This is a genomic window from Delftia acidovorans NBRC 14950 (assembly GCF_001598795.1).
In the GTDB taxonomy this organism is placed as follows: domain Bacteria; phylum Pseudomonadota; class Gammaproteobacteria; order Burkholderiales; family Burkholderiaceae_C; genus Comamonas; species Comamonas acidovorans.
Genome location: NZ_BCZP01000003.1, coordinates 1 through 55,761, shown reverse-complemented (window position 1 = coordinate 55,761; position 55,761 = coordinate 1). Strand labels below are relative to the sequence as shown.

The following is a 55,761-nucleotide window of genomic DNA, read 5'->3' as shown; positions in this document are numbered from 1 at the left end:
TCGTCGGCCGTGAACTGGGGCAGGATGTCGGGCGCCAGCAGGGCGGCCAGGTCGGCGCCCTGGGCCTGCATGATCACAGGGTAGTGGGTGGGCATGCCGCTTTTCCAGCCATGCGCGACAAAGTAGTTGGCCACCGAGCCGATGGCGTCGGCCGCGCTGCCGAACAGGTCGATGCGGTCGTCGCCGTCGAAGTCCACCGCCCACTTCACCCAGCTGCTGGGCATGAACTGGCCCATGCCCATGGCACCCGCGTAGCTGCCGCGCAGCGAGAACGGGTCCGTGCCCGCACGGTACGTGAAGCGCAGGAACTGCTCCAGCTCGCCGCGGAAATACTCGGTGCGTGCCTGCGCGCGGGGGTGGGCTGCGGGGAAGTCGAAGCTCAGCGTGGCCAGGGCGTCGATCACGCGGAAGTTGCCCATCTGCTGGCCGTAGATGGTCTCCACGCCGATGATGCCGACGATGATTTCGGCCGGCACACCATACTGCTTTTCGGCACGCGCCAGCGCGGCGGCATTGGCCTGCCAGAAGCGGGTTCCGGCGCGTATGCGCACGGGCTCGACAAAGCGGCTGCGGTAGACGCCCCAGTTCTTGGCCGTGCCCTGGGCAGCCGGCGTCATCAGGCGGGGAACCTGGGGCAGAAAGCGCGCCTGGGCGATGGTGTCGCGCACCCAGTCCACCGGCAGGTCGTGGCGCATCGCAATGTCGGCGGCCATTTGCATGGCATCAGGCCGTTCTCCGTAGGGCGTGCTGCCCTGCACGGTCCTGGCCACGGCGGCGCCGCCAGCGGCCGTGGCGGCGGCAGCAGCGGCCGTGCGCTTTTTCGTGGAAGGTTTGGCCGTGGACTTGGCGGCAGTCTTGGCTGCGCCGGTCTGGGCGGGCGCCGGCTTGCTGGCCAGCGCGCCGCAGGGCAGGGCGGCGGCCGCAAGCAGCAGCAGGGCGGAGGGGATCAGTCGTTGCTTGGTCATGGTGTGCTTGTCGTGGGGCCGGCAGCGGCGGCTTGTGGCCGTGGCTGCGGAGTGCGTGGCCAGTCCAGCGCCCGCCATTGGCGTCGCAGGGCGGGCAGGCCGGGGGTGTCGGGTGCGGATTTGGGTGCGGACTGGGGTGCGTATAGGGGGACGGATTGGGGGGCGCGTGCGTAGCGCTGGCGCTCCATGTCCAAAAGCCAGTCGTGCAGGGCCTTGGCGGCCGTGGCGTCGTCCTGGCCCCAGCGGTCCATGACCTGGGCTGCCAGCGCGCGCGGGGGCAGGCTGGCATCGGCATCCAGGCCGATGCGCCGCAGCCGGGCGCGGGTCCTGTCCATCAGGCGCAGCCATTCATCGCGGCTGTTGCGCTGGGCGCGTGCCATCCAGGCCAGCCAGGCCAGTGCGGCCACGCCGGCCAGCGCGCCCAGCAGGCGCAGCATGTCCACCCACGATGGCGACTGCACGCCCAGGTTCTTGAGCAGGTCCAGCTGGCGGCTTTGCGTGTAGTTCAGCACCCACTGGTTCCAGCCGTTGTTGACGGCCTCCCACACGGCGCGCATCTGCTGCAGCATGCCCACGCCCACGAAGTTGCCCACGGCGCCCGCAATGGCACCCTGGGGCGCGCGCAGGCGCTGGAACTCGCCCACGCGCGACGGAGCCACGGCGCCGGTGGGGTCGATGCGCACCCAGCCCTCGTCCTCCAGCCAGACCTCGGTCCAGGCGTGGGCGTCGGCGTTGCGCACGGTCCAGTAGCCATCGACAGGGTTGCGCTCGCCGCCCTGGTAGCCGGTGACGATGCGGGCAGGCACGCCCATGCCGCGCATCAGCACGGCGAAGGCCGAGGCGATGTGCTCGCAGAATCCCTCTTTGCTGTCGAACCAGAAGTCATCGGCCGTGTGCACGCTGTCCACCACGCCGGGCTCCAGCGTGTAGGTGTAGCCTCCCGTGCGCAGGCGCGCCAGCGCGGCCTGTACCCAGGCGCGGGGCGGGGCGTCGGCCAGTTGCGGGTCGGCGCGCATCTGCCGGGCCAGCGCCAGCGTGCGCGGGTTGCTGCCTTCGGGCAGCTGGGTGTAGCGGCGCAGGGCGCGCGTGGGCTGCAGCGGCCCGTAGCTGAACTGCACATGGCTTTGGGCGCTGATGCGCACCACGTCGGTGATGGGGCGCCAGGCCAGCCATTGCAGCTGGGGCGTCATGCGGGCGCTGCCCATGCCCTGGGGCAGTTCGGGGGGCTGGGGCGTGGCGTCGAGCATGGTCAGCCAGGGGCGGCGGCTGGGCTCTATGGTCATCTGGTAGCGCACGCCTTCGCCCGATACGCGCAACTGGGCGCTGTCCAGCCCAGCCTCTGTGTCCATCTGCCATTCCTGTCCGTCAAAGCGCGACAGAACGGGTCCCCGGAAATACAGGGTGTTGGCCGGCGGAGGAGCACCATCGGGCGTATCGAAGCGCAGGCGCAGGGCCACGTTCTCGTCCAGCACCAGCGAGGCCATGGAGCCCACGCGCATGTTTTCCGACAGGCCGCTGCGGCCGGCCAGGTCGTTGCTAGGCACACCCCACAGCGGCGCCATGCGCGGGAAGAACAGGAACAGCGCCACCATCACCGGCGTACCCCACAGCGCCAGCAGGGCTGCCGTGCGCAGCGCCTGCGTCAGCGGCGGGCGGCCGGCGGTCATGTGGGCATTGACCAGGGCCGTGAGCAGGCCCAGCAGGCCCAGCACCATGGCCAGGGCCAGCAGCAGGGATTGCGAGTAGAAGAAGTTGGCCAGCAGCGCGAAGAAGCCCAGGAAGAACACCACCATGGCATCGCGCCGGGCGCGCAGCTCCAGCGTCTTGAGCGCCAGCAGCAGCACGATCAGGGTCACGCCCGCATCGCGCCCGATAAAGGTGCCGTGCGAGACCCAGGTGGCGCCCACGGCCAGCAGCAGCAATCCACCCAGCACCCAGCGGCCGGGCAGGGGCTGGCCGCGCCAGGCCAGCAGGCCGCGCCACAGCAGCAGGCCGGCCACGAAGACCATGGTCCACCAGGGCGTGTGGGCGGCCTGGGGCATCAGCACCCAGGCGACCACGGCCAGCAGGAACAGGGTGTCGCGCGCATCGCGCGGCAGGGCGGCCAGGCGCTGGCGCCAGGTGGCCGCGGGCTGCGCAATGGCTTGGAAGGAGGAGGGCATGGACGTGCGATTCATGGGCAGGCCGCCAGGGCTTCCAGGCAGAGCGTGGCGTGGGCCGCGCCCTGGTCGGGGGCGATCTCGCGGCCGTCGGGCAGGCGCAGGCCCCAGGTCAGGTCCTGCTGGCGTGCGACCAGCACCCAGGCGGTCAGGCGGCTGAGGCGGGCCTCGGGGTCGGCCAGGCCGGTGGCCTTGGCGTCCAGCCACAGGCGGTGCTGCTGGGACAGCGGGCGGTCGCGGCTCACCAGCTGGTCACTGCCCGTGGCAAAGGCCTGGGCGGCCTTTTTCCAGACCACCAGCTTGAGCGCATCACCGCGCCGGTAGGCACGCACGCCATCGAACTCGTCGCCGTGGCGCGTGGAGGCCGCGCTGCGGCCGCCGGCATCGGCACTGGCCGCAGGCAGGGGCGGGGGATTGTGTTCGGGCGCCGGGTAGATCCAGGCCTGGGTCTGCGCGCGCCACAGCGCCCAGACGCGGAAGGTGCCCAGCGGGTAGCGTGTGGCCGCCGTGATCGTGGGCAGCGATTGCAGGCCCCGGCGCAGTGGCGTGAAAGCCAGTTGCGCCGTGGTGCTGCCCTGTGCCGGGACATCGATCCAGGTCCAGTCGGTGGCCGCCGTATCGGCTTGCACGGCAAGGCCTATGCCCCAACGCGTGCTGCGGCGCGTGTTGTGCAGCACCACGTCGAAGCGGCAGGGCTGGCCGGCAAAGCTGCCGGCCGGCGGCAGCAGATGCAGCGCCAAGCCGCGCAGATTGCCGTGGCCGACCACCATGCCCGCTGCCGCGCTGCCGGCCAGCAGGAACGTCAGCAGATAGCCCAGGTTGAGCTGGTAGTTGATGGCGGCCACCAGCAGCACGCACAGCGTCAGCGCCAGGGCCCAGCCTGCACGCGACGGCATGATGTAGACATTGCGCTGGGTCAGCTTCAGGCTGTCCGTGCGGGGCAGGCGGGCATGCCACCACTGGCGCACGCGCCGCGCGGGAGACCAGCGCTGGCGCAGCGATGCCCCCGGCTGGGGGGCGCCGGGCGAAGACGCGGGGGCGGCCGGCATCAGCGCAGCGCCACGGCGTCCAGCATGGCGCGCACCTGCTCCACGGCGCCCCGGCCGGAGGAGCCTATGGGCACCAGGCGGTGGGCCGCCGTCTGCGGCAGGATGGCCTGCACATCGTCGGGCGCCACATAGTCGCGCCCTTCCATCAGGGCCACGGCCCGGGCCGCGCGCAGCAGCGCAATGCCCGCGCGAGGCGACAGGCCCTGCACGAACCACTGGCCCGAGCGCGTGGCTTCCAGCAAGTCCTGCACATAGTCGAGCAGGGCATCGCTGGCATGCACCTGGAGCACGGCTGCCTGCAGGTCCTGCAGCTCCTGCGTGGTCAGCAGCGGTGCCAGCGCATCGGCCTGGGCGCGCCGGCCATTGCCGGACAGCAGGGATCGCTCGGCCGCGCGGTCGGGATAGCCCAGGCTGATGCGCATCAGGAAGCGGTCCAGCTGGCTTTCGGGCAGCGGGAAGGTGCCCAGCTGTTCCTGCGGGTTCTGGGTGGCGATCACGAAGAAGGGCTCGGGCAGGCGGTGCGTGCGGCCCTCGGCCGAGACCTGTCGCTCCTCCATGGCTTCGAGCAGGGCGCTCTGCGTCTTGGGGCTGGCGCGGTTGATCTCGTCGGCCAGCAGCACCTGGGCGAAAACGGGGCCCGGGTGGAAGACAAAGGTCTCGCTGGCGCGCTCATAGATGGACACGCCGGTGAGGTCGCTGGGCATGAGGTCGGCCGTGAACTGCACGCGCGAGAACTGCAGCCCGAAGCTGTGTGCCAGCGCATGCGCCAGCGTGGTCTTGCCCACGCCGGGAACGTCTTCCAGCAGCAGGTGTCCCCCGGCCAGCAGGCAGGCCACACTGTCGCGGACCTGAGCCGGTTTCCCTACAACCACCGTGTTAAGCTGATCCAGAAGCGCCTTGATCTTGTGTGTTGCTTGCATGGCGCGACGTTATCCTAAAAAAAACATCGCGGAGACATCACTGTGGGCAAGACGGGTTATTTCACCCATAGGGAGTGCTGGCGGCATGAGATGGGGCCGGGGCACCCGGAATGCCCGGCCCGGCTCGACGCCATCGAGGACCGGCTGCTGGTGACCGGCGTGGCCGATGCGCTGGAGCGGCACGAGGCCCCCCAGGCCTCGCTGGCCGACATCGAACTGGCCCATGACCGCATGCATGTGGCCGCGCTGCAGGGCCTGACACAGCGCCTGGTTGAGGAGCAGCAGGCCGGCGGCCCCGAGTACTCCCAGATCGATACCGACACCTCCATCAACAGCCATACCTTCTCGGCCGCCCTGCATGCGGCCGGCGCCGCGCTGGCGGCCACCGATGCGGTGATGGCCGGCGAGCTGGAGAACGCCTTTTGCGCCGTGCGCCCGCCGGGCCACCATGCCACGCGCCACCAGGCCATGGGCTTTTGCTTCTTCAACAACGTGGCCGTGGGCGTGAAGTACGCGCTCAGCCGCCACCACCTCAAGCGCGTGGCCGTGATCGATTTCGACGTGCACCACGGCAACGGCACGGAGGACATCCTCTCCGGCGATGACCGCGTGCTCATGTGCGGCATCTTCCAGCACCCGTTCTATCCCTTCAGCGGCGACCAGCATCCGGCCGCCAACATGGTCAACGTGCCGGTGGCCGCCTATACCAAGGGCATGGACATCCGCGAAATCGTCGAGATGATGTGGATTCCGCGCCTGGAGGCCTTCAAGCCCGAGCTGATCTTCATCAGCGCCGGCTTCGACGCCCACCGCGAGGACGACATGGGCCAGCTGGGCATGACCGAGCAGGACTTCACCTGGATCACCTCGCGCATCAAGGACATCGCGCGGCGCTTTTCCAAGGGGCGTATCGTCTCCTGCCTGGAAGGCGGCTATGTGATGGGGCCGCTTGCGCGCAGCGTGGAAGCGCACGTGCGCGTGCTGGCCGACCTCTGAACCGGATCTGGAGCACCATGAACGCGAGCACCAATCCTTCTGAAGCCAGCCCCCTGCTCGACGTGCAGCGCGACGCGCGCGGCGTCGTGCGCCTCACGCTCAACGACCCGCAGCGCTTCAATGCCCTGGGCGAGCAGATGCTCACGCAGCTGCAGCAGGCCCTGGACGACGTGGCGCGCGACGAGTCCGTGCGCGTGGTCGTGCTGGCTGCGGCCGGCAAGGCTTTTTGCGCCGGACACAACCTCAAGGACATGGCGGCCCATCCGCAGCTGGACTACTACCAGAAGCTGTTCGCCCAGTGCAGCCGCATGATGCTGTCCATCCACCGGCTGCCCGTTCCCGTGATCGCGCGCGTGCACGGCATTGCCACGGCGGCAGGCTGCCAGCTCGTGGCCCAGTGCGATCTGGCCGTTGCTGCGCAGGCGGCACGCTTTGCCACCAGCGGCATCCACTATGGCCTGTTCTGCGCCACCCCCAGCGTGCCGCTGGTGCGCAACGTGCCGGCCAAGCAGGCCATGGAGATGCTGCTCACGGGCGACTTCATCGACGCGCAGCAGGCGCTGGAGCAGGGCCTGGTCAACCGCGTGGTGGCCGAGGAGGCGCTGGACGATGCCGTCGAGCACTTCGTGCAGTCCATCGTCAGCAAGCCCCGTGCGGCCGTGGCCATGGGCAAGGCCCTGGTCTACCGGCAGCGCGAGATGGGCATCGAGGCGGCCTACCAATTGGCCGGCCAGACCATGGCCGCCAACATGATGGATGCCGACGCCCAGGAGGGCGCCCAGGCCTTCGCCGCCAAGCGCGAACCGGCCTGGAAGACGGGCCGCTGACCGACCTGCATGTAGGTCCCGGTCCGGTCGGCCTGTCCTGGATCTGCGCGATGATGGCGGCCTGCGCCCTTGCGGCGGAACGGCCCTGACCCATGGACATCTTCGACAAGCTCATCAACGACTTCCAAAGCTCCAGCGCCTGGCTGGAGTTCTCCGTGCTCATCGCCTGCCTGCTGCTGGCCTACGGCGCCATGCGCGGCCTGCATGCGCGTTACGGCCATCTCAACGATGGGAAGCCCTCCGTATGGATAGGCCGCCATGCGCTCGATGGCGCCCTGTTCCCGCTGCTGGCGCTGGTGCTGGTCTTCACCAGCCAGGAGATCCTGGCGCGGTTTTCCACGGTGTTCTGGTTGCGCGTGGCCGTGTCGCTGCTGGTGTCCCTGTCGGTGATCCGCTTCGTGGCGCGGGTGCTCAGCCGGACCTTCCCCAATTCCACCGTGGTGCGCCTGATCGAGCGCATTTTTTCCTGGCTGGCCTGGGGCGCGGCCGTGCTGCACAGCATCGGCCTGCTGCCGCAGGTCATGGAGGAGCTGGAGGCCCTGCAGTTCAACATCGGCAAGACGCCGGTCAGCCTGCTCAACCTGATCGAGGGCACGCTGTCGGCGGGCCTGATGATGGTGGCCGTGCTGTGGGTGGCAACGCTGTTCGAGCAGAAGGTCATCAACCAGTGGGTCAGCGACCTGTCCATGCGCAAGGTGGCCATGAACATCACGCGCAGCGTGCTGATTCTGGTGGGGCTGCTGGTGTCGCTGTCCATGGTGGGCGTGGACCTGACGGCGCTGTCCGTCATGGGCGGCGCCATCGGCGTGGGCCTGGGTTTCGGCATGCAGAAGATCGCCTCCAACTACGTCAGCGGCTTTCTGGTGCTGATCGAGCGCGCGCTGCGCATCGGCGACAACGTGCGCGTGGATGGCTTCGAGGGCCGCATTACCGACATCCGCACGCGTTACACCATCATCCGCGCGCTCAACGGCCGCGAATCCATCGTGCCCAACGAGACGCTGATCACCCAGCGTGTGGAGAACCTCACCGGATTCGACGTCAAGTTCGGCCTGTCCACCAACATCGTCGTGGGCATGGACAGCGATGTGGAGCAGGTGCGCGGCATCCTGCTCGATGCCGCAGCCGCGCAGCCGCGCGTTCTCAAGACGCCCGCGCCTTCGGTGGCACTGGTCGACTTTGTCGAGCAGGGTCTGCAGTTCAGTCTCAGCTACTACATCAACGACCCGCAAAATGGTCAGGGCAATGTGCGCTCCGAGGTGAACCTCGCCGTGCTGCGCGGCCTGCGTGCGGCGGGCGTGAGCCTGCCAGTTCCCAAGCAGGTGGTACAGATCACCGAACGCGGGGGCGTGGTGGCTCAGGCAGCAGAGAAAAGCAGCTAGGATTATTCCTAGGTGCATACCCTGAGTTCAGGCTGTTCCCCCGCAGGAAATCTCAATGGTCGTGCTTAAAATGGCACGATCGTTCTTTTTTGTGAGCGCGCATGCGGCCCTCGGCCGTCAGGGAAACCTGCCGCAGCTGCTGCAGCGCCGCATACAATGATTTCGGTTTACGTAAACGTCAATCTATCAATCAATCAGGAGCCGCTGCAATGAAGGTTTTGGTCCCGGTCAAGCGCGTGGTGGACTACAACGTGAAGGTCCGCGTGAAGTCGGACGGCACGGGCGTGGACATCGCCAACGTCAAGATGAGCATGAACCCCTTTGACGAAATCGCCGTCGAAGAAGCCGTTCGCCTCAAGGAAAAGGGCGTGGCCACCGAAGTCATCGCCGTCTCCTGCGGCGTGGCCCAGTGCCAGGAAACCCTGCGCACGGCCATGGCCATCGGTGCCGACCGCGGCATCCTGGTGGAGACCACCGAGGAGCTGCAGCCCCTGGCCGTCGCCAAGCTGCTCAAGGCGCTGGTGGACAAGGAACAACCCGGCCTGATCATCCTGGGCAAGCAGGCCATCGACGACGACGCCAACCAGACCGGCCAGATGCTGGCGGCCCTGGCCGACCTGCCCCAGGCCACCTTCGCCTCCAAGGTCGAAGTCGCTGGCGACAAGGTCAACGTGACCCGTGAAGTGGACGGCGGCCTGGAAACCCTAGCCCTGAGCCTGCCGGCCGTCATCACCACCGACCTGCGCCTGAACGAGCCGCGCTACGTCACGCTGCCCAACATCATGAAGGCCAAGAAAAAGCAGCTGGACACCGTCAAGCCTGAAGAGCTGGGCGTCGATGTGGCCCCGCGCCTGAAGACGCTCAAGGTGGCCGAGCCCGCCAAGCGCGGTGCCGGTGTCAAGGTGCCGGACGTTGCCACGCTGGTGTCCAAGCTCAAGAACGAAGCCAAAGTGATCTAAGGAAGACAGCGACATGACATCCCTCGTTATTGCAGAACACGACAACGCTTCCATCAAGAGCGCCACGCTCAACACCGTCACTGCGGCCCTGGCCTGCGGCGGCGACGTGCATGTGCTGGTGGCGGGCGAGAATGCCAGCGCCGCTGCGCAGGCCGCGGCCCAGATCGCTGGCGTGTCCAAGGTCATCCACGCCGATGGCGCCAGCCTGAAGGACGGCCTGGCCGAGAACATCGCAGCGCAAGTGCTGGCAATTGCTTCGAACTACAGCCACATCCTGTTCCCTGCCACCGCCAGCGGCAAGAACGCTGCGCCGCGCGTGGCCGCCAAGCTGGACGTGGCCCAGATCAGCGACATCACCAAGGTGGACAGCGCCGACACCTTCGAGCGCCCCATCTACGCCGGCAACGCCATTGCCACGGTGCAAAGCAGCGACAAGATCAAGGTCATCACCGTGCGCGGCACGGGCTTTGACGCAGCGGCCACCACGGGCGGCAGCGCCCAGGTGGAGCAGCTGGCAGCCGCTGGCGACAACGGCAAGAGCAGCTTCGTGGGCCGCGAGGTCACCAAGAACGACCGCCCGGAACTGACGGCTGCCAAGATCATCGTCTCCGGCGGTCGCGCGCTGGGCAGCAGCGAGAAGTTCCAGGAAGTCATCACCCCCCTGGCCGACAAGCTGGGTGCCGCCATCGGCGCTTCGCGCGCTGCGGTGGATGCGGGCTATGCGCCCAACGACCTGCAGGTCGGCCAGACCGGCAAGATCGTGGCGCCGCAGCTGTACATCGCCCTGGGCATCTCGGGCGCCATCCAGCATTTGGCCGGCATGAAGGACTCCAAGGTGATCGTGGCGATCAACAAGGACCCCGAGGCACCGATCTTCTCGGTGGCCGACTACGGCCTGGAGGCCGACCTGTTCCAGGCCGTGCCGGAACTGGTGCAGGCGCTGTAAGCGGCTGAAGCTGAAAAATGAGGGGCATAGGCCCCTCTTTTTCCGTCATGGATTCCGGGATGGTCCGCTGGTCACGGCGCGCACCACCGACTACAACAACGGACTTGGCCGCCAGCCGGTGCTGGCGATGGCATGAACCGAGAGGGAGATTGAAATGAAGATGATGCGCTTGCGCCTGGCCCGCACGGCCGTGGCCTTTGTCTGTGGCGCCATGGCGCTGGCCGCCGAGGCCAATGCCTGGGTGGTGGGGCAGGTGGCACCCATGTCGGGAGCCGGTGCGACGCAGGGCCGTGCCTATGCCCAGGGCATGCGCCTGTACTTCGACCAGATCAACAAGGCCGGCGGCGTGCAGGGTCAGCCCGTGCAACTGGTCACCGTGGACGATGTGGGCCACCCCGAGGAAACCGTGGACAAGACCCGCAAGCTGCTGGACGAGTCCAAACCCGTGGTGCTGGCCGGCTACTTCGGCAACCGCAACATGGCGGCGCTGCTGGACAGCAAGCTGCTCGACCAGTCGCAGATCTCCCTCGTGGGCTACCAGAGCACGGACACGCGGGTGCTGAGCAATCCCCAGATCTTCAGCACGCGCGCCAACCTGCCCGAGGAAATGGCCAAGATCGCATCGCACCTGGCCACCGTGGGCATCACGCGCCTGGCCCTGCTGCATGACGAACGCCCGGATGCCAAGGCCGTGGCGGAACTCGTGGACAAGGCGATTGCGCCTTCCAAGGCCAAGCTGGTGGTCAGCGCCTCGCTGAGCACGGGCAAGGGTGCCATGGACAAGGCCGTGTCCCAGTTGCAAAAGGCCCAGCCTTCGGCGCAGGCCGTGATGGTGGTGGCCTCCAGCCCCGTGACCTCGGCCTTTGTCGAGGCGTACCGCATGGCGGGTGGCACGGCCCAGATCTACGCGACGTCCGAAGCCGATATCGAGCAACTGGCCAAGCGCCTGCCCGTGGAGTTCATGAGCGGCCTGTCCATTGCCCAGGTCGTGCCCAGTCCCTACAAGGTGACCATGCGCCTGAACAAGGAGTTCAGGGACGCGGCCACCGCCGCAGGCAAGTCGCTGACCGTGCCGGTCAGCTACGCCATGATGGAAGGCTATGTGAACGCCCGCGTCATCGTGGAGGCCATGCGCCGCACCCAGCCGCTGACGCGCGACAAGCTGGCCGCTTCGCTGCGCGGCCTGGACGCCTTCGATCTGGGCGGCTACTGGGTTACCTATCGTCCGGGCTCGCAGGCGGGCTCGAAATTCGTGGATTTGTCCATCGTCAACGCATCGGGCCGCGTCACGCAATAACGCAGCAATGCAGTAGTGCCGTGGCGGCGCGCCCGCTGTCCCAGGTCGCCGCGCGCTGCGCGCCGGCGGTCCAGGCTCTGTTCAGGAAGGTTCAACAATGACTTACTCGGCTCCCCTCAAAGACATGCTGTTCGCCATGGAGCATCTGGCGCAGATCGACCAGGTGGCGCAGTTGCCCGGTTTCGAGGAGGCTGGCCTGGAGACGGCCCAGGCCGTGCTGGAGGAATGCGCCAAGCTGTGCGAAGGCGTGGTGGCACCTCTGAACCTGCCGGGCGACGTGGCGCCTTCCAGCCTCAAGGACGGCGTGGTCACCACCACGGCGGGCTTCAAGCAGGCCTTTCGCCAGTACGCCGAAGGCGGCTGGCAGGGGCTGCAGCATCCGCAGGATTTTGGCGGCCAGGGCCTGCCCAAGACGATTGGCGCGGCCTGTGTGGAAATGCTCAACAGCGCCAACCTGAGCTTTGCTTTGTGCCCGCTGCTGACCGACGGCGCCATCGAGGCCCTGCTGACGGCGGGCAGCGATGAGCTCAAGGCCACCTATCTCGAGAAGCTGGTGACCGGCGAGTGGACCGGCACCATGAACCTGACCGAGCCCCAGGCCGGCTCCGACCTGGCCCTGGTGCGCACCAAGGCCGATCCGCAGCCCGACGGCAGCTACAAGGTCTTCGGCACAAAGATCTTCATCACCTATGGCGAGCACGACATGGCCGAGAACATCGTCCATCTGGTGCTGGCCCGCGTGGCCGGGGCGCCCGAGGGCGTCAAGGGCATCAGCCTGTTCGTGGTGCCCAAGTTCCTGGTCAACAAGGATGGCTCGCTGGGCGCGCGCAACGATGTGCACTGCGTGAGCATCGAGCACAAGATGGGGATCAAGGCCTCGCCCACGGCCGTGCTGCAGTACGGCGACAACGGCGGGGCCATCGGTTACCTGGTGGGCGAGGAGAACCGCGGCCTCGAATACATGTTCATCATGATGAACGCGGCCCGCTACGCCGTGGGCGTGCAGGGCATTGCCGTGGCCGAGCGCGCCTACCAGCACGCCGTGGCCTATGCCCGCGAGCGCGTGCAAAGCCGTCCCGTGGACGGCAGCGTCAAGGCCAGCGCCACCATCATCCACCACCCCGATGTGCGCCGCATGCTCATGACCATGCGTGCCTACACCGAGGGCTGCCGCGCCATGGCGGCCACGGCCGCCGCGGCCTACGACGCATCCCATCACCATGCCGACGCCCAGGTGCGCGAGGCCAATGCGGCCTTCTATGAATTCATGGTGCCCCTGGTCAAGGGCTACAGCACCGAGATGAGCCTGGAAGTCACCAGCCTGGGCGTGCAGGTGCACGGCGGCATGGGCTTCATCGAGGAGACGGGCGCCGCCCAGTACTACCGCGACGCCAAGATCCTGACCATCTACGAAGGCACGACCGCCATCCAGGCCAATGACCTGGTGGGCCGCAAGACGGCGCGCGATGGCGGCCAGACCGCGCTGGCCATTGCGGGCCAGATCGAGAAGACCGAGGCCGAACTGGCCGCCAGCGGCACGCCCGAGGCACTGGCCGTGGCCCGCCAGCTGGCCGCTGCGCGCCAGGCCTTCGTGGAGGCGGTGCACTTTGTCTCGGGCCAGGCCAAGGCCGAGCCCAATGCCGTGTACGCCGGCAGCGTTCCCTACCTGATGCTGGCGGGCAACCTCGTCGCAGGCTGGCAGATGGGCCGCGCCCTGCTGGTGGCCGAGCAACTGTTGCACAAGGGACAGGACGCGGCCTTCATGCGCGCGAAGATTGCGACGGCACGCTTTTATGCCGAGCACATCCTCGTCAAGGCGGCGGGCCTGCGCGATGCCATCGTGCACGGCGGCGACAGCGTGATGGCGCTGCCCATGGACGCCTTCTGACCCGGCGCTTGCGCACGGCACAACGCAGACAGAGACACCGAGAACCAACGGAGACAACGCATGTCCAAGCTTCCCCCGGCGCTGAAGAAACTGGCCCTGCCAGTGATCGGCTCGCCGCTGTTCATCATCAGCAACCCCAAGCTCGTGATCGCCCAGTGCCAGGCCGGCATCGTGGGTTCTATGCCCGCGCTCAACGCGCGCCCGGCCGAGCAGCTCGAAGACTGGCTGGCCGAGATCACCGAGACCCTGGCCGCCTGGGACAAGGCCCATCCGGACCGGCCCTCGGCGCCGTTCGCCATCAACCAGATCGTGCACAAGAGCAATGACCGGCTCGAGCACGACATGCAGATGTGCGCCAAGTACAAGGTGCCCATCGTCATCACCAGCCTGGGTGCGCGCGAGGACGTGAACCAGGCCGTGCACAGCTGGGGCGGCGTGGTGCTGCACGACATCATCAACAACAAGTTCGCGCACAAGGCCATCGAAAAGGGGGCCGACGGCCTGATCGCCGTGGCGGCGGGCGCGGGCGGCCATGCGGGCGTCAAGAGCCCGTTCGCGCTGATCCAGGAAATCCGCGAATGGTTCGACGGCCCCGTGGCGCTGTCGGGCTCCATCGCCTCGGGCGGTGCCATCCTCGCGGCCCAGGCCATGGGAGCGGACTTCGCCTATATCGGCTCGGCCTTCATTGCCACGCATGAGGCGCGTGCGCACGACGCCTACAAGCAGGCCATCGTGGACGGCACCTCCGACGACATCGTCTACAGCAACCTGTTCACGGGCGTGCACGGCAACTACCTGGCGCCGTCCATCCGTGCGGCAGGCCTGGACCCCGACAACCTGCCCGAGTCGGACCCCAGCAAGATGAACTTCGGCGGCGACGCCAAGAAGGCCTGGAAGGACATCTGGGGCTGCGGCCAGGGCATTGGCGCCATCCGCGAAGTCACGGGTGCGGGCGAGCTGGTGGAGCGTCTCAAGCGCGAATACAACCAGGCGCGCGACCGCCTGCTGTCCACCCCCTAAGGTCGGGGAGCCCAGGACGGGCTCTTCTCCTACCCTGCCAGACGGCGCCTTCGGGCGCCGTTTTCTTTGGGTATTACCCACGCTGTGCGGGTCCGGTTCTCGAAGTTGTTTGCGCAAAACCCCTTGCGCACGCTTGACTGCTTCACTCGGCTTCCCCCTACGAGCGACTTGCCTGGAGCAAGTTTGTTTAGAATTCTTTGCGTAATTTCAGTAAATACTGAAATTACAGAATAAATGAACAAACCTTGTACCCCGTCATTGCCTGAGTTCCACCAGCTGGCGCGTCGTCCGATGGCGGGTACGGGGCGCCTGGTGCTGGCCTCGCTGCTGTGGCTGCCGCAGGCGGCGCTGCTGGCGCTGGCCGCGCAGTCCATGGCCGATGGCGCAGGCAGGGAGCCGCTGTGGCCACTGTGGCAGCTTGCGGCCGGCGTGGCACTGCTGGGCGGGTTGCGCGCCTGGTGCGATGCCAGCGGCACGCGCCGCGCCAATCTGCAGGCGCGCAGCCTGGTGAGCGCGCTGCGAATGCAGGTGCTGCGCACGCTGGCGGGCACCTCGCCGCTGGACCGCCAGCGCGCGGCCTCGGGCCAGGCGGCCAGCGCCATGGCCGAGCAGGCCGAGGCCATCGTGCCCTGGCTGTCGCGCTACCAGACCGCCATGTGGCGCGTGCGCACCGTGCCGCTGGTGATTGCGCTGGCCGTGGCCAGCCAGAGCTGGGTGGTGGCGCTGATCCTGGTGGTGGCCGCACCGCTGATCCCGCTGTTCATGGCCATCGTCGGCTGGCGCGCCAAGGCGGCCAGCCAGGCGCAGATGGTGGAGCTGGGCGGCATGAACGCCTTCCTGCTCGACCGCCTGCGCGGCCTGTCCACCCTGCGCGCCCTGGGCGCGGTGGATGCCACGGCGCAGCGGCTGCGCGCCAATGCCGAATCCCTGCGCGAACGCAGCATGCGCGTGCTGCGCATCGCCTTTCTGTCCTCTGCGGTGCTGGAGCTGTTCTCGGCCCTGGGCGTGGCCATGGTGGCCGTCTACGTGGGCTTTCACCTGCTGGGCCATCTGCCCTTTGGCAGCTGGGGCCAGACACTGAGCCTGGGCCAGGCGCTGTTCGTGCTGCTGCTGGCGCCCAGCTTCTTCGATCCCCTGCGTGAGCTGTCTGCCGTCTGGCACGACCGTGCCAGCGGCGAGGCCGCCCTGCAGGCCCTGGGCGAGCTGGGCCGCGATGCGCAGCCGCTGCCCGGCGCACTGGCTGCGCCCGGCAGGGCGGCCGGCCAGGCCTGCGCCCTGCACCTGGAGCAGGTGCGGCCCCAGGCACCAGGCGGCGCGGTCACGCTGCCGGCGCTCACGGTGGACGTGCGGCCTGGCGAGCATGTGGCGCTGTGGAGCCCCAGCGGCAGCGGCAAGTCGCTGCTGCTGGCGCAGATTGCCGGCCTGCTGCCGGTGGCCGAGCCTGGGCGCATCCATATCGATGGCCAGCTGCTCGACGGTGAATCGGCCGGCCGGCTGCGCGCGCGCATGGCCTGGATGGGGCAGAGCCCGCATGTGTTCGCGGGCTCGGTGGCCGAAAACCTCCGGCTGGGCCGCCCGGGATTCACCTTCGGCGAACTGCGCCAGGCCCTGCGGCTGGCCGGGCTGGGCAAGCTGGCCGAGACCCGGGCCGGCGCCACGCTGGGCGAGGGCGGAGCCGGCCTGTCGGGCGGCGAAATCGTGCGCCTGGCACTGGCGCGCCTGGCCTTGTCGCGCGATGCAGGCCTGCTGCTGGTCGATGAACCCACGGCCCACCTGGACCCGGCCACGGCCGCCCAGGTCACCGATGCCCTGCTGCAGCTGGCACGCGGTCGCACGCTGATCGTCGCCACCCACGATGCCGAACTGGCCGCCGCCATGCACCGCGTGGTGGAGCTGGCGGGCCATGCCGCCCCACAGGAGCTGGCCGCATGAAGCCCCGCTCCACCCTCCGGCCCGTGCTGGCCGCCCTGGCGCGCATGGCGCCCCGGCGCCTGTGGCTGGGCGGCGCGCTGCTGGCCCTGCTCACGGTGCTCATGGGCATGGCGCTGCTGGGCCTGTCGGGCTGGTTCATCACGGCCACGGCGCTGGCCGGGCTGCTGCCGGCCACGGCCATCGTCTTCGATGTGTTCATGCCTTCGGCCGGCATCCGCCTGCTGGCCCTGGGCCGCACGGGCACGCGCTATGCCGAACGGCTGGTCACCCATGACGCCACCCTGGCCGTGCTGGCCGCCCTGCGCGAGCGGCTGCTGCGCAACTGGGCCACGCCCGCCGCCGCCCTGAGCCTGCGCCTGCGGCCCGTGCGCCTGCTGCAGCGGCTGACGGCCGACGTGGACGCGCTGGACAGCCTGTACCTGCGCCTGTTCGTGCCCTTGCTGGCCGCCACGGGTGCCACGCTGATGGCCGCCCTGGCGCTGGGCCTGATGCGCTGGTGGCTGGGCATGGCCTTGGTTGCGTGGCTGCTGGCCACGGGCCTGGGCAGCGCCCTGTGGCTGGCGCGCAGTGCGCGCCGGCCCGCCGTGCGCCGCGCGCTGGCGCTGGAGTCCCTGCGCGCCCGCACGGCCGACCTGGTAGCCGGGCAGGCGGAGCTGGCCATGGCCGGCACCCTGGCCGCGCATTGCGAACGCATTGCCGCCCTGGACGCCCGCGTGGCCGAGGCCGACGCCGAGCTCCACGGCCTGGAGGCCCGAACCTCCTTCGTGCAAGGCCTGTGCGGCGCCCTGGCCCTGGCCGGTGTGCTGCTGGGCGTGGGCTGGCTGGCCGAGGCCGGCCTGCTGGGTGCCCCCGTGGCCGCGCTGGCCCTGCTGCTGGCGCTGACGGCCATGGAGCCCTTTGCCGCATTGCGCCGTGGCGCGCTGGAGGCCGGCCGCAGCTGGCTGGCCGCGCGCCGGCTGGCGCCCGCCCTGCGCGATGGCGCTGCGCAAGGCGCCTGCGAACCGGCGGCGCCCAGGCAGGGCTTGGCGGTTGAGCTGGAGCAGGTCGTGGCACCCCGTGCCGCCGTGCTGGCCCAGGACATCCGTATCGCCGAAGGCGAACGTGTCGCCCTGCTGGGCGCCAGCGGCGCGGGCAAGACCACGCTGCTGTCCCTGATGGCCGGCGAGCTCCAGCCGTTGGCCGGCGCCGTGCGTGCCCGGCGCTGCACCTGGATGACGCAGCGCACCGAACTGTTCGAGGACAGCCTGCGCGACAACCTTTTGCTGGCCTGCCCCGAGGCCGCCGAGGACACGCTGTGGGCGGCGCTGGAAGTCGCCGGGCTGGCCGGCGATGTGCGGGCCATGGCGCAGGGCCTGGACACGCGGCTGGGCGAGGGCGGGCTGGGCCTGTCCGGCGGCCAGGCACGGCGCCTGGCGCTGGCGCGGCTGCTGCTGAGCCCCGCGCGCTGCTGGCTGCTGGACGAAGTGACCGAGGGCCTGGATGCACGCACGGCCGCCGACCTGCTGGTGCGGCTGGACAGTGCAGCCCGGGGCCGCACCCTGGTGCTGGCCACCCACAAGCAGCGGGAGGCGCAACTGGCCGACCGGCTGCTGTGGGTGGAGCAGGGCCGCGTGGTGTCCGAGGCGCTGCGCGGCACACCGCCGTTCGAGGCGGCCCTGGCGCGCCTGCGGCAGGACGGCTGATCAAGGATTTCACCAAGTACCCCCGAGAGAAAGGATCTCACCATGGACCTCGACATCGTCGATCTATCGCGGCTGCAGTTCGCGGTAACGGCGCTCTACCACTTCCTGTTCGTGCCGCTGACCATCGGCCTGGCCGTGATCATCGCCATCATGGAGACCGTCTACGTGATGACGGGCCGCACCATCTGGCGCGACATGACGAAGTTCTGGGGCACGTTGTTCGGCATCAACTTCGCCATGGGCGTGGCCACGGGCATCGTGATGGAGTTCCAGTTCGGCATGAACTGGAGCTACTACAGCCACTACGTGGGCGACATCTTCGGCGCGCCGCTGGCCATCGAGGGGCTGATGGCCTTCTTCCTCGAGGCCACCTTCGTGGGCCTGTTCTTCTTCGGCTGGGATCGCCTGAGCAAGGTCGGCCATCTGGTGACCACCTGGTGCGTGGCCCTGGGCTCGAACTTCTCGGCGCTGTGGATTCTGATCGCCAACGGCTGGATGCAAAACCCCGTGGGCGCGGCGTTCAACCCGCAGACCATGCGCATGGAGGTCACCGACTTCTTTGCCGTGCTCACCAACCCCGTGGCCCAGGCCAAGTTCGTGCACACGGTCTCGGCCGGCTACGTGACGGCGGCCATCTTCGTGCTGGGCGTCTCGGCCTGGTATCTGCTCAAGGGCCGGCACATCCAGCTGGCGCGCCGCTCCATGACGGTGGCCACCTCGTTCGGCCTGGCCGCCGCGCTGTCGGTGGTGGTGCTGGGCGATGAAAGCGGCTACCTGTCGTCGGAGCACCAGAAGATGAAGCTGGCCGCCATCGAGGCCATGTGGGACACCGAGCCCGCACCGGCCGCCTTCACCGCCTTCGGCTTCCCCGACAAGGCCGCACGCGAGACGCACTACGCCGTGCACATTCCCTGGGTCATGGGCCTGATCGGCACGCGCTCGCTGACCACCGAGATCCCCGGCATCAACGACCTGGTCCAGCGCACCGAGCAGTACATCCGCAACGGCATCGAGGCCTATGGCGCACTGGAGGCCATCCGCGCCGCCGGCCCCACGGGCCAGGTGCCGGCCGAGGCCAAGGCCGTCTTCGAGGACAAGGGCGGGCAACTGGGCTACGCGCTGCTGCTCAAGCGCTACGTGGACGACCCGCGCCAGGCCACGGACGCGCAGATCGCCCAGGCCGCCTGGGACACCGTGCCGGCCGTGGGGCCGCTGTTCTGGGCCTTCCGCATCATGGTGGGGTTGGGCATGTTCTTCATCGCGCTCACGGCCGCCTTCTTCTGGCTGTCGGTGCGGCGCAGGCTGGACGCCCATCCGTGGATGCTCAAGCTGGCCGTGATCGCCATTCCCCTGCCCTGGATCGCGGCCGAGTGCGGCTGGATCGTGGCCGAGGTGGGCCGCCAGCCCTGGATCATCGAAGGCGTGCTGCCCACGGCGCTGGCCGTGTCCAACCTGGGCGCGGGCACGCTGCTGCTGACGATTGCAGGCTTCATCGCCATCTACTCCGTGCTCTTCGTCATCGAGATGAAGCTCATGGTGAAGGCCATCCGCAAGGGACCGCAGGAGGAAAGCGCACCGCACCTGACCACCTACTTCCCTCTGATGCAAAAACTCGCCCGCGGGCAATGACCAAGGGAGATTGTCACCATGATTCTTCACGAACTGATCAGCTACGACATCCTGCGCCTGCTGTGGTGGGGCCTGCTGGGCGTGCTGCTCATCGCCTTTGCCGTCACCGATGGCTTTGACCTGGGCGCTGCCGCGCTGCTGCCGCTGGCGGCCAGGACCGATGTGGAGCGCCGCGTCGTCATCAACTCTCTGGGCCCGGTCTGGGAAGGCAACCAGGTCTGGCTCATCCTGGGCGGCGGCGCCATCTTTGCGGCCTGGCCGCAGCTGTATGCCGTGTCGTTCTCAGGCTTTTACCTGGCCATGTTCGCGGCCCTGGTGGCGCTGATCCTGCGGCCCGTGGCCTTCAAGTTCCGCAGCAAGCGCGAGGAGCCGGCCTGGCGCGCGCGCTGGGATGCCGTGCTGTGCATGGCCGGCGTGGTGCCCGCGCTGATCTTCGGCGTGGCACTGGGCAATGTGCTGCAGGGCGTGCCCTTCCGCCTGGCGCCCGACATGCGCATCTACTACGAGGGCACGTTCTTCGGCCTGCTCAACCCGTTTGCGCTGCTGGCCGGCCTGGTCTCGCTGTGCATGCTGCTCATGCATGGTGCGTCCTGGCTGGTGTTCAAGACCCAGGGCGATGTGGCCGCGCGCGCGCGCCGCTTTGGCATGGTGGCTGCCGTCGCCACCACGGTACTGTTCGCGGCGGCCGGCGTGTGGCTGGCCGCGCTCAATGGCTACCGCATCACCAGCGAGATCAACACCACCGGACCGTCCAATCCGCTGTTCAAGACGGCTGCGCTGCAGGCGGGCGCCTGGTTTGCCAACTACCAGGCCCGGCCCGTGCTCTGGGCCGTGCCGGCCATCGGCCTGCTGATGCCGCTGCTGGCGGCGTTGGGCCTGTGGCTGCGCCGCGAGTGGCTGGCCCTGCTGTCCAGCGGCCTGGGCATTGCCGGCATCATCGCCAGCGTGGGGGCGTCCATGTTCCCGTTCATCCTGCCCTCGTCGCTGAACCCGCAGCACAGCCTCACGGTCTGGGACTCTTCGTCCAGCCATGTGACGCTGTTCATCATGCTGGTGTGCGCGCTGATCTTCGTGCCCCTCATCGTGGCCTACACCAGCTGGGTCTACAGCGTGCTGCGCGGCAAGGTCGACCCGATGGCCATCATCGAGGGCCGCGGCCACTCGTACTGATCCACCGAATCAAGAAACGATAGTCAACGTCAAGAAAGGACACAACACCATGTGGTACTTCGCCTGGTTGCTAGGCCTGCCGCTGGCGGCCGCCTTCGCGGTGCTCAACGCGATGTGGTACGAACTGATGGACGACGAGGCCACGCGCCGCGAACTCCTGGCCCGGGAGAAATAAAGCTCCCCCTGAGGCGCTTCGCGCCTTCCCCCTCTCTCTTCGGGAGGGGGACGACACCCTCGCTGCGGGGGCGGCCCTTGCTCGGTGTCCCTCGCTTTGGGCTATGCCAGTTTTTGCACGCGCTTACCGCTAATGAAGCATTGCTGTAAACACAATGAGCTCCCTCGGGAGCTCATTTTTGTACGCAGGCTTGCCAGGTTCAATCGTCGGTGTCATCCGCCTTGGCGCGGCCCTTGCCGCCCGTGATGCGGTCCTTCAGATCCAGCAGCCGCGTCACGGCCGTGCCCATGCCCATGAGCTGCATGGCGGTCTCGGGCGACAGGCGCTGCACGTCGTCGAACCAGTTCATGAGCCGGTCGATCAGCTCGTACATATCGCGCATGCGCTGCTGGGCGTAGCGTTCCTCTTCGGTGGTGACTTCCTCCAGCATGGCGGCGCGCAGCATGGACTGGGTGGGCTCGATCTCGCGGCGGCGGCGTTCCTCGGCCAGGCGGCGGAAGATTTCCCAGACATCCTGCGGCGCCTCGAAATACTCGCGCCGGTCGCCGGGCTGGTGGCGCAGCTGCACCAGGCGCCAGGCCTGCAATTCCTTGAGCCCCATGCTCACGTTGGAGCGCGAGAACTCCAGCGTCTCGGCGATCTGGTCGGCATTGAGCGGCTCGGGCGAAAGAAACAGCAGAGCGTAGATCTGGCCTACCGTGCGGTTGATGCCCCAGCGGCTGCCCATCTCGCCGAAGTGCGAGACGAACTGCCGGTTCAACGCCGGAAGAGGTTTGGATTGCGTCATGGCATGCATTGTGCCTTCGCGTGCCGGCATGTCCTGGGCGGCTTGGAAAGCGGTGCGTCAGCTTTCTGCAAGACGCGGTCAAAAGGCGCACAATGGCGCCTTTGCGGGCTTGCGGCCAGGCGGCCCGGGCCCAGCGCCTCCCGCTTACCGACCCGTTCGCAGATTGCAGATTGCCCCATGTCCCACGCTAGCCGCAGTGCGCTGATCGACTGCACCAAGGGCCTGGCCTGTGCCGCCATCGTCTGGCACCACCTGGCCTTCTACGGCCCCATGTCCGATATCGCCCATCCGGCCGCGCCGGACCTCATCGACTGGCTCTATGAATATGCGCGCATGGCCGTGCAAATCTTCCTGGTGCTGGGCGGCTACCTGGCGGCAGCCAGCATGGCGCCGCAAGGCCACGGACAGCACAGCGATCCGTGGTCCCGCATCGGGCGCCGCTTCGTGCGCCTGGTCGTGCCCTATGCGGTGGCGCTGGTCGTGGCCGTCGTCGTCTCGGCGGTCGTGCGGCCCTGGTTCGACCATGCTTCTGTCTCAGGCGAGCCCGATCTCTGGCAGCTGGTGGCGCATGCCTTGCTGCTGCAGAACATCGTGGGCGAGGAGTCGCTGTCTGCCGGCGTCTGGTATGTGTCCATCGACTTCCAGCTGTTTGCGCTGACTGCGCTGCTGCTGGCCGGCACGCGCTGGAGTGGTGCCTTGCTGCGCCGCCGCTTTGGCGGCGACGCCCTGTCACGCTGCTGGCCCTGGGCGCTGAGCGTGGCGCAGGCGCTGGTGGTGATCGGCGTGGCGGCTTCGCTGCTGGGCTTCAATCTGGATGCGCAATGGGACGTATGGGCGCCGTACTTCTTTGGCGCCTACGGCCTGGGCATGCTGGCCTACTGGGCCGCGCATGCGGACAAGTCCTCGACGGCCTGGAGCTGGTCCCTGCTGATCGTGGCCCTGGTCGTGGCGGCATTGGCGCTGGAGTGGCGCGACCGCATCGCGCTGGCCGGTACCACGGCGCTGGCCCTGGTCGTGGCCATGCGCAGCCCCGCGTTTGCGCAGGCGCAAGGCTGGGCGCCGCTGCGTCGGCTGGGCAAGATTTCGTACTCGGTGTTTCTCGTGCACTTCTCGGTCTGCCTGCTGGTCAATGCCGTGGAAAGCCATTTCTGGCCACATTCCATTCCCGCCGCCCTGCTGGGCATGTGCACGGCTTTTGTGCTGTCGATTGCGGCCGGCCATCTGCTGTACGAGCGCGTGGAGCGCCACGTTCCCAGCTGGCACATGGCGCTGCGCTGGCAGGCGGGCCTGGTGGGCACCGGCCTGATCGCGGCGTTTCTGGCAGGCCTGCGCTGAGGCGCGGTGCATCAGTCCACAAACAAAAAAGGCAGCCGGTTGGCTGCCTTTTTCGCTTCACGCCGATCGGCTTTCAACGGTGCAGCTCGCCCGCGCTTTCCGGCTGGAACTCGATGGCATCCACGCGCACGGTGACTTGGCCCGAGGGGCCGGCCATGCGCGACTGGTCGCCCACGCTCAGGCCCAACAGGGCAATGCCCACGGGTGCGAAGACCGACACCTTGTCGGAGCTGCCGTCCATCTCCTTGGGATAGACCAGGGTCAGTGTATTGGACTTGCCCGACTCCAGCAGCGTGAAGCGCACGGTGGAGTTCATGGTCACCACGTTGGGCGGCATTTCCTTGGGCTCGAGCACGTCGGCGCGGTCCAGCTCGGCCTCCAGCGCCTCGCGGCCGGGGAAGGCGGGTTGCTTGTCCAGCAGGGCCTCGATGCGCTCCAGGTCCAGGGACGAAAGAATGATGTGGGGCTTGCGCTCCATGGTGTTGGCTCCCTTGTGTGCTTGCGCCGTGGCTGCAGTGAAGGGCAGCGGCGCCCAAACGGACAAAAGCCCGGGCAACGCGGTTGTCCGGGCCAAGGCATCTTCAGAAAAGAGAAAAGCACCAAGTTGGTGCGATAGGCCCATTGTGCAGGCCCGTGTGGGTTCTGCCAAGCGAACCCGCACGGTGCGGTGCGGATTGGCGTGGGGTTGACGCGGCCTGCTGCGAGCGCTACTGCGCGCGCGTGCTGCCCAGGGCCTTGAAAAAGATCAGCTCGGGGTCGCCGGGGTCCAGGTTGTCCACGCGCCCGCTGGGCACAAAGCCCGCCTGGGCGAACAGCGCCTGCGCGGCCAGGTTCGATGCATTGGTCGAGGTAAAGAGCTTGTCCGTGGTGCAGCGCTGCCGGGCCGCCGCCAGCAGTGCCAGCGCCACGCCGCTGCGCCGCGCTGCATCTGCCACGGCGATGAGGGAGATGAACCCATGGCCGAAGAATCCGGGCTCCAGCACGGCAAAACCCGACACGGAGCCATCCCACTCGGCCACCAATACCGCGCCAGCGGCCGTTTTCTCCCGCAGAAAGGCCTGGCGTTCAGCATGGCTGCGGGCATATGGATCGCAGGCCAGCAAGGACGGGAAGTCGCTGTCGATGGCAGGGCGGATGTGGTGCATGGGTCTGGATGGCATGGATCAGGGGCATTGTCATCGTTCTGGATAACGGGCTGCTGCGCAGCTATGATCTGTATGTTTGTACAGTATTCATCGTTGCGGGAGCGAACCCCATGCGCGCCAACCCAGACCTCTCTCCGGAGCCGGCCTTCATTCCCCTGCACGCCATCAAGGGCCGGGGCGCAGCCAGCCAGCTGGCCCACCGCTTCACCACCGACCCGCGCGAGGCGTTCGATGACGGCTGGGGCAGCCTTGAGGCGCCTGCCGAAGGCGAGGAAGCCGCGCCCCTGCGCACCGAACTGCGCTGGGAGCAGGCCCGCTCGGCGCTGAGCCGCCACCAGTCGCCCGACCTGCCGTTTCACATGGGGCTCAATCCCTACCGGGGGTGCGAGCACGGCTGCATCTATTGCTATGCCCGGCCCACGCACAGCTACCTGGGCTGGTCGCCAGGGCTGGACTTCGAGACCCGGCTCATCGCCAAGCAGAACCTGCCCGAGCTGCTGCGCGCCGAGCTGTCGCGCGCCAGCCATGTGGCCGCGCCCGTGATGCTGGGCTCGGTCACCGACTGCTACCAGCCCGTGGAGCGCGAGCTGGGGCTGACGCGCCGCCTGATCGAAGTGCTGGCCGAGGCGCGCCACCCGTTTTCCATCGTCACCAAGGGCAGCGGGGTGGAGCGTGACCTGGACCTGCTGGCCCCGCTGGCGCGCCAGGGCCTGGCCTCGGTGCACATCACGCTGACCACGCTGGACGCTGACCTGGCACGCCACCTGGAGCCGCGCGCCGCCGCGCCGCACCGCCGGCTGCGCAGCATCCGCGCGCTGACCGAGGCGGGCGTGCCCGTGGGCGTGAGCCTGGCACCGCAGATTCCCTTCATCAACGAAGACCTGGAGAAGGTGCTGGAGGCGGCCGCCGACGCAGGCGCGCGCCATGCCTTCTATGCCGTGCTGCGCCTGCCCTGGGAAGTGGCGCCGCTGTTCGAGCAATGGCTGCAGGTGCACTACCCCGACCGCGCCCGCCGCGTGATGGAGCGCGTGCGCGACCTGCACGGCATCCAGGGCGAGCAGCGCGAGGCCGGCCGCGTGTACAACGCCGAGTTCGGCCAGCGCATGAAGGGCACGGGCCACTGGGCCGAGCTGCTGCGCCAGCGCTTCGCGCTGGCCTGCCGTCGGTACGGGTTCAACCGCGAGCCGCTGCGGCTCGATTGCAGTCTCTACCACCCTTCGCTGCTGCTGGCGCAACGCAGCCTGTTCTGAGTCCCGGCGGCACAGGCCCCGGCCAGGGCCGGGTCAGCTAGTGGTGGTCGATCAGCTCGGACAAGGCGGCTGCCAGAGGGGAGCGCACCGAAGAGCGCAGCCACACCATGCCCACTTCGCGGGACGGGCTCGGAGGGGGCAGCGGCCATCGGCGCGTTCTGGCATCCGGCGGTCCCAGCACGGGCCAGTCCGGCAGGATGGAGACACCGAAGCCTTCCGCAACCAGCTGTGCGATCTGCTCGATGCCGTCCAGCTCGAAGCGGACCTTTGGCTTGATGCCGTGGCCCCGCAGGTATTCATCCGCCATTTTTCCTGCCACCACCTTGCGGTCGTACTGGATGAAGGGCTCGCGTGCGGCCGTGAGCAGCGGATCGCGCACCTTCATGTCCCGGGGCGCGAGAAGAATCAGCGCCTCGCTGCGCATCAGCCGCCATTCGCAGGTCTTGGGCATGGCGAAGGCCGGGTGCACAAGGATGGCCGCATCCAGATGGCCGGCCTGCACCTGGTCCAGCAGCAGTGAGGAGGTGCCGGGTTCGATGTAGACGCGCACGGCCGGATGGGCGCTCATCCACCGGCGCAGCAGCGGGGGCACCAGGCCCATCAGCGCCGTGGGCGTTGCCCCCAGCCTCAATGGGCCTGCGGGAAGCTCGGTGGCCGATGCGGCCGACCTCAGGTTCTCCACGGATTTGAGCACCTCCCGCGCATGCTCCACGATCCGGGCGCCAACGACGGTGAGCCGCACCGTCCGGCCCACCCGCGTGAGCAGTGCGCAGCCCACGTCGGCCTCCAGCGCACGCATCTGCTGGGCCACGGTGGTGGGCGGCAGGTCCAGCCTGCGCGCGGCGTCGGCCATCGAGCCGCAGTCCACGACGGCAATGAAGCTCTGGAGAAAGCGCGAATCCATGCGACGCATTTTGCGTCATCTGAACCATGGGACACCATCTTTGTTGCAGATCTCCTGAAGCGCAAAGTTCGCTCGTTCCCGCTTCCAAACCATGTCAGGAGAGCACATGCCCCTCATCGAATCCATTGAAGTCTGCGTTGCCCGCGTGCCGCTGGACAAGGTCACCTATCTGTCGAACCGCACCGTGGTCGACCGCCACTACGGACTGGTCAAGGTCCGCAGCAGCGACGGCGTCGAAGGCATCGGCTTTTGCTATGTGGGCAATGCGGCGGGCGAGCTGTTCCGCGTCGCGGTCGAGCAACTGCTCGGTCCTGTGCTGCTGGGCCGCGATTGCCTGGCCGTCGAAGGGCTGTGGAAGGAGATGTACCAGGAGGCGCTGCTGCAAGGCCGCATGGGCACCGTGATGCGCGCACTGAGCGCACTCGACATTGCGCTGTGGGATCTCAATGCCCGCACCGCCCAGATGCCGTTGCACAAGTACCTGGGCGCGGTGGAGCTGGACACGGTGCCGGCCTATGCCAGCGGCGGCTACTACGTGGACGGCAAGACCGCCGGCCATGTCGGCGAGGAGATGGCCGGCTATGTCGAGCTGGGCTTTCAGGCCGTGAAGATGAAGACCGGCCGCTGGTCGCCCCAGGGCGAGGAGTCGCGCGTGAAGGCGGCGCGCGAGGCCATCGGCCCGGACGTGGAGCTCATGCTGGACTGCAACAACGGCTGGGTGGACACCGTGCAGGCCATGCAGTACCTGCGCCGCATGGAGGCATACGACCCCTATTTCATCGAGGAGCCGTTCAGCCCCGACGATGTCGAAAGCCACGCCCGCCTGGCAAAGCTCACCCGCATTCCCGTGGCCACCGCGGAAATCGGCTATGGCCGCTGGTACCACAAGCATCTGCTCGACATGGGCGCCGCATCCATCCTGCAGACCGACGCCGCAGTCTGCGGGGGCATTACCGAGTGGAAGCGCATTGCCGCCATGGCCGCTGGCTATGGGCTGCAGATGTGTCCGCACTGGTTTCACGATGTGCACGCGCCGCTGGTGGCCGCGACCCCCAATGCGCGCTATGTCGAGTTCTTCTGGGATGACCAGGTGCTGAACTTCCGCCGCCTGCTGGACCGCCAGCTGGCGCAGGAAAAGGGCCGTGTCGTGCTGCACCAGACGCCGGGGCTCGGCTTCAATTTCGACGAGGCGCAGGTGTCCCGGTTCGGCCGCTGGACCTCGGTGGCGTAAGACCGCCGCCAGCCCATCATCCAAGGAGACAAGCCATGCAACGCAGACAGTTCCTGACCTCGGCCGCCGCAGCCACCGCCCTGCATGCCCATCCGGGCTTTGCACAGGCCAGGCCGCCGGCGGGCCCGGTCAAAATCCTCGTCGGCTTCTCGGCAGGCGGCGGCACGGACATCCTGGCGCGGATCATCGCCAACCGGCTCAACCAGCTGTGGGCCATTCCCGTCATCGTCGAGAACCGGCCAGGGGCGGCGGGGCTGATTGCCGCTGCCGAGGCCGCCAGGGCCGCGCCCGATGGGCAGACGCTCATGATGGGCCACATCAATGCCCTGGGCATTGCCCCTGCGCTCAACCCCAGGCTCGGCTTCTCGCCGGAGCGGGACTTCTCCGCCATCGCCCTGGTGGGCCAGACCCCGCAGGTCCTGGTTGCCAGCCCCAAGGCTTCCGCCACCATGCAGGGCCTGCTGGCCGCATTGAAGCAAAAGCCGGGGGAGGTCAGCTTCGGCTCCTCGGGCACGGGGTCGGCCCAGCACCTTGCGCTGGCGCTGTTCGAGCAGACTGCGGCGGTGTCCGCGCTCCATATCCCGTACAAGGGCGCGTCGAACGTGATGACGGATCTGCTGGGCGGCCAGATCGACTACGCGTTCGAGGGGATGACCACGGCGGCGCCCTTCATCAAGGGCGGAAAAGTCCATGCCGTGGCTCAGACGGGAATGAAGCGCGCCAAGGCCTTCGCGGAGATTCCCACCGTGGCGGAGCAGGGCTATTCCGGGTTCAACGCGAGCATCTGGTTCGGCCTGGTGGGCCCCGCAAGAATGCCCGCCGATCTGGTGGCCCGCATCAATGCGGACGTCAACCGCATCCTGGCCATGCCCGATGTGGTGGCCAAGCTCGAAGAGTTCGGCGCAGAGGATGGAGGGGGGACGCCGCAGCGCTTTGACGCCTTCATGCGCGATGAACGGGCGAAGTGGGCCCGGCTGATCCAGGCGCGCGGAATCAGGGTGGAGGGCTGAGGCGGGGGCCGAGGTGGCCCGGCGCGGCCCTCAAACCGCCTCCAGAAAAGACCTCACCAGCAGGCTGTCGCTGCGCTCGCGCATGCAATAGACATAGGTGGTGGTGCTGGCCGGGTCGCCCGCGATGCGCAGCGGGCGAAAGCGCGGGTCGGGGATGAATTCGGCTTCGGACACGGCGCCCAGTCCCAGGCCGCGCGCCACGGCTTCGCGTATGGCTTCGCGGCTGCCGATCTCCAGTTCGGTGCGCGGCTGCACGCCGGCGGCCTGCAGCACCGATTCCAGCGCGGTGCGCGTGGTCGAGCCGTGCTCGCGCAGCAGCAAAGGCTGGCCCTGCAGTTCGGACAGCGCGATTTCGCTGCGCCGCGCGAAGGGATGGGCCACATGGGCGAACAGCACGATGGCGTGGCGCGCGTACTCGCGTGCCAGCAGCTCCGGGCGGTCGTAGAGGCCGGCGAGCACGGCCACGTCGGTGTCGTAGCGTTCCAGGTCGGCCAGCACCTGCTGCGAGTTGCCCATGCGGATGGACAACTGCATGCCCGGATGCCGTGCGCGGTAGGCGGCCACCATTTCGATCACATGGAAGGGCCCCACGGCGCCGATCTTGAGCTCGCCCTGGTGCAGTTGCCCCGAGTCGCGCAGGAAGAATTCGGCCTCGGCCTCCAGCGCCATGATTTTCTGCGCCATGGGCAGCAGTCTGGCGCCTGCGCCCGTGAGCGTCATGCGGTAGCCGCGGCGGTGGAACAGCTCGATCTGGCTTTGGCGCTCCAGCGTGGCGATCTGGGTGGAGATGGTGGGCTGGCTCACGCCCAGTGCGCGGGCGGCGGCGCTGAGGCTGCCGTGGTGGGCGACGGCGATGAAGGCGCGGTAGCGGGCGTTGCTCACGAAAGTCGGTATCTCAAGGTTTTGTCTATGGATGCTGTCAAAACCGATTCTGAAACTTTCACATGGCAGAAATATGTCGCTCCTAGCATTCAGCCATCCCCACCCGCCTGGCGATTTGGCCGGCGATTCACGGATCCACCGATCTGCCGATGTGCCTGACCTGATGCAAAGGAACGCTCCCATGAAGATGAACCGCAAGACCTGGCTGCGCCATGCCGCAGCCGTGCTGGCCCTGGCCGCCACCGCCACCACCGCTACCACTGCCGCCTTTGCCCAGCCCGCCGAGCTGCGCGTGGGCCTGATCCCCTCGGAGGACGCGCAGGCCATGATCCGCGCCAGCCAGCAGGTCATGGACCAGCTGGCCACCCGCACCGGCATGAAGGTGCGGCCCTTCGTGGCCAATGACTACAACGGCGTGATCGAGGCGCTGCGCTCCAACAAGATCGACATCGCCTTCCTCGGCCCGTTCTCGTACGTGCTGGCCAGCCAGGTGGCGGGCGCCGAGGCCTTTGCGGTGGCCGTGACCAAGAAGACGGGCAAGAGCGCGTACCACAGCATGGTGATCTCCCGCAAGGACAAGGGTCCGGCCAGCGTGGCCGATCTCAAGGGCCGCAGCTTTGCCTTTGTGGACCCGACCTCGGCGTCGGGCCACCTGTTTCCCAAGGCCGGGTTGATGGCCGAGGGATTCGATGCGGACAAGGGCTTTTCGCGCGTGATCTTCTCGGGCTCGCACGACGCCAGCATCATGGCCGTGGCCAACGGCAAGGTGGATGCGGCGGCCGTGGCCGACCGCATCTTCGACTCGGCCGTGAGCAAGGGCCTGGTCAAGCGCGAGGACTTCCAGATCGTCTGGCGCTCCCAGCCCATCCCCGAGTCGCCCATGACCTGGCGCAAGAGCCTGGACGCCGGCACCAAGCAGAAGGTGGCTGCGGCCCTGGCCGAGGTCAAGGACTTGCCCTGGGGCGACCAGGGTGTGCTCGACGGCTTCGCGGCCACGGATGACAAGGCCTACGACGTGGTACGCCAGACGGCCAAGGCCCTGAAGCTCGACCTGGGGAGCATGAAATGATCCGCATTCGCCAATTGCGCAAGAGCTATGGCAGCAACCACGTGCTGCATGGCATCGACCTGGATGTGCAGCCCGGCGAGTTCGTCGTCATGCTGGGCCTGTCGGGGGCCGGCAAGTCCACGCTGCTGCGCTGCATGAACGGCCTGGCCCGCGCCGACAGCGGCACGCTGGAGGTGGGCGGCATGGACCTGATGCTGGGCGGCGGCAGGCACAGCCGGCGCGAGCTGGCTCGCCATGTGGCCATGGTCTTTCAGCACCACAACCTGGTGCCGCGCCTGTCGGTGCGCAAGAACGTGCTGACCGGGCGCCTGGGCCAGACCGGCACCCTGGCCTCGGTGCTGCAGCTGTTCCGCGAAAGCGATATCCGCCTGGCCGACCAGTGCCTGGAGCGCGTGGGCCTGGCCCACAAGGCGCTGGAACGCACCGAGGCGCTGTCGGGCGGGCAGATGCAGCGCGTGGGCATTGCCCGCGCGCTGGCCCAGCAGCCCCAGGTCATCCTGGCCGACGAGCCCGTGGCCAGCCTGGACCCCAAGACCGCGCGCAGCGTGCTGCAGTACCTGCGCGATGCCACGCGCGAGCTGGGCATTGCCGTGGTCTGCAACCTGCACCAGGTGGACTACGCGCGGGAGTTCGGCGACCGTGTGCTGGGCCTGGCCCAGGGCCGCATGGTCTTTGACGGATCGCCGCAGGCGCTGGACGAGGCCGCGCTGCAGGCCATCTACCATGCGCAGCCCACTGCAGGGCAAGGCGCAGGGCAGGGCGCAGAGCCGGACACACCTCCGGGCACGGCGGCCATAGGGCCTGCCGGCCTGCATGCGCAGGCGCCGGTGCCTGCCTCGTGGATGCGGGCCAGCGCGCCCGCAGGAGGACTGTGATGACCAGCGCCAATTCCTGGAGCCCCGAGCCGCGCGACCGCTGGCAATGGACCGCGCCGCGCCCCCATGGCGCCCTGGGCTGGACCGGCTATGCGGCTGCGGCCCTGGCCATCGCCTGGGTGCTGCACTGGAGCGCGGGCGGCGCGCAGATGAGCTGGGGTGAACTGGCGGCAGGCATGCCCCAGATCGCAGACTTCGTGGCGCGCTCCGTGCCGTCGGACTGGAGCATGCTGCCGCGCCTGATGGCGCCCGCGCTGGAGACGGTGCAGATCGCCATCTGGGGCACGCTGCTGTCCGTGGTGCTGGCGCTGCCGCTGTCCTTCATCGCGGCCAGCAACCTGCATGGCTGGCACTGGCTGCGGCGCATCACGCGGCAGTTCCTGAACGTGGTGCGCAGCATCAACGAGCTGATCCTGGCGCTGGTCTTTGTCTCGGCCGTGGGCCTGGGGCCGTTTCCCGGCGTGCTGGCCCTGGCCCTGCATGGCATGGGCATGCTGGGCAAGTTCTTCGCCGAGAGCATCGAAGAGATCGACGACGGCCCGCTGCAGGCCCTGCGCAGCGCAGGCGCCACGCAATTGCAGCTCATCGTCTTCGGCGTGATACCGCAGGCCATCACGGCCTGGATTGCGGTCGTGCTCTACCGCTTCGAGGTCAACCTGCGCTCGGCCACGGTGCTGGGCATGGTGGGCGCGGGCGGGCTGGGTTTCGAGCTGGTCGGCAGCCTCAAGCTGTTCCGCTACCAGGAGACGGCCACCTGCATCGTGGTCATCACCGTGATGGTGATCGCCGCCGATCTCGTCTCCCACTGGCTGCGCCGCCGCATCCAGCAGGGCACCCGCCATTGAGGGCTGCGCTTTTACCGGCGCCCCCGTTTCATTCAAAGGACCGATTTGTGTGGACCTATCACAACCCCGTTGCCATCCATGCCGGCCCTGGCCGCCTGGACCGCCTGCCCGAGCTGCTGGCCGGGCGCGACTGCCTGCTGGTGACGTTTCCCGAGGCCGAATCCCTGGGCCTGGTGCAGCAGCTGCGCCAACGGCTGGGCAGCCAGCTGCGCGGCGTGGTGGACGGCATTGCGCCCAACCCCGATGTGCAGTGGCTGGCCCCGCTGTATGACCGCGTGCACCGCGAATACGCCGAGGTCCCGTGCATCGTGGCCCTGGGCGGCGGCAGCGCCATCGACTCGGCCAAGGCGCTGATGTGCGCCACGCCCACGCGGCGTTTCGGCGAACTGCTGCAGGCCCTGGAGCAGGGGCTGGCCCTGCCGGCCGCAGGCCACAAGGCGCTGATCGCCATTCCCACCACGGCCGGCACGGGCAGCGAGGTCACGCCCTGGGCCACGATCTGGGACCAGGCCGCTGGCCGCAAGCACTCGCTGCACCAGCACTGGACCTGGCCCGAGGCCGCCATCATCGACGCGCAGCTCATGCAAAGCCTGCCGGCCGGCGCCACGCTGGCCTCGGGGCTGGATGCGCTGTCGCATGCGCTGGAGTCCATCTGGAACCGGCACCGCAATCCCGTCTCCACCACCTTGGCCGTGGGCGCCGCGCGGCGCACCCTGGCCACGCTGCCCGCGCTGATGCAGGACCTGGGCAGCCTGCCGCTGCGAAGCCGCATGGCCGAGGCAGCCCTGATGGCCGGCCTGGCCTTCTCCAACACCCGCACGGCGCTGGCGCATTCGCTGTCCTACGACATCACGCTGCGCCATGGCGTGGCCCACGGCATTGCCTGCTCGTTCAGCCTGCCGCTGGTGCTGGAGATGGCCCTGGGCGCCGACGACCAGGCCGACGCGGCCCTGCTGTCCATCTTCGATGCCGCCACGGGCGAGCTGGCCGTGCAGCGCCTGCGCAACTTCCTCGAAAGCCTGGGCGTGGCCACCGATCCCGCCCACTACGGCGTGCCCGGGGATGAGTGGCAGCAGCTGCTGCAGTCGGCCGCATCCGGCCCGCGCGGGCGCAATTTCATCCGCACGCTGGAATGAACAGGCGCGTGCGGCCCTCTTCTGTTTGAACCTCTTTCCTTGTCAATAAACACCATGAACCACACCACCGTCTCCACCGCCGCCGCCGATCTGTCGCCGCTGCAGGCCGTCATCTTCGACTGGGCCGGCACCCTGGTCGATTTCGGCTCGCTGGCGCCCACGCAGATCTTTGTCGAGGCCTTTGCCAGCTTCGGCATCACCATCACCCTGGCCCAGGCTCGCGGCCCCATGGGCCTGTCCAAGTGGCAGCACATCCACGAGCTGCTGCAGAACGAAGGCATCCGCGCGCAATGGCACAAGGCCTTCGGCCAGCCGCCTGGCGACGCCGACGTGGATGCCATCTACGCCCGCTTCATGCCCATGCAGATCGCCAAGGTCGGTGAGTTTTCGGCACCCATCGAAGGCGCGCCTGAATTGCTGGGCTGGCTGCGCGCGCAGGGCCTGAAGGTGGGCTCGTGCTCGGGCTATCCGCGTGAAGTCCTGAACCAGCTGCTGCCGCAGGCAGCGGCCAACGGCCTGGCTCCCGACCATGTGGTGGCCGGCGATGAAATGGCCGCAGGCGGCCGCCCAGGCCCCTTCATGGCGCTGGCCAATGTGCTGGCGCTGGGCATTGGCGACGTGCGCGCCTGCGTGAAGGTGGACGACACCGTGCCCGGCATCGAGGAAGGCCGCAACGCCGGCATGTGGACCGTGGGCCTGACCCTGTCCGGCAACGAAGTCGGCTACTCCCCCGCCGAACTGGCCGCCGCCCCCGCCGAAGAAGTGCGCGAGCGCGTAGCCCGCGCCGAGGCCAAGCTGCGCGCAGCCGGCGCCCACCACGTGATCGCCAGCGTGAAGGACCTGCCGCAGGTACTGGAGCGGATTGCGCAGGACATGCGCGCGGGGCGCATGCCTGGATGAGACGCGCCCGTTCTATGGTCTTGTGCCCAATCTTGGAAACTGGCGCGCTCCAACCCAGGGACAGCAAGCAAGGGCCGCCCCGCAGCGAGGCTGTCGTCCCCCTTTCAGGGGGAAGGCGCGAAGCGCCTCAGGGGGTACTCAACTGCTCTGCATGGTGGCGCAGATGGTCATCAATGAAGCTCTGGATGAAGTAGTAGCCGTGGTCGTAGCCGCCGTGGCGGCGCAGCGTCAGCGGCTGGCCGGCCTGGGCGCAGGCGGCCTCGAAGGCTTCGGGCAGCAGCTGCTTTTCGATCAGGAACTTGTCGGCCAGGCCCTGGTCCACGAGGATGCCGGCCGGGTAGGGCGCCTCGGTCTGGGCGGCCATCAGGCAGCTGGCGTCATGCGCTTCCCAGGCCTTGCGGTCATCGCCCAGATAACCTGAGAAGGCTTTCTGGCCCCAGGGGCAGTTGACGGGGTTGGCGATGGGCGCGAAGGCCGACAGGCTCCTGAAGCGGCCCGGATGGCGCAGCGCCAGCGTGAGCGCGCCGTGGCCGCCCATGGAGTGGCCGAAGATGCCCAGCCGCTGCGCGTCAATGGGCAGGCGTGCGGCGATCAGCGGCAGCAGCTCGCCCAGCAGATAGCTTTCCATGCGCCAGTGCAGTGCCCAGGGCTTGGTGGTGGCATCCAGGTAGAAGCCCGCGCCCACACCGAAGTCCCAGGCATCGGCCTCGCCGGGCAGGCCTGCGCCGCGCGGGCTGGTGTCGGGCGCGATCAGCGCAATGCCCAGCTCGGCGGCCAGGCGCTGGGCGCCGGCCTTGGTCATGAAGGTCTCTTCGGTGCAGGTCAGCCCGGCCAGGTAGAGCACGGCAGGCACCTTCTCGCCGGCCACGGCCTTGGGCGGCAGGAAGACCGAGAACTTCATGTTCAGGCCGATCTCGGCGGAGAAATGCTCGTAGAAACGCTGTGCGCCGCCGAAGCAGGCATGGGCGTTCTTGAGTTCCAGGGGCGGCAGTGCGGACATGGTGTTCCTCAAAAAGAAAAATGCTACGGGCACCTTGGCAAGCGGTGCGTGCAGCATTCAAAGATGGGAGTTGATACGCTATACACGGTCAACGGCCCATGAAACTGGCGCTGCCCAGGCGAGAGGCGCCGAGCAAGAGCCGCCTCGCGGCGGGGGCGCCCAGCCGAGGGCGTCGTCCCCCTCCCTCGCGTAGCGAATAGAGAGGGGGAAGGCGCGCAGTGCCTCAGGGGGAGCTTCAGTACACGACGACGGAGCGGATGGACTTGCCTTCGTGCATCAGGTCAAAAGCCTCGTTGATTTCCGGCAGGCCCATGGTGTGCGTGACGAAGGGGGCCAGCTGGATCTCGCCACTCATGGCCTGCTCGACCATGCCGGGCAGCTCGCTGCGGCCCTTGACGCCGCCGAAGGCCGTGCCCAGCCACTTGCGGCCCGTCACCAGCTGGAAGGGGCGTGTGGAGATTTCCTGGCCCGCGCCGGCCACGCCGATGATGACCGACTGGCCCCAGCCGCGGTGCGCGCATTCCAGGGCGGCACGCATCACGTTGACGTTGCCGATGCACTCGAAGCTGTGGTCCACGCCCCAGCCCGTCATCTCGACGATGACCTGCTGGATGGGCTTGTCGAAATCCTTGGGATTCACGCAGTCGGTGGCGCCGAAGGTGCGGGCCAGGTCGAACTTGGAGGGGTTGGTGTCCACGGCGATGATGCGGCCGGCCTTGGCCAGCTTGGCGCCCTGGATCACGGCCAGGCCGATGCCGCCCAGGCCGAACACGGCCACGGTGTCGCCTTCCTGGACCTTGGCGGTGTTCTTGACGGCACCCAGGCCCGTGGTCACGCCGCAGCCCAGCAGGCAGACCTGCTCGGGGTTGGCATCGGGATGGATCTTGGCCAGAGAGACTTCGGCGACCACGGTGTACTCGCTGAAGGTGGAGCAGCCCATGTAGTGGTAGATGGGCTCGCCGTTGTACGAAAAGCGCGTGGTGCCGTCGGGCATCACGCCCTTGCCCTGGGTGGCGCGCACGGAAACGCACAGGTTGGTCTTGCCGCTCTTGCAGAACAGGCATTCGCCGCATTCGGCGGTGTACAGCGGGATCACGTGGTCGCCGGGCTTGACGCTGGTCACGCCTTCGCCGACCTCGACGACGATGCCCGCGCCTTCATGGCCGAGCACGGCGGGGAAGATGCCTTCCGGGTCGTCGCCCGACAGCGTGAACGCGTCGGTGTGGCAGACGCCGGTGTGGGTGATCTTGATCAGGACCTCGCCCTTCTTCGGGGGGGCCACGTCGATCTCGACGATCTGCAGGGGTTCTCCAGCCTTGAAGGCGACGGCGGCTTTGGATTTCATGGGCGTGTCTTTCTGTCGGGGTGGCTCAGGAACGGCAGGGCGCGCGCTCCGCGAAGCCTTGAATGTAGGCCATGGCCGGGCGGCCCGGCCGCATCATGGCCGCAGCCCCAGGTGATATGTCCGAATCTGAGGGGTGTGGCCGGTGTCGGCCGGGCCTGCTGGCCGTGGGTGCTTGCGTCTTTTCGTATAGTCCGCCCCATTCTTTCCACCCTGACCGCCTCCGAGCCCGCCGTTTCCCATGGACCACCGCCACGCCAGCGCCCACCGCATCGATCTTGTCGTCTACCCCGGCTTCAAGGCGCTGGAGGCCATAGGACCCATGTCGGTGTTCGACTATGCCAACGTGCACCTGCGCGCGCGCGGCCAGAGCGACGGCTACGAGGTGCGCGTGGTCTCGCAGCGGCAAGGGGCCGTGCGCTCGGACACGCTGATGTCGCTGGAGGCCACGCATACGCTGGCCGGGCTGGAGGCTGCAGGCATGGGCTGCACCGTGGTTGTCGTGGGCTCGCGCCATATCGAGCAGGTGCTGGGCGGCTCGGCCGAGCTGGTCGCCTGGCTGGGCCGCGTGGCGCCGCGTGTGCAGCGGCTGATTGCGCTGTGCTCGGGCAGCTTCTTCCTGGCCGAGGCGGGCTTGCTGGACGGCCGGCGCGCGGCCACGCACTGGAGCGTGACGGCGCAACTGGCCCAGCGCCATCCGCGCGTGCAGGTCGATGCCGATGCCATCTACCTGCGCGAGGAAATCCGCGATGGTGAAGGCAGCCGCCAGCTGTGGACCTCGGCCGGCGTGACGGCCGGCATCGACCTGGCCCTGGCCGTGGTGGAAGAGGATTTCGGCCACGCGCTGGCGCTGGAGGTGGCGCGTGACCTGGTCATGTATCTCAAGCGCCCCGGCGGGCAGTCGCAGTTCAGCGTGCCGCTGGCGGCCCAGGCCGCGCAGCACGGCGGCGTGCAGGCCGTGCAGCAGTGGGTGATGGCCCATCTGGCCGAGCCCCTGACCCTCACGCAGATGGCCGAGCAGGCGCACATGAGCGAGCGGCACCTGCGCCGCGTGTTCCAGCAGGAAACGGGGCAAAGCCCCACGGCCTTTGTGGAGAGCGCGCGGCTGGAGGCGTCCAAGCAACTGCTGGAAAGCCAGGCCCATCTGCCGCTCAAGACCGTGGCCGCGCGCGTGGGCCTGGGCTCGGAGCAGGCGCTGCGCCACCTGTTCGTGCGCCATCTGGGCATTACCCCGGTGGCGTACCGGGATCGCTTTGGCGGGCGCGGCGGCGCAGGCTGAGCGGATCGGGCTGGAAAACTCAGCCTCTTTTGGCTGCTGCCTCGGCAGCCTGCGCGGCACGCAGCTTGTCTTTTTTGCTCGGGCGGCGGCCCTTGATGCCGCCGTTGCCGTCCTGCGCCACCGGAGGCGGCGGCACGGGCTCGGTGGGCTCGAAGCCCGGCAACTGCTCCAGTTCAAGGTCCAGCTGGTTGCGCTTGCAGATCAGCGCCCAGTGCGCCTGGTCGACCGGCGTCACGAAGCTGATGGCCGTGCCGTCCTCGCCCGCGCGGCCCGTGCGGCCGATGCGGTGCACATAGTCGGTGGCCGAGCGCGGCAGGTCGTAGTTGACGACCAGGGGCAGCTGGGTGATGTCGATGCCGCGCGCCGCCAAGTCGGTGGTGATCATCACCTGCCAGCGCTTGGCCTTGAAGTCGGCCAGCGCTTCCTTGCGTGCGCCCTGGCTCAGGTCGCCATGGAAGGCCGTGGCGAAGATGCCGGCCTTGTAGAGCTTTTCAGCCACCAGTTCGGCCGTGTGCCGCGTGGCCACGAAGACCAGGGCACGTTCGAGCATGACAGGGTCGGTACCCGCAGCGGTGTCGCCCTGCACCAGCTGGCGCAGCAATTGCGTGCGGCGCGCGCGGTCCACGGCAATGGCGCGCTGGGTGATGCTTTGCGGGCTGGCGGCATCCTGGCCTTCGGCGGCATCGACGCGTGCCTGAACGGGATCGTGCAGCAGGCCCGTGGCCAGCGATTGCACGGCGTCGGGGTAGGTGGCTGAGAACAGCAGGGTCTGGCGTTGCTTCGGCAGCAGGGCCAGCACGCGCTGCAGCTCTTCCTGAAAGCCCAGGTCCAGCAGGCGGTCGGCCTCGTCCAGCACCAGGTGGCGCACGGCGGACAGGCGCACGGCGTTGTGCTCCACCAGGTCCAGCAGGCGGCCCGGCGTGGCCACCAGGAAGTCGGCACTGCCGCGCAGCATCATCATCTGCGGGTTGATGGACACGCCGCCATAGACCACACCGATGCGCGGCGGCTGCTTGAGCGCGCGGCCCAGGTCGGACAGCGTCTCGCCCACCTGCTGGGCCAGCTCGCGCGTGGGCACCACGATCAGCGTGGTCAGGGTTCGCACAAAGCCGCCCTGAGCACCCTGGGCCTTGCCGCCATCCATCCAGCGCTGCAGCAGCGGCAGCAGGTAGGCGGCCGTCTTGCCCGAGCCCGTGGGCGCACAGGCCCAGAGGTCGCGGCCTGCAAGCACGGGGGCGATAGACTGGGTCTGTATGGGCGTGGGATCGACCAGGCCCAGGTCTTGGAGGCTGGAGACCAGCGCCGGGCTCAGGCCGAGGGAGGCAAAGTTCATGGTGTGCAGGAGTGGCTGGGGCCGGAACCCCGGCGCATGGAAGGCCCGGCCACGAGGGCCGGGGGGGCATTGTCGGCGAAACCGCGCTGCTGCGTGAAGCAGGGGGCTTGGCCCCGGCGCTCAGGCCAGGCGGCGCAGCCGGCCAGCAGGTCGTTCACCAGGCCGCCAGCCGTTGCAGCCGGGTCGGTGGCGCGTGCCTGAGCGGCTATCTGGCATCGGCCGCACGAAGCGTTGAATAAAGCGTCAGGGCCATTGCCGAAACCGGCGCGCAAGAGAAGACCAGACCGTGACTCAAGGCGGGAGCCGGCCCTGCCTTTTCAGCTCCTTGAGCCGCCTTTCCGTGGCGCGGTCCAAGGCGTCTTGCAGCAGGTTCATCTTGCGTTTGTTGCAAGGAGCGCAGTCGTAGTAGCGTGAGGGCACTCCAAGGGGTTCAAGCTTCCTGTTCGCCTCGAAGATTCTGATTCGCCCTGTTGGCTCGATATCCATGACGATGATCTTTCCGCTCTTGAACGTGACGGACGCACCTCCGGAGCATCCGGATCTATCCATGTTTTCTTCGCTGAAGTAGGCTTTTTCCGAAATTCGGCGTATATGCTGCAATGCATATCGCACATCCTCCTCGGTCAGGATCACATCGTCGCAATCGAGCCATTTTTTATCCTCCCAAGCGGGGTTGCTTGATGAGGGGGCGAAGATATTGATTTTCTGGATGTGCTTCGCAGAATACCGGGCGTCAGCAGCATGAATCGTTGAGGCCATGACCATCGCTGAAGTTATTGCCCAAAAAAATTGGTGGTACTTCATGGTGTGTTCGTAGGAAGGTTCCAGTTTGCACCTTCTGCTTCGGTCAGATTTTTCCAACTTACCTCGGGATGTTTGAAGACTTCACCGGGCGACAGTTGCATGGAGTCCTGCAGTGCTTCAACAAGCCATGTCAGTGACCGGTTCTGAGCTTGGGTCGGGGCGGGATAGAGGCCGCGCTCTCCTCGCAATCTCTCGGGGGGCAAATCCGCTTCGTTGGAGGAAGGTTTGAACCCCTTCGGCAACTCCGCTCGGCCGACCATCTCGATACCTATGGCCTCCATATTGCTCGGATAGCGTTCACCAGGAGCCTTCAGCATCTCGATGCGGTGTACCCCCTTTGCCTTCAGTCCTTCATAGTCCCTGGCCTTGCATTTCCCCACAAGCAGGCACCTCGCCTTCAGCGGGCCCACATGGTTGGCACGCTGATAGATGGCCGCAGTCTGGTAGATGGTGCCGTCCTTGTCGATCAGGAAGTGTGCCCCATTGGCCTTCGGGTTCCTGTAGCTGTTGAGCGAAGACTGGGCCGTGTTGGCATCGGTCTGGTGCACGACGATGCCGGTGATGGCGGCGGTCCGCTTTCCTCTCTCGATGGCGGGGCTGCGCGCGTTCCTGACGCGCGCATGGATGAGCATTCCGTCCTTGTTGATTTCGACAAGCATGTGAGTCCCGGGGTTGCGTTGAATGGCAGCGGGCATTGCGCTGCGGCTCCATTCCGTTTGAGGGAGGGTCAACGGTCACCTTAAGGTGGATAGGCTCAATCAATGGGCATGCCACGATAGGGAAAATGGTGTTCCTAGGACTGGTGTGGCCTTCTGGAGCGGTGGGCTCGCAAATGAAAAAAGCCCCATGCAAAGGCATGGGGCTTTTGGGTGCCGGGCCGCTGAGGCTCGGACCTGCGATCAGCGCTGGCCGATCGGCTTGACGTCGCGGGACACGGAGCCCGTGAACAGCTGGCGGGGACGGCCGATCTTGTACTCGGGGTCGGCCATCTGCTCGTTGAGCTGGGCGATCCAGCCCACGGTGCGGGCCAGGGCGAAGATGCCGGTGAACAGGTTCACGGGCACGCCGATGGCGCGCTGCACGATGCCGGAGTAGAAGTCCACGTTCGGGTAGAGCTTGCGCTGCACGAAGTAGTCGTCTTCCAGGGCGATCTTCTCGACTTCCTTGGCCAGGGCGAACAGGGGGTCCTTTTCCAGGCCCAGTTCGGCCAGCACTTCATTGCAGGTTTCCTGCATGAGCTTGGCGCGGGGGTCGTAGTTCTTGTAGACGCGGTGGCCGAAGCCCATCAGCTTGACGCCGCTGTTCTTGTCCTTGACCTGTTCCATGAACTCGCCGACCTTGGCAACGCCGCCGTTGGCCTGCAGGTATTCCAGCATGTTCAGGCAGGCTTCGTTGGCGCCGCCGTGGGCAGGACCCCACAGGCAGGCCACGCCGGCCGAGATGGCGGCGAAGGGGTTGGTGCCCGACGAGCCGCACAGGCGCACGGTGGAGGTGGAGGCGTTTTGCTCGTGGTCTGCGTGCAGGATGAAGATGCGGTCCAGCGCGCGCTCGACCACGGGGTTCACCTTGAACTCCTCGCAGGGGTTGCCGAACATCATGCGCATGAAGTTGCCGGCGTAGCTCAGGTCGTTCTTGGGGTACATGTACGGAGCACCGATGCCGTACTTGTAGGCCATGGAGACCAGCGTGGGCATCTTGGCGATCAGGCGGATCGCGGCGATGTCGCGGTGCTCGGCGTTGTTGATGTCCATGTTGTCGTGGTAGAAGGCCGACATGCCGCCGACCAGACCCGTCAGGACGGCCATGGGGTGGGCGTCACGGCGGAAACCACGCAGGAAGAACTGCATCTGCTCGTTGACCATGGTGTGCTTGGTCACGCGCTCGACGAAGTCGGCCTTCTCGGACTCGTTGGGCAGCTCGCCGTACAGCAGCAGGTAACAGGTCTCGAGGTAGTCGCAGTTCTTGGCCAGCTGCTCGATGGGGTAGCCACGGTACAGCAGCTCGCCCTTGTCGCCATCGATGTAGGTGATGGCGGACTGGCACGAGGCGGTAGAGAGGAAGCCCGGGTCATAGGTGAACATGCCGGTCTGCGCGTACAGCTTGCGGATGTCCACCACGTCGGGACCGACGTTGCCCTGGTAGACGGGCAGCTCGACGCTGGGAGCGCCGTTGCTGAATGACAGCGTTGCTTTGTTGTCTGCGAGTTTCATTTCCAAACTTCCTTCTCTAGATTGCCTAGCCTACTAGCGGGAGAGAACCGGGCTTGCGCTTGCGCACCAGTTCCAGAACTTCCCTGATTTCTTGGGTATCGAGTTCACCTTCAGGCTCCTTGCGGCGCAAGAAGAGGTCCATCAGGTCGTTGTCTGCCAGGTCCATCAAGGCAGACAGACCGCTCGCGTGTCTCCGCGTGAGCTGGTCTCCGTAGGTGGCGAAGAACTGCGCGATGAACAGGTCGTTCTCGACCAGGCCACGCCGGCAGCGCCAGCGCAGCAGGTCTCGCTCGCGTTCGTCGAGCAGAGTATTCGTCATGGTCATCAGATGGCCCGGCGGACCATCAGTTCCTTGATCTTGCCAATGGCCTGCGTGGGGTTCAGGTGCTTGGGGCACACGTCCACGCAGTTCATGATGGTGTGGCAACGGAAGAGGCGGTACGGATCTTCCAGGTTGTCAAGGCGGTCACCCGTGGCCTCGTCGCGGCTGTCCGCGATGAAGCGGTAGGCCTGCAGCAGGCCGGCCGGGCCCACGAACTTGTCGGGGTTCCACCAGAAGCTGGGGCAGCTGGTGGAGCAGCTGGCGCACAGAATGCACTCGTACAGGCCGTTGAGCTCTTCGCGCTCTTCAGGCGACTGCAGGCGTTCCTTGGTGGGAGACGCGAAGCTGTCGTTCTGCAGGTACGGCTTGATCGAGTGGTACTGCTTGAAGAACTGCGTCATGTCCACGATCAGGTCGCGGATCACGGGCAGGCCGGGCAGGGGCTTGAGAACGATGTCGCCCTGCAGGGTCTTCATGTTCGTCAGGCAGGCCAGGCCGTTCTTGCCATTGATGTTCATCGCGTCCGAGCCGCACACGCCTTCGCGGCAGGAGCGGCGGAACGAGATGGAGGGGTCCATCTCCTTGAGCTTAACCAGGGCGTCCAGCAGCATGCGCTCGTGGCCGTCCAGCTCGACCTCGACGGTCTGCATGTAGGGCTTGGCATCCTTGTCCGGGTCGTAGCGGTAGATCTTGAAAGTGCGCTTCATTTGTCTGTTCTCTCGTGGGCTGCTGGATTAGAACGTGCGGACCTTGGGCGGCACGCTGTCCACCGTGAGGGGCTTCAGGTTCACGGGCTTGTAGTCCAGGCTGTTGGTGGCGCTGTACCACAGGGTGTGCTTGAGCCATTCCTTGTCATTGCGGCCCAGCGGGAACTCGGCGTGGTCGGCAGGATGCTCGTAGTCGTACACGGTGTGGGCGCCGCGGCATTCGTGGCGGGCAGCGGCCGAGATCATGGTGGCCTGGGCCACTTCGATCAGGTTGTCCACTTCCAGCGCTTCCATGCGGGCGGTGTTCCAGACCTTGGACTTGTCCTTGAGGGTCACGGAGCCCACGCGTTCGCGGATGGCGTTGATCTTGACTTCGCCTTCGTCCATGCTCTTTTGCGTGCGGAACACGCCGGCATGCTGCTGCATGGTGGCGCGGATGTCGCCAGCCAGGTCCTGGGCGTAGGTGCCTTCCTTGGAGTCGTCGAGCTGGTTCAGGCGCGTGAGCGTGCGCTCCGAGCCATCGGCCGGCACGGCCTTGTGGTCGCCGAAGCCGTTGACGAACTGCACGATGTGCTTGCCGGCCGACTTGCCGAAGACCAGCAGGTCCAGCAGCGAGTTCGTGCCCAGGCGGTTGGCGCCGTGCACCGACACGCAGGAGCATTCGCCCACGGCATAGAGGCCATTGACCACATTGTTCTGCTGACCGTCCCACACCACGACCTGGCCGTTGATGTTGGTGGGAATGCCGCCCATCTGATAGTGGATGGTGGGCACCACGGGAATCGGTTCCTTGGTGATGTCCACGTTGGCGAAGTTGTGGCCGATCTCTTCCACCGAAGGCAGGCGCTTGCGGATGGTGTCGGCGCCCAGGTGGTCCAGCTTCATCAGGATGTAGTCCTTGTTGGGACCACAGCCACGGCCTTCCTTGATTTCCTGGTCCATGGAGCGGGACACGAAGTCGCGCGGTGCCAGATCCTTCAGCGTGGGAGCGTAGCGCTCCATGAAGCGTTCGCCTTCGCTGTTGAGCAGGATGGCGCCTTCGCCACGGCAGCCTTCGGTCAGCAGCACACCCGCGCCGGCCACGCCAGTGGGGTGGAACTGCCAGAACTCCATGTCCTGCAGCGGGATGCCTGCGCGTGCAGCCATGCCCAGGCCGTCGCCGGTGTTGATGAAGGCATTGGTCGATGCCTGGAAGATGCGGCCAGCGCCACCCGTGGCCAGCAGCACGGCCTTGGCGTGCAGCTCGTACAGGTCGCCGGTTTCCAGTTCGATGGCGGTCACGCCGACCACGTCGCCCTGGGTGTTGCGGATCAGGTCCAGCGCCATCCACTCCACGAAGAAGTTGGTCTTGGACTTGACGTTCTGCTGGTACAGCGTGTGCAGCATGGCGTGGCCGGTACGGTCGGCCGCGGCGCAGGCTCGCTGCACGGGCTTTTCACCGTAGTTGGCCGTGTGGCCGCCGAAGGGACGCTGGTAGATGGTGCCGTCGGGGTTGCGGTCGAACGGCATGCCGAAGTGTTCCAGCTCGATCACGACGTTGGGCGCTTCGCGGCACATGAACTCGATCGCATCCTGGTCGCCGAGCCAGTCGGAGCCCTTGATGGTGTCGTAGAAGTGGTAGTGCCAGTTGTCCTCGCTCATGTTGCCCAGCGAAGCGGACACGCCGCCCTGCGCAGCCACGGTGTGCGAGCGCGTGGGGAAGACCTTGGACAACGAGGCCACGGACAGGCCGGCGCGCGACAGTTCCAGCGCGGCACGCAGGCCGGAGCCGCCAGCGCCGACGATGACGACGTCAAACTTGCGCTTGGTGATGTTTGCTTTGGAGTAGCTCATTCTTAACCTTCAATCGTGGAGACCGCGTCTCTATCAGATACGCCACAGGATCTGGATGCCCCAGCCGGCGCAGCCGACCAGCCAGACCAGGGTGAAAACGTTCAGCACCAGGCGCAGGCCCACGGGCTTGACGTAGTCCATCCAGATGTCGCGCACGCCGACCCAGACGTGCCAGGCCAGCGAGACGATCACGGCGAAGGTCAGGAACTTCATCCACTGCGGGGCAAAGATGCCGGCCCACAGGTCATAGCCGACGGAGCCGGTGCTGAAGATCAGCTTGGCCAGCAGCACGATGGTGAACAGTGCCATCAGCACGCCGGTGACGCGCTGCACCATCCAGTCGCGGATGCCGTAGTGCGCACCGACCACGGTGCGCTTGGAGCCGTAATTCACGGACATGGTTCTTTTTCCTTATCGTGAGGGAGAGATCGTGAATCAGTACAGGCCGAACAGCTTGGCACCCAGGATCAGGGTCAGGCCAACGCTCAGGACCAGCACCACCAGGGCCGAGGACTTGCCGAACTGCTTGTTGACGGCGTGGTGGTTCACATCCATGAACAGGTGGCGGACGCCGGCGCAAAAGTGGTGCAGGTAGGCCCAGATCAATGCCAGGCACACGAGCTTGAGGAACCATCCGAAGGGACCCGCGAAAACCGAGGTGAAGCCGTCGAAGGAGATCTCCGAAGTCAGCGACATGTCCATCATCCACAGGATGAAAGGCAGCAGGATGAACATCAGCAGGCCGCTGATGCGGTGCAGGATGGACACGATGCCGGCCGGCGGCAACCGGTAGGTGGGGAGGTCCTTGAAGAAGTTGATGTTGCGGAACTCTGGCCGCTTTTTGGCTTGCTCAGTCATGGCAGGGTACTTTCGTGGATGTAACTGCTTCGTAATCGCTCAGGGGCGGCGATGCAAAATTCTATTGCAATGCAATAAAAACAGCTTTGCTGGGAATTGCGTATTTTCGCCCGCTTCTCTGGGGAACGGATCGTTCAGCTCAGCGCGTTGCGGTAGTGATGGGTGTCGGTGCGGTACAGGCCACGGCGTAACTCCATGGGAACATCGTTGTATGTGTAAGCGGTGCGCTCCACGCTCAGCAGGGGCGTGGTGCTGGGGACATCCAGCAGCAGGGCCTGTTCTGCCTCGGGCAGGACGGCGCGGATCTTTTCGTCGGCGCGCACCATGCGCACGCCGTAGTCCAGCTCGAACATGGCGTAGGTGGGGCCCTGGTAGGCGGACATCTGCTCGGCGGTCAGGCCCTTGAAGGCGTGGCCCGGCAGCCAGATGTCTTCCAAAATGGTCGGGATTGCGGAGAACGACAGCACGCGGCGCACATGCATCACGGCGTCGCCGCTGCGCAGCGCCAGGCCGCGCGCCACGTCCGCCGATGCGCGCAGGCGCCGGCAGTCGATGATGCGGCGCTCGGCACGGCCCTCGCCCTGCTGGTCGCCGCCGTCGGGCTGCAGCTTGAGGAAGCGGTACTGCACATGCTGGGCCGCGTGGGTGGCCACGAAGGTGCCCTTGCCCTGGCGGCGCATCACCAGGTTCTCCGCGGCCAGCTCGTCGATGGCCTTGCGCACCGTGCCTTGGCTCACGCGAAAGCGCGCGGCCAGCTCCATCTCGCTGGGAATCAGTTCGCCGGGCCGCCATTCGCCTGCTTCAAGGCTTTGCAGTATCAGTCCCTTGATCTGCTGATACAAAGGGCTGAAGGCCGGGGTCGATGCGCCCGCGCCGATGGTGGGGGCGGCGTTGTCTGAGGCGAGGGGAGGCAGGACTGGCATGGAAAAGTTCGGGGTGGGGAGGCTCCCGGAGACGCAGATGAAAGACTTGGAAACAGACGTCGATCATATCTTATATAAGACATAAGACAAATTGACCGGGCTTCGAAATCGGGAGTACACTTTCGCGTTGTTTGCGGAGCACGGGCTGCTGGTTTCTGACGCTGGTGCGACCTGGCGCCGATAACACCTGATTTTTTCCCCATCCCTGGAGTTTCATCATGAGCAAGAAGCCCGTTCGTGTCGCCGTCACCGGTGCCGCCGGTCAAATTGGTTACGCCCTGCTGTTCCGCATCGCCTCCGGCGAAATGCTGGGTAAGGACCAGCCCGTCATTCTGCAACTGCTGGAGATTCCCGACGAGAAGGCCCAGAACGCGCTCAAGGGCGTGATCATGGAACTCGAGGACTGCGCCTTCCCCCTGCTGGCCGGCATCGAAGCCCACTCCGACCCCCTGCAAGCCTTCAAGGACACCGACTACGCCCTGCTGGTCGGCGCGCGTCCCCGCGGCCCCGGCATGGAACGTGCCGACCTGCTGGCTGCCAACGCACAGATCTTCACGGCCCAGGGCAAGGCGCTGAACGCCGCTGCCTCGCGCAACGTGAAGGTGCTGGTCGTCGGCAACCCCGCCAACACCAACGCCTACATCGCCATGAAGTCGGCTCCGGACCTGCCGGCCAAGAACTTCACCGCCATGCTGCGCCTGGACCACAACCGCGCTGCCTCGCAACTGGCTGCCAAGGCCGGCTTCAAGGTGGGCGACATCCGCAAGCTGACCGTCTGGGGCAACCACTCGCCCACGATGTACGCCGACTACCGCTTCGCCACCGTCAACGGTGAAAGCGTCAAGGCCAAGATCAACGACCAGGCCTGGAACAAGGACGTGTTCCTGCCCACCGTCGGCAAGCGTGGCGCCGCCATCATTGCCGCCCGTGGCCTGTCCTCGGCTGCCTCGGCTGCCAACGCTGCCATCGACCACATGCGCGACTGGGCCCTGGGCTCGGGCGGCGAATGGGTCACCATGGGCGTGCCCTCCAACGGCGAATACGGCATCCCCGCCGGCATCGTCTTCGGCTTCCCGGTCACCACCGAGAACGGCGAGTACAAGATCGTCGAAGGCCTGGAAATCGACGCTTTCTCGCAAGAGTGCATCGACAAGACCCTGGCCGAGCTGCAAGGCGAACAGGACGGCGTCAAGCACCTGCTGTAAGCCGCCGGCAAGCCATGCTCGACTGGAATCCCGCGCTTTACCTGCGTTTCGCCAATGAGCGTACGCGCCCCGCAGCCGAGCTGCTGGCGCGTGTGCCCTTGGCCCAGGCCCGCCATGTGGTGGACCTGGGATGCGGGCCGGGCAATTCCACCGAGCTGCTTGCACAGCGCTATGCCGGTGCCACGATCACCGGCATAGACAACTCCCAGGCGATGCTGGCCACCGCGCGCCAGCATCTGCCTGAGGCCCGCTTCGCGCTGGCCGACATTGCTTCCTGGACGCCCGCCCCCGGCGAGAGCGCTCCCGACCTGATTTATGCCAATGCCTCCCTCCAGTGGGTGGGGGAGCATGAAACGCTGATACCCCGCCTGTTCGCCCAACTGGCGCCAGGGGGCGTGCTGGCGATACAGATGCCCGACAACCGGCAGGAAGCCACGCACCGCGTGATGCGCGAGATCGCCAGCCTGCCCAAGTTTGCCGCCTACATCGGCGATGCCGCCAAGGTGCGGGCCGACATCCTGCCCATCCGCAGCTACTACGACCTGCTGGCCGGCCCGCAGGAGCAGGCCGGCGTCGAGGCCGGCGCCGTCGATGTCTGGCACACCGTCTACCAGCATCCGATGGACTCGGCCGGCGCCATCGTCCAGTGGCTGCGCGGCACCGGCCTCAAGCCCTTCGTCGAGGGCCTGCCCGAAGCCCTGCAGGCCGACTTCCTCACCGAATACGAAAACCGCGTGGACGCCGCCTACGGCGTGCGCGCCGACGGCCGGCGCCTGCTGGCCTTTCCCCGCCTGTTCATCGTCGCCCAGCGCAAGCCATGACCGCCGCCACGTCCACACCCTCTCGCGCACACCCGGCCCAGGTGCTGCTCGATGCGCAGGGCGGTGCCCTGCACCTGCCCGTCTGCGACCACTACAGCGGCGTGGAAGTGCGCATGCGCAAGAGCCTGCAGCTGCAGGCCGAGATGATGGCCGAGTTCGGCACCTGCGTCTTTGACGTCACGCTGGACTGCGAGGATGGCGCCCCCGTGGGCCAGGAGGCGGCCCATGCGCGCCTGGTGGCCTCGCTGGCGCGCGATGCCGCGCCCGGTGCCCGAGTGGCTGCGCGCGTGCATGCCGTTGACCACGCCAGCTTCGCGCAGGACCTGGACATCATCGTCGGCGAGGCCGGCGACCGCCTGTGCCACCTCATGCTGCCAAAGGTGGAAAGCGTGGACGACGTGCTGCTGGCCGAGCGGCATCTGGGCCGACTGGGCTGCCGCGAACTGCCGCTGCATGTGCTCATCGAGTCGCCCGCCGCCGTGCACCGGGCCTTCGACATCGCGGCGCACCCGCGCGTGCAGAGCATTTCCTTCGGCCTGATGGACTTCGTCTCGGCCCATGGCGGCGCGATTCCTGCTTCGGCCATGGGCTCGGCCGGCCAGTTCGACCATCCGCTGGTCGTGCGTGCCAAGCTGGAGATCGCAGCTGCCTGCCACGCGCACGGCAAGGTGCCTTCGCACTGCGTGGTCACCGAATTCAGGAATCCACAGGCGCTGCAGGCCGCTGCCACACAGGCGTCACGGCGGCTCGGCTATACCCGCATGTGGAGCATCCACCCGGACCAGATCCGCCCCATCCTCGCCGCCTTCGCGCCCCAGGCCGACGAAGTGGCGCAGGCCGCACAAATACTTACCGCCGCCGAGGCCGCCGATTGGGCGCCCGTCAGCGTGGATGGTGTATTACATGACCGGGCGAGCTACCGCTATTTCTGGCAGTTGCTCACACGTGCCCACCAGACCGGCCAGGCGCTGCCCCCACAGGTGCAGCCCTGGTTTGCATCAGAATCACTTGCTTAGCCCACACCGGGAATTTGCAGGAGCCCAACGTATGAAGACAGCTATCGCCTCCATCCTGATCGCAGCCCCCTTGCTGGCCATGGGCCTGGGTGCCAGCGCCGCCGAGCCCGCCACCGCAAAGAAGGCACCGGCCAAGGCCGCTGCCAAGCCTGCGGCCAAGAAGGCCCCCGCCAAGAAGGCCACCACGGCCAAGGCCGCTGCCGGCGCTGCCGCCGTCGGCGGTGCGGCCGCCGTCGCAACTGCTGCCCAGCAGCCGCTGTCCGCCGAAGACCTGGCCATTTCCGAGCGCGTGCACACCGGCCGCATCCCCTGCGAGCTGGGCGCCTTCGTCAATGTGACGGCCGACCAGGCCAACCCGGGTTACTTCAACATCGACGGCAAGGGCTTCAAGTACCACATGTCGCCCGTCAAGACCTCGACCGGCACCGTGCGCCTGGAAGACAAGCATGCCGGCGCCGTCTGGCTGCAGATCGCCAACAAATCGATGCTCATGAACCAGAAGGTCGGCCAGCGCCTGGCCGACGAATGCATGAGCCCCGATCAGCTTCAGGTGGCCGAGGCCATCAAGAAGAACCCGCCTCCCAGCCTGCTGGAAGCACCCAAGCCCGCCGGCCAGTAATCCAGGCCCGGACCTGAGCGTCCCGCAAGCAGCCCCACTTTAGAAAACCATGGAGAGAGAATCATGTTGAAAGCCTACCGTGACCACGTGGCCGAACGCGCCGCGCTCGGTATCCCCCCGCTGCCGCTGGAAGCCAAGCAGGTTGCCGAACTGATCGAGCTGATCAAAAACCCGCCCGCTGGCGAGGACGCCTTCCTGCTCGACCTGCTCACGCACCGCGTTCCTCCGGGCGTGGACGATGCCGCCAAGGTCAAGGCCAGCTTCCTGGCAGCCGTGGCCCACGGTGACATCCAGGTGGCTCTCATCTCCAAGGCCAAGGCCACCGAGCTGCTGGGCACCATGGTGGGCGGCTACAACGTGCATCCCCTGATCGAGCTGCTGGACGACGCCGAAGTCGCCGGTGTGGCCGCCGATGCGCTGAAGAAGACGCTGCTGATGTTCGACTTCTTCAACGACGTGGCCACCAAGGCCAAGGCCGGCAACGCCAAGGCCCAGGAAGTCATGAAGAGCTGGGCTGACGCCGAGTGGTTCACCTCGCGCCCCGAAGTGGACAAGAAGATCACCGTCACCGTCTTCAAGGTGCCCGGCGAGACCAACACCGACGACCTGTCGCCCGCGCCCGATGCCTGGAGCCGTCCGGACATCCCGCTGCACTACCTGGCCATGCTCAAGAACACCCGTCCCGACGCGGCCTTCAAGCCCGAGGAAGACGGCAAGCGCGGCCCGATGCAGTTCATCGACGACCTCAAGAAGAAGGGCCACCTGGTCGCCTACGTGGGCGACGTGGTCGGCACCGGCTCCTCGCGCAAGTCGGCCACCAACTCCATCGTCTGGGCCACGGGCCAGGACATCCCCTTCGTGCCCAACAAGCGCTTCGGCGGCGTGACCCTGGGCGGCAAGATCGCTCCCATCTTCTTCAACACGCAGGAAGATTCGGGCTCGCTGCCCATCGAAGTCGATGTCACCAAGCTGGAGATGGGCGACGTCATCGACGTGCTGCCCTATGACGGCAAGCTGGTCAAGAACGGCGAGACCGTCGCCGAGTTCCAGCTCAAGAGCGACGTGCTGTTCGACGAAGTGCGCGCCGGCGGCCGCATCAACCTGATCATCGGCCGCTCGCTGACCGCCAAGGCCCGCGAATTCCTGGGCCTGTCTGCCTCCACCGTGTTCCGCCTGCCCCAGGCGCCCGCTGCTTCGAACGCGGGCTTCACGCTGGCCCAGAAGATGGTCGGCCGCGCCGTCGGCCTGCCGGAAGGCCAGGGCGTGCGCCCCGGTACCTACTGCGAGCCGCGCATGACCACCGTGGGTTCGCAGGACACCACCGGCCCCATGACCCGCGACGAGCTCAAGGACCTGGCCTGCCTGGGCTTCTCGGCCGACATGGTCATGCAGTCCTTCTGCCACACGGCCGCCTACCCCAAGCCCGTGGACGTCAAGACCCACCGCGAGCTGCCTGCCTTCATCAGCAACCGCGGCGGCGTGGCCCTGCGTCCCGGTGACGGCGTGATCCACTCCTGGCTCAACCGCCTGCTGCTGCCCGACACCGTGGGCACGGGCGGCGACTCGCACACGCGCTTCCCCATCGGCATCTCCTTCCCCGCAGGTTCCGGCCTGGTGGCCTTCGGCGCCGCCACGGGCGTGATGCCCCTGGACATGCCCGAGTCCGTGCTCGTGCGCTTCAAGGGCGAAATGCAGCCCGGCGTCACCCTGCGTGACCTCGTGCATGCCATTCCGCTGTACGCCATCAAGGCAGGCGCACTGACCGTGGCCAAGGCCGGCAAGAAGAACATCTTCTCGGGCCGCATCCTGGAAATCGAAGGCCTGCCCGACCTCAAGGTCGAGCAAGCTTTCGAGCTGTCCGACGCCTCGGCCGAGCGCTCGGCTGCCGGCTGCACGATCAAGCTCAACCCCGAGCCGATCAAGGAGTACCTGACCTCGAACATCGTTCTGATGAAGAACATGATCGCCGACGGCTACGCCGACGCCAAGACGCTGCAGCGCCGCATCGAGAAGGTCGAAGCCTGGCTGGCCAAGCCCGACCTGCTCGAAGCCGACAAGGACGCCGAATACGCTGCCGTGTTCGAGATCGACCTGGCCGACATCAAGGAACCCATCGTCTGCTGCCCCAACGATCCCGATGACGCCAAGTTCCTGTCCGAAGTGGCCGGCACCAAGATCGATGAAGCCTTCATCGGTTCGTGCATGACCAACATCGGCCACTTCCGCGCAGCAGCCAAGCTGCTGGGCGGCCAGCGCGACATCCCCGTCAAGCTGTGGGTGGCTCCGCCCACCAAGATGGACCAGAACGAGCTGATCAAGGAAGGCCACTACGCCGCCTTCGGCACGGCCGGTGCCCGCACCGAAATGCCGGGCTGCTCGCTGTGCATGGGCAACCAGGCCCAGGTCCGCGAAGGCGCGACGGTGATCTCCACCTCGACCCGCAACTTCCCCAACCGCCTGGGCAAGAACACCAACGTGTTCCTGGGCTCGGCCGAGCTGGCCGCCATCGCATCGCGCCTGGGCAAGCTGCCCACCAAGGAGGAATACCTCAAGGAAATGGGCGTGATCGATGCCGACAAGTCCAGCGTCTACCGCTACATGAACTTCGACCAGATCGAAGAGTACGCGGACGTGGCCAGGGGCGTGAGCGCCTGAGTCCGGCCTGATCCGGCTCCATGAGCAAAGCCCGCTTCGGCGGGCTTTGCTGCTTTCTGGCTCTGTACTTTCCGGTTTACGCAGTCTGCCTCAACCGCCCCAGCACCTCCTGCGTCTGCGCATCCGCCGGAAAGAACGACTCCACGGCCAGCTCCTGCAGGGTCACATCCACCGGCGTGCCGAAGATGGTGATGGTGCTGATGAAGTTCAGGCGGCCATGGTCGGTGTCCAGCGCGAAGGGCACAGCGATGTGGCTGGCAGGTGCTGCGCCATGTGAGTCCGCTTCATCTTCCTTGAACGGGTAGGCGGCAATCTCGTCGTGCAGCGCCTGCAACTGCGCATCCGACGTGGCAGCAATCTGCTGCTGCAGGCGGTGCAGCAGATGCGCGCGCCAATGGGCTGCGTTGGCCAGGCGCGGGCCCAGGCCTTCGGGGTGCAGGCTCAGGCGCAGCACATTGACGGGCGGCTCCAGCAGCCAGGGCGCCACGCCGGCCAGCAGCAGCGGCACGATGGCGTTGGCGGCCACCAGGTTCCAGTGACGGTCCACGGCCAGGGCGGGATTGGGTTCGTGGCCCTTGAGCACCAGGTCCACGGCCTGGCGCGCGGCGGCCAGGTCAGGGTGGTCCAGCGGCCGGGCCTGGTACATGGGTGCATAGCCTGCGGCCACCAGCAGCGCGTTGCGCTCGCGCAGCGGCACGCCCAGGCGCTCCACCAGGCGCAGCACCATCTCGCGGCTGGGCTGGGCGCGGCCGGTTTCCACATAGCTCAGGTGGCGCGTGGAGATCTCGGCCTCCAGCGCCAGGCCCTGCTGGCTCAGGCGGCGGTGCTGGCGCCAGTGGCGCAGATGGTCGCCGAAGGGCGAGCGCGCGGACGGTGGATGGGCGGTGGAGGTCATGGTCCGCATCGTAGCGGCGGGGCCGGCGTGGCGGCCATGACCTGCGAGGTTATCGACCCTGTGCAGCCTGCGGCGGACCATGCAGTCCATGGCATGCACGGTGTGTGCCTGTTGCTCTCAAGGAGTTCGCCATGTCGATGTTTGCTTCCCCCCGTTTCCTGCCCCGCGTGATGTGGGCCGATGCTGCTTCCTGCGCCGCCTCGGGCGCCTTGCAACTGGCGGCGGGGCAGCCGCTGTCGGATGTGACGGGGTTGCCTCTGGCGCTGCTGCAGTCCACAGGCTGGTTTTTGCTGGGCTATGCGCTGCTGGCTGCGTGGATGGCGGTGCGCTCGCCTGTGCCGCGGCGGTTGATCGGGCTGGTGGTTGTGGGGAATTTTGGGTGGGCTGTGGGCTGTGTTGCGCTGTTGGCGTTTGGTGGGTTGGGGTTGTCTGCCTGGGGGGTGGCGTGGGTGTTGGCTCAGGCACTGGTGGTTGTTGTGTTGGCTGAGTTGCAGTGGATTGGGTTGAGGCGCACGCGGGATGTTGTCGGCGCTGCGCGGTCCGTGGTTGTCGGGTGAGGGGACTGTTTCTGCCCCTGCCGGGGGGTGTTTTTTCGAGGCCGGGTCTCGGCCCGGCGGCCGACCTACCTTTCTTTGATTCGTCAAAGAAAGGTAGGCCAAAGAAAGACGACCCGGATGCCCGCGACCCCTTCGCTGCGCTGCGGGGCAACCTGCGTCGGGCCGCCTGCGGGGTTCGCCGTGAAACTCACTTCGCGCTGCGCGCTACGTTCAGACAATCACGGCGAGTCAGTTGACGAAGCAGTCCTGTCCTTCGGCAGGACTGCAACCCCGCAGGCGGCCCGACGCAGGCGCTGGCATACGGGCAGTTGTACGGGCCTTTGCTGCGCTGGGCCCGGTTCAGGGGGCTGCGCTGCTTTTGACGTGGTGGGAGCAGCCCACGGCGACGACTTCGCCGCTGGTTTCGCTGACCAGCATGTCGGCGCTGTTGCGGATGGTGCGCAGGGCGCTGGCGAGCACGTCCAGGCGATTGCTGGTCTCGGGCGTTTCCAGCCACAGCAGGGCCATGCGGGAGAGTGCCGAGATTTCGGCACAGCCTTGCTACACCAGGCGGTCCACCTCGGTCACGACCTGGGTGAAATGCTCGGCGCTGGGTGGGGGTCTGGGTGTCATGGCTCGGCTCTCCGTGCAAGGTTGAGAGAGGCCGTGGAAAGGCAAACGTTGCGCATGCTTCCGTGCTCCTAGTCGAGGCTTGAGACCACCGGGTTGCGTTTTCAAGCGCAGGCAGGTGGGCGGGATGTTGAAAACACGAGACTAGTCGTGCGGGCAGCCTTGCGGTGAGCCCCATCCCGCCCGAAATCGCACAGACGTGGGCAAGCGCCCACGAATACAGGATTCAGACGTGACAAAGCCTCGCTGACGGGGAGGCTGCACCGCTAGTCTTGGAAAAGGTGTTTTCAAGCACCGGCCCCGTGACAGGGGGCTAGTGCGGATTGTGGCATAGCGACTGGAGTTGCTCCAGCGGGGCTGGCATGACCTGGCAACTGCGGCGAGTCAGTTGACGAAGCAGTCCTGTCC

52 protein-coding genes (1 of these 52 only partly in view) are annotated in these 55,761 nt (G+C 67.2%); 29 read left to right on the top strand and 23 right to left on the bottom strand.

Features of this window, described 5'->3' with window-relative positions; translation table 11 throughout:
* The 4 genes in view from mltB to DA1_RS04740 are tightly spaced (each overlapping or abutting the next) and all read right to left on the bottom strand, a layout consistent with a single transcriptional unit that may run on beyond the window.
* A protein-coding gene (mltB, locus tag DA1_RS04755; RefSeq protein ID WP_034398290.1) for a lytic murein transglycosylase B crosses the window boundary here: on the bottom strand, positions 1-965 show its 5' portion. It extends 214 nt beyond the left edge of the window; the window shows 965 of its 1,179 coding nt (coding positions 1-965); its start codon is at positions 963-965; its stop codon lies off the left edge, out of view.
* Positions 962-3,142: a transglutaminase TgpA family protein gene (locus DA1_RS04750; protein WP_034391462.1), complete on the bottom strand. Its 2,181-nt coding sequence runs from the start codon at positions 3,140-3,142 to the stop codon at positions 962-964. Before DA1_RS04750 ends, mltB begins: the two co-directional genes overlap by 4 nt.
* A complete protein-coding gene (locus DA1_RS04745) occupies positions 3,139-4,173 on the bottom strand; it encodes a DUF58 domain-containing protein (protein WP_034391463.1) in 1,035 nt (344 codons plus the stop codon). The genes DA1_RS04750 and DA1_RS04745 overlap by 4 nt, the downstream gene beginning before the upstream one ends.
* The gene (locus DA1_RS04740) at positions 4,173-5,093 is read right to left on the bottom strand and encodes an AAA family ATPase (protein WP_013803463.1); all 921 of its coding nucleotides are present in this window, start codon (positions 5,091-5,093) and stop codon (positions 4,173-4,175) included. The genes DA1_RS04745 and DA1_RS04740 overlap by 1 nt, the downstream gene beginning before the upstream one ends.
* A gap of 90 nt (positions 5,094-5,183) precedes the next feature.
* On the opposite strand from DA1_RS04740, the gene DA1_RS04735 reads away from it, so the two are divergent.
* From DA1_RS04735 to cydX, 13 genes are all read left to right on the top strand, one after another.
* Complete coding sequence (locus tag DA1_RS04735; protein WP_049801441.1) at positions 5,184-6,089, top strand: histone deacetylase family protein; 906 nt, start codon at positions 5,184-5,186, stop codon at positions 6,087-6,089.
* A 17-nt stretch (positions 6,090-6,106) separates the two neighbouring features.
* Positions 6,107-6,916 carry an enoyl-CoA hydratase gene (locus tag DA1_RS04730; RefSeq protein WP_034391464.1) on the top strand — a complete coding sequence of 270 codons (810 nt, stop codon included), beginning with the start codon at positions 6,107-6,109 and terminating at the stop codon, positions 6,914-6,916.
* Between the two features lie 92 nt (positions 6,917-7,008).
* The gene (locus DA1_RS04725) at positions 7,009-8,298 is read left to right on the top strand and encodes a mechanosensitive ion channel family protein (RefSeq protein ID WP_034391465.1); all 1,290 of its coding nucleotides are present in this window, start codon (positions 7,009-7,011) and stop codon (positions 8,296-8,298) included.
* A 209-nt stretch (positions 8,299-8,507) separates the two neighbouring features.
* Entirely contained in the window at positions 8,508-9,257 is a 750-nt protein-coding gene (locus DA1_RS04720) for an electron transfer flavoprotein subunit beta/FixA family protein (protein ID WP_012204310.1), read from the top strand.
* A gap of 13 nt (positions 9,258-9,270) precedes the next feature.
* Positions 9,271-10,203 carry an electron transfer flavoprotein subunit alpha/FixB family protein gene (locus DA1_RS04715; RefSeq protein WP_034391467.1) on the top strand — a complete coding sequence of 311 codons (933 nt, stop codon included), beginning with the start codon at positions 9,271-9,273 and terminating at the stop codon, positions 10,201-10,203.
* A gap of 154 nt (positions 10,204-10,357) precedes the next feature.
* Positions 10,358-11,500: an ABC transporter substrate-binding protein gene (locus DA1_RS04710; RefSeq protein WP_013803458.1), complete on the top strand. Its 1,143-nt coding sequence runs from the start codon at positions 10,358-10,360 to the stop codon at positions 11,498-11,500.
* A 97-nt stretch (positions 11,501-11,597) separates the two neighbouring features.
* Positions 11,598-13,388: an acyl-CoA dehydrogenase gene (locus tag DA1_RS04705; RefSeq protein ID WP_034391468.1), complete on the top strand. Its 1,791-nt coding sequence runs from the start codon at positions 11,598-11,600 to the stop codon at positions 13,386-13,388.
* Between the two features lie 60 nt (positions 13,389-13,448).
* The gene (locus DA1_RS04700; RefSeq protein WP_012204314.1) at positions 13,449-14,408 is read left to right on the top strand and encodes an NAD(P)H-dependent flavin oxidoreductase; all 960 of its coding nucleotides are present in this window, start codon (positions 13,449-13,451) and stop codon (positions 14,406-14,408) included.
* Between the two features lie 291 nt (positions 14,409-14,699).
* A complete protein-coding gene (cydD, locus tag DA1_RS04695; RefSeq protein WP_034391470.1) occupies positions 14,700-16,340 on the top strand; it encodes a thiol reductant ABC exporter subunit CydD in 1,641 nt (546 codons plus the stop codon).
* A complete protein-coding gene (locus DA1_RS04690; protein ID WP_034391471.1) occupies positions 16,337-18,022 on the top strand; it encodes an amino acid ABC transporter ATP-binding/permease protein in 1,686 nt (561 codons plus the stop codon). Before cydD ends, DA1_RS04690 begins: the two co-directional genes overlap by 4 nt.
* 42 nt (positions 18,023-18,064) lie before the next feature.
* Positions 18,065-19,651, top strand: coding sequence for a cytochrome ubiquinol oxidase subunit I (locus tag DA1_RS04685; protein WP_034391473.1), 1,587 nt, complete (start codon positions 18,065-18,067; stop codon positions 19,649-19,651).
* 18 nt (positions 19,652-19,669) lie between these two features.
* A complete protein-coding gene (gene cydB / locus DA1_RS04680) occupies positions 19,670-20,821 on the top strand; it encodes a cytochrome d ubiquinol oxidase subunit II (protein WP_034391474.1) in 1,152 nt (383 codons plus the stop codon).
* Between the two features lie 49 nt (positions 20,822-20,870).
* On the top strand, positions 20,871-20,996 hold the full coding sequence (gene cydX / locus DA1_RS04675) for a cytochrome bd-I oxidase subunit CydX (RefSeq protein WP_012204319.1): 126 nt from the start codon (positions 20,871-20,873) through the stop codon (positions 20,994-20,996).
* Between the two features lie 199 nt (positions 20,997-21,195).
* Here the strand turns inward: cydX and DA1_RS04670 are convergent, their stop codons facing one another.
* The gene (locus DA1_RS04670; RefSeq protein ID WP_012204320.1) at positions 21,196-21,792 is read right to left on the bottom strand and encodes a GbsR/MarR family transcriptional regulator; all 597 of its coding nucleotides are present in this window, start codon (positions 21,790-21,792) and stop codon (positions 21,196-21,198) included.
* A gap of 168 nt (positions 21,793-21,960) precedes the next feature.
* On the opposite strand from DA1_RS04670, the gene DA1_RS04665 reads away from it, so the two are divergent.
* On the top strand, positions 21,961-23,118 hold the full coding sequence (locus DA1_RS04665) for an acyltransferase family protein (protein ID WP_034391475.1): 1,158 nt from the start codon (positions 21,961-21,963) through the stop codon (positions 23,116-23,118).
* A gap of 73 nt (positions 23,119-23,191) precedes the next feature.
* Here DA1_RS04665 and rnk read toward each other — a convergent pair whose 3' ends face one another.
* Positions 23,192-23,596, bottom strand: coding sequence for a nucleoside diphosphate kinase regulator (rnk, locus tag DA1_RS04660; RefSeq protein ID WP_012204322.1), 405 nt, complete (start codon positions 23,594-23,596; stop codon positions 23,192-23,194).
* A 229-nt stretch (positions 23,597-23,825) separates the two neighbouring features.
* On the bottom strand, positions 23,826-24,278 hold the full coding sequence (locus tag DA1_RS04655; protein ID WP_034391476.1) for a GNAT family N-acetyltransferase: 453 nt from the start codon (positions 24,276-24,278) through the stop codon (positions 23,826-23,828).
* A 95-nt stretch (positions 24,279-24,373) separates the two neighbouring features.
* Between DA1_RS04655 and DA1_RS04650 the strand changes: the two genes are divergently transcribed.
* Positions 24,374-25,513 (top strand): PA0069 family radical SAM protein, encoded by a 1,140-nt coding sequence (locus tag DA1_RS04650; protein WP_034391478.1) that lies wholly within the window; start codon positions 24,374-24,376, stop codon positions 25,511-25,513.
* A 37-nt stretch (positions 25,514-25,550) separates the two neighbouring features.
* Here DA1_RS04650 and DA1_RS04645 read toward each other — a convergent pair whose 3' ends face one another.
* A complete protein-coding gene (locus tag DA1_RS04645) occupies positions 25,551-26,417 on the bottom strand; it encodes a LysR family transcriptional regulator (protein WP_034391479.1) in 867 nt (288 codons plus the stop codon).
* A gap of 106 nt (positions 26,418-26,523) precedes the next feature.
* Here DA1_RS04645 and DA1_RS04640 point away from each other — a divergent pair, with 106 nt between their 5' ends.
* Positions 26,524-27,648: a mandelate racemase/muconate lactonizing enzyme family protein gene (locus tag DA1_RS04640; RefSeq protein ID WP_034391480.1), complete on the top strand. Its 1,125-nt coding sequence runs from the start codon at positions 26,524-26,526 to the stop codon at positions 27,646-27,648.
* 35 nt (positions 27,649-27,683) lie between these two features.
* Positions 27,684-28,658 (top strand): Bug family tripartite tricarboxylate transporter substrate binding protein, encoded by a 975-nt coding sequence (locus DA1_RS04635; protein WP_034391482.1) that lies wholly within the window; start codon positions 27,684-27,686, stop codon positions 28,656-28,658.
* Between the two features lie 30 nt (positions 28,659-28,688).
* Here the strand turns inward: DA1_RS04635 and DA1_RS04630 are convergent, their stop codons facing one another.
* Positions 28,689-29,540 carry a LysR substrate-binding domain-containing protein gene (locus DA1_RS04630; RefSeq protein ID WP_013803446.1) on the bottom strand — a complete coding sequence of 284 codons (852 nt, stop codon included), beginning with the start codon at positions 29,538-29,540 and terminating at the stop codon, positions 28,689-28,691.
* Positions 29,541-29,721: 181 nt separating this feature from the next.
* Between DA1_RS04630 and phnD the strand changes: the two genes are divergently transcribed.
* From phnD to phnX, 5 genes are read left to right on the top strand one after another with little or no spacing between them, the layout of a single operon-like run.
* Positions 29,722-30,609 (top strand): phosphonate ABC transporter substrate-binding protein, encoded by an 888-nt coding sequence (gene phnD / locus DA1_RS04625; protein ID WP_034391484.1) that lies wholly within the window; start codon positions 29,722-29,724, stop codon positions 30,607-30,609.
* Entirely contained in the window at positions 30,606-31,484 is an 879-nt protein-coding gene (gene phnC, locus DA1_RS04620) for a phosphonate ABC transporter ATP-binding protein (RefSeq protein ID WP_034391485.1), read from the top strand. Before phnD ends, phnC begins: the two co-directional genes overlap by 4 nt.
* Positions 31,484-32,329 carry a phosphonate ABC transporter, permease protein PhnE gene (gene phnE / locus DA1_RS04615; protein WP_034391487.1) on the top strand — a complete coding sequence of 282 codons (846 nt, stop codon included), beginning with the start codon at positions 31,484-31,486 and terminating at the stop codon, positions 32,327-32,329. The genes phnC and phnE overlap by 1 nt, the downstream gene beginning before the upstream one ends.
* A gap of 47 nt (positions 32,330-32,376) precedes the next feature.
* Entirely contained in the window at positions 32,377-33,465 is a 1,089-nt protein-coding gene (gene psrA / locus DA1_RS04610) for an iron-containing alcohol dehydrogenase PsrA (protein ID WP_034391488.1), read from the top strand.
* 54 nt (positions 33,466-33,519) lie between these two features.
* Entirely contained in the window at positions 33,520-34,365 is an 846-nt protein-coding gene (phnX, locus tag DA1_RS04605) for a phosphonoacetaldehyde hydrolase (RefSeq protein ID WP_034391489.1), read from the top strand.
* 127 nt (positions 34,366-34,492) lie between these two features.
* On the opposite strand, the gene fghA is transcribed toward phnX, so the two are convergent.
* Both fghA and DA1_RS04595 read right to left on the bottom strand, forming a co-directional pair.
* Positions 34,493-35,365, bottom strand: coding sequence for an S-formylglutathione hydrolase (gene fghA / locus DA1_RS04600; RefSeq protein ID WP_034398291.1), 873 nt, complete (start codon positions 35,363-35,365; stop codon positions 34,493-34,495).
* Positions 35,366-35,600: 235 nt separating this feature from the next.
* Positions 35,601-36,710 (bottom strand): S-(hydroxymethyl)glutathione dehydrogenase/class III alcohol dehydrogenase, encoded by a 1,110-nt coding sequence (locus DA1_RS04595; protein ID WP_012204334.1) that lies wholly within the window; start codon positions 36,708-36,710, stop codon positions 35,601-35,603.
* Positions 36,711-36,948: 238 nt separating this feature from the next.
* Between DA1_RS04595 and DA1_RS04590 the strand changes: the two genes are divergently transcribed.
* Positions 36,949-37,986 carry a GlxA family transcriptional regulator gene (locus tag DA1_RS04590; RefSeq protein ID WP_034391491.1) on the top strand — a complete coding sequence of 346 codons (1,038 nt, stop codon included), beginning with the start codon at positions 36,949-36,951 and terminating at the stop codon, positions 37,984-37,986.
* Positions 37,987-38,005: 19 nt separating this feature from the next.
* On the opposite strand, the gene DA1_RS04585 is transcribed toward DA1_RS04590, so the two are convergent.
* The 10 genes from DA1_RS04585 to DA1_RS04540 all read right to left on the bottom strand — a co-directional run bounded on the left by DA1_RS04585 (position 38,006) and on the right by DA1_RS04540 (position 46,976).
* Positions 38,006-39,319 (bottom strand): DEAD/DEAH box helicase, encoded by a 1,314-nt coding sequence (locus DA1_RS04585; protein WP_034391493.1) that lies wholly within the window; start codon positions 39,317-39,319, stop codon positions 38,006-38,008.
* A 291-nt stretch (positions 39,320-39,610) separates the two neighbouring features.
* Positions 39,611-40,123, bottom strand: coding sequence for a hypothetical protein (locus DA1_RS04580; protein WP_034391495.1), 513 nt, complete (start codon positions 40,121-40,123; stop codon positions 39,611-39,613).
* Positions 40,120-40,818, bottom strand: coding sequence for a peptidoglycan recognition protein family protein (locus tag DA1_RS04575; protein ID WP_034391497.1), 699 nt, complete (start codon positions 40,816-40,818; stop codon positions 40,120-40,122). The genes DA1_RS04580 and DA1_RS04575 overlap by 4 nt, the downstream gene beginning before the upstream one ends.
* Positions 40,819-41,022: 204 nt before the next feature.
* Positions 41,023-42,333 carry a citrate synthase gene (locus DA1_RS04570; protein WP_012204342.1) on the bottom strand — a complete coding sequence of 437 codons (1,311 nt, stop codon included), beginning with the start codon at positions 42,331-42,333 and terminating at the stop codon, positions 41,023-41,025.
* Positions 42,334-42,358: 25 nt separating this feature from the next.
* The gene (locus DA1_RS04565; RefSeq protein WP_012204343.1) at positions 42,359-42,658 is read right to left on the bottom strand and encodes an FAD assembly factor SdhE; all 300 of its coding nucleotides are present in this window, start codon (positions 42,656-42,658) and stop codon (positions 42,359-42,361) included.
* Positions 42,658-43,362, bottom strand: a complete 705-nt coding sequence (locus tag DA1_RS04560) for a succinate dehydrogenase iron-sulfur subunit (protein ID WP_012204344.1) — start codon at positions 43,360-43,362, stop codon at positions 42,658-42,660. The genes DA1_RS04565 and DA1_RS04560 overlap by 1 nt, the downstream gene beginning before the upstream one ends.
* A gap of 27 nt (positions 43,363-43,389) precedes the next feature.
* The gene (gene sdhA, locus DA1_RS04555; RefSeq protein WP_012204345.1) at positions 43,390-45,195 is read right to left on the bottom strand and encodes a succinate dehydrogenase flavoprotein subunit; all 1,806 of its coding nucleotides are present in this window, start codon (positions 45,193-45,195) and stop codon (positions 43,390-43,392) included.
* Positions 45,196-45,228: 33 nt separating this feature from the next.
* The gene (gene sdhD / locus DA1_RS04550) at positions 45,229-45,594 is read right to left on the bottom strand and encodes a succinate dehydrogenase, hydrophobic membrane anchor protein (RefSeq protein WP_012204346.1); all 366 of its coding nucleotides are present in this window, start codon (positions 45,592-45,594) and stop codon (positions 45,229-45,231) included.
* A 36-nt stretch (positions 45,595-45,630) separates the two neighbouring features.
* Positions 45,631-46,053 (bottom strand): succinate dehydrogenase, cytochrome b556 subunit, encoded by a 423-nt coding sequence (gene sdhC, locus DA1_RS04545; protein WP_012204347.1) that lies wholly within the window; start codon positions 46,051-46,053, stop codon positions 45,631-45,633.
* A 134-nt stretch (positions 46,054-46,187) separates the two neighbouring features.
* A complete protein-coding gene (locus tag DA1_RS04540) occupies positions 46,188-46,976 on the bottom strand; it encodes a GntR family transcriptional regulator (protein ID WP_012204348.1) in 789 nt (262 codons plus the stop codon).
* Between the two features lie 218 nt (positions 46,977-47,194).
* Here DA1_RS04540 and DA1_RS04535 point away from each other — a divergent pair, with 218 nt between their 5' ends.
* The 5 genes from DA1_RS04535 (at position 47,195) to acnB (ending at position 53,292) form a co-directional block, all read left to right on the top strand.
* Positions 47,195-48,181: a malate dehydrogenase gene (locus tag DA1_RS04535; protein WP_013803435.1), complete on the top strand. Its 987-nt coding sequence runs from the start codon at positions 47,195-47,197 to the stop codon at positions 48,179-48,181.
* 14 nt (positions 48,182-48,195) lie between these two features.
* On the top strand, positions 48,196-49,002 hold the full coding sequence (gene tam / locus DA1_RS04530) for a trans-aconitate 2-methyltransferase (protein WP_013803434.1): 807 nt from the start codon (positions 48,196-48,198) through the stop codon (positions 49,000-49,002).
* Positions 48,999-50,018 carry an HpcH/HpaI aldolase/citrate lyase family protein gene (locus tag DA1_RS04525; RefSeq protein ID WP_012204351.1) on the top strand — a complete coding sequence of 340 codons (1,020 nt, stop codon included), beginning with the start codon at positions 48,999-49,001 and terminating at the stop codon, positions 50,016-50,018. Before tam ends, DA1_RS04525 begins: the two co-directional genes overlap by 4 nt.
* Positions 50,019-50,049: 31 nt before the next feature.
* On the top strand, positions 50,050-50,637 hold the full coding sequence (locus DA1_RS04520; RefSeq protein ID WP_013803433.1) for a hypothetical protein: 588 nt from the start codon (positions 50,050-50,052) through the stop codon (positions 50,635-50,637).
* 63 nt (positions 50,638-50,700) lie between these two features.
* Entirely contained in the window at positions 50,701-53,292 is a 2,592-nt protein-coding gene (gene acnB / locus DA1_RS04515) for a bifunctional aconitate hydratase 2/2-methylisocitrate dehydratase (RefSeq protein WP_012204353.1), read from the top strand.
* 76 nt (positions 53,293-53,368) lie between these two features.
* On the opposite strand, the gene DA1_RS04510 is transcribed toward acnB, so the two are convergent.
* Positions 53,369-54,187, bottom strand: coding sequence for a helix-turn-helix domain-containing protein (locus DA1_RS04510; protein WP_034391499.1), 819 nt, complete (start codon positions 54,185-54,187; stop codon positions 53,369-53,371).
* Between the two features lie 131 nt (positions 54,188-54,318).
* On the opposite strand from DA1_RS04510, the gene DA1_RS04505 reads away from it, so the two are divergent.
* Complete coding sequence (locus tag DA1_RS04505) at positions 54,319-54,744, top strand: hypothetical protein (RefSeq protein WP_034391501.1); 426 nt, start codon at positions 54,319-54,321, stop codon at positions 54,742-54,744.
* Between the two features lie 339 nt (positions 54,745-55,083).
* Here DA1_RS04505 and DA1_RS31230 read toward each other — a convergent pair whose 3' ends face one another.
* Positions 55,084-55,251, bottom strand: coding sequence for a hypothetical protein (locus DA1_RS31230; RefSeq protein WP_230590735.1), 168 nt, complete (start codon positions 55,249-55,251; stop codon positions 55,084-55,086).
* Positions 55,252-55,761: the final 510 nt, after the last annotated feature.

Excerpts from the sequence above, each read along its gene's own strand:
- DA1_RS04750 (WP_034391462.1), bottom strand. The coding sequence starts at position 3,142 with ATGAATCGCACGTCCATGCCCTCCTCCTTCCAAGCCATTGCGCAGCCC.
- DA1_RS04745 (WP_034391463.1), bottom strand. The coding sequence starts at position 4,173 with ATGCCGGCCGCCCCCGCGTCTTCGCCCGGCGCCCCCCAGCCGGGGGCA.
- DA1_RS04740 (WP_013803463.1), bottom strand. The coding sequence starts at position 5,093 with ATGCAAGCAACACACAAGATCAAGGCGCTTCTGGATCAGCTTAACACG.
- DA1_RS04735 (WP_049801441.1), top strand. The coding sequence starts at position 5,184 with ATGGGGCCGGGGCACCCGGAATGCCCGGCCCGGCTCGACGCCATCGAG.
- DA1_RS04730 (WP_034391464.1), top strand. The coding sequence starts at position 6,107 with ATGAACGCGAGCACCAATCCTTCTGAAGCCAGCCCCCTGCTCGACGTG.
- DA1_RS04725 (WP_034391465.1), top strand. The coding sequence starts at position 7,009 with ATGGACATCTTCGACAAGCTCATCAACGACTTCCAAAGCTCCAGCGCC.
- DA1_RS04720 (WP_012204310.1), top strand. The coding sequence starts at position 8,508 with ATGAAGGTTTTGGTCCCGGTCAAGCGCGTGGTGGACTACAACGTGAAG.
- DA1_RS04715 (WP_034391467.1), top strand. The coding sequence starts at position 9,271 with ATGACATCCCTCGTTATTGCAGAACACGACAACGCTTCCATCAAGAGC.
- DA1_RS04710 (WP_013803458.1), top strand. The coding sequence starts at position 10,358 with ATGAAGATGATGCGCTTGCGCCTGGCCCGCACGGCCGTGGCCTTTGTC.
- DA1_RS04705 (WP_034391468.1), top strand. The coding sequence starts at position 11,598 with ATGACTTACTCGGCTCCCCTCAAAGACATGCTGTTCGCCATGGAGCAT.
- DA1_RS04700 (WP_012204314.1), top strand. The coding sequence starts at position 13,449 with ATGTCCAAGCTTCCCCCGGCGCTGAAGAAACTGGCCCTGCCAGTGATC.
- cydD (WP_034391470.1), top strand. The coding sequence starts at position 14,700 with ATGGCGGGTACGGGGCGCCTGGTGCTGGCCTCGCTGCTGTGGCTGCCG.
- DA1_RS04690 (WP_034391471.1), top strand. The coding sequence starts at position 16,337 with ATGAAGCCCCGCTCCACCCTCCGGCCCGTGCTGGCCGCCCTGGCGCGC.
- DA1_RS04685 (WP_034391473.1), top strand. The coding sequence starts at position 18,065 with ATGGACCTCGACATCGTCGATCTATCGCGGCTGCAGTTCGCGGTAACG.
- cydB (WP_034391474.1), top strand. The coding sequence starts at position 19,670 with ATGATTCTTCACGAACTGATCAGCTACGACATCCTGCGCCTGCTGTGG.
- cydX (WP_012204319.1), top strand. The coding sequence starts at position 20,871 with ATGTGGTACTTCGCCTGGTTGCTAGGCCTGCCGCTGGCGGCCGCCTTC.
- DA1_RS04670 (WP_012204320.1), bottom strand. The coding sequence starts at position 21,792 with ATGCATGCCATGACGCAATCCAAACCTCTTCCGGCGTTGAACCGGCAG.
- DA1_RS04665 (WP_034391475.1), top strand. The coding sequence starts at position 21,961 with ATGTCCCACGCTAGCCGCAGTGCGCTGATCGACTGCACCAAGGGCCTG.
- rnk (WP_012204322.1), bottom strand. The coding sequence starts at position 23,596 with ATGGAGCGCAAGCCCCACATCATTCTTTCGTCCCTGGACCTGGAGCGC.
- DA1_RS04655 (WP_034391476.1), bottom strand. The coding sequence starts at position 24,278 with ATGCCATCCAGACCCATGCACCACATCCGCCCTGCCATCGACAGCGAC.
- DA1_RS04650 (WP_034391478.1), top strand. The coding sequence starts at position 24,374 with ATGCGCGCCAACCCAGACCTCTCTCCGGAGCCGGCCTTCATTCCCCTG.
- DA1_RS04645 (WP_034391479.1), bottom strand. The coding sequence starts at position 26,417 with ATGGATTCGCGCTTTCTCCAGAGCTTCATTGCCGTCGTGGACTGCGGC.
- DA1_RS04640 (WP_034391480.1), top strand. The coding sequence starts at position 26,524 with ATGCCCCTCATCGAATCCATTGAAGTCTGCGTTGCCCGCGTGCCGCTG.
- DA1_RS04635 (WP_034391482.1), top strand. The coding sequence starts at position 27,684 with ATGCAACGCAGACAGTTCCTGACCTCGGCCGCCGCAGCCACCGCCCTG.
- phnD (WP_034391484.1), top strand. The coding sequence starts at position 29,722 with ATGAAGATGAACCGCAAGACCTGGCTGCGCCATGCCGCAGCCGTGCTG.
- phnC (WP_034391485.1), top strand. The coding sequence starts at position 30,606 with ATGATCCGCATTCGCCAATTGCGCAAGAGCTATGGCAGCAACCACGTG.
- phnE (WP_034391487.1), top strand. The coding sequence starts at position 31,484 with ATGACCAGCGCCAATTCCTGGAGCCCCGAGCCGCGCGACCGCTGGCAA.
- phnX (WP_034391489.1), top strand. The coding sequence starts at position 33,520 with ATGAACCACACCACCGTCTCCACCGCCGCCGCCGATCTGTCGCCGCTG.
- fghA (WP_034398291.1), bottom strand. The coding sequence starts at position 35,365 with ATGTCCGCACTGCCGCCCCTGGAACTCAAGAACGCCCATGCCTGCTTC.
- DA1_RS04595 (WP_012204334.1), bottom strand. The coding sequence starts at position 36,710 with ATGAAATCCAAAGCCGCCGTCGCCTTCAAGGCTGGAGAACCCCTGCAG.
- DA1_RS04590 (WP_034391491.1), top strand. The coding sequence starts at position 36,949 with ATGGACCACCGCCACGCCAGCGCCCACCGCATCGATCTTGTCGTCTAC.
- DA1_RS04585 (WP_034391493.1), bottom strand. The coding sequence starts at position 39,319 with ATGAACTTTGCCTCCCTCGGCCTGAGCCCGGCGCTGGTCTCCAGCCTC.
- DA1_RS04580 (WP_034391495.1), bottom strand. The coding sequence starts at position 40,123 with ATGAAGTACCACCAATTTTTTTGGGCAATAACTTCAGCGATGGTCATG.
- DA1_RS04575 (WP_034391497.1), bottom strand. The coding sequence starts at position 40,818 with ATGCCCGCTGCCATTCAACGCAACCCCGGGACTCACATGCTTGTCGAA.
- DA1_RS04570 (WP_012204342.1), bottom strand. The coding sequence starts at position 42,333 with ATGAAACTCGCAGACAACAAAGCAACGCTGTCATTCAGCAACGGCGCT.
- DA1_RS04565 (WP_012204343.1), bottom strand. The coding sequence starts at position 42,658 with ATGACCATGACGAATACTCTGCTCGACGAACGCGAGCGAGACCTGCTG.
- DA1_RS04560 (WP_012204344.1), bottom strand. The coding sequence starts at position 43,362 with ATGAAGCGCACTTTCAAGATCTACCGCTACGACCCGGACAAGGATGCC.
- sdhA (WP_012204345.1), bottom strand. The coding sequence starts at position 45,195 with ATGAGCTACTCCAAAGCAAACATCACCAAGCGCAAGTTTGACGTCGTC.
- sdhD (WP_012204346.1), bottom strand. The coding sequence starts at position 45,594 with ATGTCCGTGAATTACGGCTCCAAGCGCACCGTGGTCGGTGCGCACTAC.
- sdhC (WP_012204347.1), bottom strand. The coding sequence starts at position 46,053 with ATGACTGAGCAAGCCAAAAAGCGGCCAGAGTTCCGCAACATCAACTTC.
- DA1_RS04540 (WP_012204348.1), bottom strand. The coding sequence starts at position 46,976 with ATGCCAGTCCTGCCTCCCCTCGCCTCAGACAACGCCGCCCCCACCATC.
- DA1_RS04535 (WP_013803435.1), top strand. The coding sequence starts at position 47,195 with ATGAGCAAGAAGCCCGTTCGTGTCGCCGTCACCGGTGCCGCCGGTCAA.
- tam (WP_013803434.1), top strand. The coding sequence starts at position 48,196 with ATGCTCGACTGGAATCCCGCGCTTTACCTGCGTTTCGCCAATGAGCGT.
- DA1_RS04525 (WP_012204351.1), top strand. The coding sequence starts at position 48,999 with ATGACCGCCGCCACGTCCACACCCTCTCGCGCACACCCGGCCCAGGTG.
- DA1_RS04520 (WP_013803433.1), top strand. The coding sequence starts at position 50,050 with ATGAAGACAGCTATCGCCTCCATCCTGATCGCAGCCCCCTTGCTGGCC.
- acnB (WP_012204353.1), top strand. The coding sequence starts at position 50,701 with ATGTTGAAAGCCTACCGTGACCACGTGGCCGAACGCGCCGCGCTCGGT.
- DA1_RS04510 (WP_034391499.1), bottom strand. The coding sequence starts at position 54,187 with ATGACCTCCACCGCCCATCCACCGTCCGCGCGCTCGCCCTTCGGCGAC.
- DA1_RS04505 (WP_034391501.1), top strand. The coding sequence starts at position 54,319 with ATGTCGATGTTTGCTTCCCCCCGTTTCCTGCCCCGCGTGATGTGGGCC.
- DA1_RS31230 (WP_230590735.1), bottom strand. The coding sequence starts at position 55,251 with ATGGCCCTGCTGTGGCTGGAAACGCCCGAGACCAGCAATCGCCTGGAC.